The sequence below is a fragment of the Fictibacillus sp. 23RED33 genome (assembly GCF_015903925.1).
Taxonomy (GTDB): Bacteria; Bacillota; Bacilli; order Bacillales; family Fictibacillaceae; genus Fictibacillus; species Fictibacillus phosphorivorans.
The window spans coordinates 57,672-115,342 of the sequence record NZ_JACZDX010000006.1; the positions used below are offsets into that span (position 1 = coordinate 57,672).

50 protein-coding genes and 1 pseudogene (2 of these 51 cut by a window edge) are annotated in these 57,671 nt (G+C 41.2%); 21 read left to right on the plus strand and 30 right to left on the minus strand.

All coding sequences use genetic code 11. The features are described from left to right. Positions 1-1,477, minus strand: partial view of a bifunctional metallophosphatase/5'-nucleotidase gene (locus IHV09_RS17390; protein WP_197265058.1) — the 5' portion only. Its footprint begins 116 nt before the window's first position; 1,477 of the gene's 1,593 nt are visible here — the first part of the coding sequence; its start codon is at positions 1,475-1,477; its stop codon lies off the left edge, out of view. A gap of 268 nt (positions 1,478-1,745) precedes the next feature. Here IHV09_RS17390 and IHV09_RS17395 point away from each other — a divergent pair, with 268 nt between their 5' ends. Beyond that, complete coding sequence (locus IHV09_RS17395) at positions 1,746-3,329, plus strand: hypothetical protein (RefSeq protein WP_197265059.1); 1,584 nt, start codon at positions 1,746-1,748, stop codon at positions 3,327-3,329. Positions 3,330-3,402: 73 nt separating this feature from the next. On the opposite strand, the gene IHV09_RS17400 is transcribed toward IHV09_RS17395, so the two are convergent. The 6 genes from IHV09_RS17400 to IHV09_RS17425 form a co-directional block, all read right to left on the minus strand. Then, positions 3,403-3,972: a hypothetical protein gene (locus tag IHV09_RS17400; RefSeq protein WP_197265060.1), complete on the minus strand. Its 570-nt coding sequence runs from the start codon at positions 3,970-3,972 to the stop codon at positions 3,403-3,405. A 195-nt stretch (positions 3,973-4,167) separates the two neighbouring features. Continuing rightward, positions 4,168-5,118 carry a TIGR03943 family putative permease subunit gene (locus IHV09_RS17405; protein WP_197265061.1) on the minus strand — a complete coding sequence of 317 codons (951 nt, stop codon included), beginning with the start codon at positions 5,116-5,118 and terminating at the stop codon, positions 4,168-4,170. 15 nt (positions 5,119-5,133) lie between these two features. Next, positions 5,134-6,147 carry a permease gene (locus IHV09_RS17410; RefSeq protein ID WP_197265062.1) on the minus strand — a complete coding sequence of 338 codons (1,014 nt, stop codon included), beginning with the start codon at positions 6,145-6,147 and terminating at the stop codon, positions 5,134-5,136. A gap of 53 nt (positions 6,148-6,200) precedes the next feature. Next, a complete protein-coding gene (locus tag IHV09_RS17415) occupies positions 6,201-7,367 on the minus strand; it encodes an NAD(P)-binding domain-containing protein (protein ID WP_197265063.1) in 1,167 nt (388 codons plus the stop codon). Between the two features lie 91 nt (positions 7,368-7,458). Beyond that, complete coding sequence (locus IHV09_RS17420; protein ID WP_255520108.1) at positions 7,459-8,328, minus strand: NAD(P)-dependent oxidoreductase; 870 nt, start codon at positions 8,326-8,328, stop codon at positions 7,459-7,461. A 62-nt stretch (positions 8,329-8,390) separates the two neighbouring features. After that, on the minus strand, positions 8,391-8,705 hold the full coding sequence (locus IHV09_RS17425) for a hypothetical protein (protein ID WP_197265064.1): 315 nt from the start codon (positions 8,703-8,705) through the stop codon (positions 8,391-8,393). 435 nt (positions 8,706-9,140) lie between these two features. On the opposite strand from IHV09_RS17425, the gene IHV09_RS17430 reads away from it, so the two are divergent. Then, complete coding sequence (locus IHV09_RS17430) at positions 9,141-9,875, plus strand: hypothetical protein (protein ID WP_197265065.1); 735 nt, start codon at positions 9,141-9,143, stop codon at positions 9,873-9,875. Between the two features lie 69 nt (positions 9,876-9,944). Continuing rightward, the gene (locus IHV09_RS17435; RefSeq protein WP_197265066.1) at positions 9,945-11,147 is read left to right on the plus strand and encodes a hypothetical protein; all 1,203 of its coding nucleotides are present in this window, start codon (positions 9,945-9,947) and stop codon (positions 11,145-11,147) included. A gap of 19 nt (positions 11,148-11,166) precedes the next feature. Here IHV09_RS17435 and IHV09_RS17440 read toward each other — a convergent pair whose 3' ends face one another. Beyond that, positions 11,167-12,516 carry an MFS transporter gene (locus tag IHV09_RS17440; RefSeq protein ID WP_197265067.1) on the minus strand — a complete coding sequence of 450 codons (1,350 nt, stop codon included), beginning with the start codon at positions 12,514-12,516 and terminating at the stop codon, positions 11,167-11,169. Between the two features lie 449 nt (positions 12,517-12,965). Between IHV09_RS17440 and IHV09_RS17445 the strand changes: the two genes are divergently transcribed. Both IHV09_RS17445 and IHV09_RS17450 read left to right on the plus strand, forming a co-directional pair. Further along, positions 12,966-15,368 carry a S8 family peptidase gene (locus tag IHV09_RS17445; protein ID WP_197265068.1) on the plus strand — a complete coding sequence of 801 codons (2,403 nt, stop codon included), beginning with the start codon at positions 12,966-12,968 and terminating at the stop codon, positions 15,366-15,368. A 90-nt stretch (positions 15,369-15,458) separates the two neighbouring features. Then, complete coding sequence (locus IHV09_RS17450) at positions 15,459-16,082, plus strand: NAD(P)-dependent oxidoreductase (protein ID WP_197265069.1); 624 nt, start codon at positions 15,459-15,461, stop codon at positions 16,080-16,082. Here the strand turns inward: IHV09_RS17450 and IHV09_RS17455 are convergent. From IHV09_RS17455 to IHV09_RS17465, 3 genes are all read right to left on the minus strand, one after another. Further along, positions 16,079-16,381 (minus strand): hypothetical protein, encoded by a 303-nt coding sequence (locus IHV09_RS17455; protein WP_197190235.1) that lies wholly within the window; start codon positions 16,379-16,381, stop codon positions 16,079-16,081. The genes IHV09_RS17450 and IHV09_RS17455 overlap by 4 nt on opposite strands. 70 nt (positions 16,382-16,451) lie before the next feature. After that, positions 16,452-16,985, minus strand: a complete 534-nt coding sequence (locus tag IHV09_RS17460) for a DUF420 domain-containing protein (protein WP_066399222.1) — start codon at positions 16,983-16,985, stop codon at positions 16,452-16,454. Positions 16,986-17,382: 397 nt separating this feature from the next. Next, positions 17,383-19,086, minus strand: coding sequence for a M3 family oligoendopeptidase (locus tag IHV09_RS17465; protein ID WP_197265070.1), 1,704 nt, complete (start codon positions 19,084-19,086; stop codon positions 17,383-17,385). A 135-nt stretch (positions 19,087-19,221) separates the two neighbouring features. Here IHV09_RS17465 and IHV09_RS17470 point away from each other — a divergent pair, with 135 nt between their 5' ends. From IHV09_RS17470 to IHV09_RS17485, 4 genes are all read left to right on the plus strand, one after another. Then, the gene (locus IHV09_RS17470) at positions 19,222-20,469 is read left to right on the plus strand and encodes a PucR family transcriptional regulator (protein ID WP_197132981.1); all 1,248 of its coding nucleotides are present in this window, start codon (positions 19,222-19,224) and stop codon (positions 20,467-20,469) included. A 125-nt stretch (positions 20,470-20,594) separates the two neighbouring features. Then, a complete protein-coding gene (gene ald, locus IHV09_RS17475) occupies positions 20,595-21,725 on the plus strand; it encodes an alanine dehydrogenase (protein ID WP_197132978.1) in 1,131 nt (376 codons plus the stop codon). Between the two features lie 371 nt (positions 21,726-22,096). Further along, complete coding sequence (locus IHV09_RS17480; protein WP_197265071.1) at positions 22,097-23,461, plus strand: alkaline phosphatase; 1,365 nt, start codon at positions 22,097-22,099, stop codon at positions 23,459-23,461. 79 nt (positions 23,462-23,540) lie between these two features. After that, a complete protein-coding gene (locus tag IHV09_RS17485; protein ID WP_197265072.1) occupies positions 23,541-24,215 on the plus strand; it encodes a DUF4352 domain-containing protein in 675 nt (224 codons plus the stop codon). Between the two features lie 89 nt (positions 24,216-24,304). On the opposite strand, the gene opuFB is transcribed toward IHV09_RS17485, so the two are convergent. Both opuFB and IHV09_RS17495 read right to left on the minus strand, forming a co-directional pair. Next, on the minus strand, positions 24,305-25,819 hold the full coding sequence (gene opuFB, locus IHV09_RS17490; RefSeq protein ID WP_197265073.1) for an osmoprotectant update ABC transporter permease/substrate-binding subunit OpuFB: 1,515 nt from the start codon (positions 25,817-25,819) through the stop codon (positions 24,305-24,307). Continuing rightward, on the minus strand, positions 25,812-26,783 hold the full coding sequence (locus tag IHV09_RS17495) for an ABC transporter ATP-binding protein (RefSeq protein WP_197265074.1): 972 nt from the start codon (positions 26,781-26,783) through the stop codon (positions 25,812-25,814). The genes opuFB and IHV09_RS17495 overlap by 8 nt, the downstream gene beginning before the upstream one ends. Before the next feature lie 237 nt (positions 26,784-27,020). Here IHV09_RS17495 and IHV09_RS17500 point away from each other — a divergent pair, with 237 nt between their 5' ends. After that, positions 27,021-27,719 carry a queuosine precursor transporter gene (locus IHV09_RS17500; RefSeq protein WP_197132968.1) on the plus strand — a complete coding sequence of 233 codons (699 nt, stop codon included), beginning with the start codon at positions 27,021-27,023 and terminating at the stop codon, positions 27,717-27,719. A gap of 237 nt (positions 27,720-27,956) precedes the next feature. After that, positions 27,957-28,772 carry a glycerophosphodiester phosphodiesterase gene (locus IHV09_RS17505; RefSeq protein ID WP_197265075.1) on the plus strand — a complete coding sequence of 272 codons (816 nt, stop codon included), beginning with the start codon at positions 27,957-27,959 and terminating at the stop codon, positions 28,770-28,772. Between the two features lie 52 nt (positions 28,773-28,824). On the opposite strand, the gene IHV09_RS22725 is transcribed toward IHV09_RS17505, so the two are convergent. The 3 genes from IHV09_RS22725 to IHV09_RS17520 form a co-directional block, all read right to left on the minus strand. Continuing rightward, the gene (locus IHV09_RS22725) at positions 28,825-29,409 is read right to left on the minus strand and encodes a sugar O-acetyltransferase (RefSeq protein WP_197265076.1); all 585 of its coding nucleotides are present in this window, start codon (positions 29,407-29,409) and stop codon (positions 28,825-28,827) included. 84 nt (positions 29,410-29,493) lie between these two features. Beyond that, positions 29,494-29,994 (minus strand): hypothetical protein, encoded by a 501-nt coding sequence (locus IHV09_RS17515; protein WP_197265077.1) that lies wholly within the window; start codon positions 29,992-29,994, stop codon positions 29,494-29,496. A 93-nt stretch (positions 29,995-30,087) separates the two neighbouring features. Then, a complete protein-coding gene (locus tag IHV09_RS17520; protein ID WP_197190244.1) occupies positions 30,088-30,582 on the minus strand; it encodes a Crp/Fnr family transcriptional regulator in 495 nt (164 codons plus the stop codon). Between the two features lie 77 nt (positions 30,583-30,659). On the opposite strand from IHV09_RS17520, the gene IHV09_RS17525 reads away from it, so the two are divergent. Further along, the gene (locus tag IHV09_RS17525; protein WP_197265078.1) at positions 30,660-31,601 is read left to right on the plus strand and encodes an AEC family transporter; all 942 of its coding nucleotides are present in this window, start codon (positions 30,660-30,662) and stop codon (positions 31,599-31,601) included. Here the strand turns inward: IHV09_RS17525 and IHV09_RS17530 are convergent. Beyond that, the gene (locus tag IHV09_RS17530) at positions 31,578-32,543 is read right to left on the minus strand and encodes a YbgA family protein (protein WP_197265079.1); all 966 of its coding nucleotides are present in this window, start codon (positions 32,541-32,543) and stop codon (positions 31,578-31,580) included. The genes IHV09_RS17525 and IHV09_RS17530 overlap by 24 nt on opposite strands. A 96-nt stretch (positions 32,544-32,639) precedes the next feature. Here IHV09_RS17530 and IHV09_RS17535 point away from each other — a divergent pair, with 96 nt between their 5' ends. Then, entirely contained in the window at positions 32,640-33,107 is a 468-nt protein-coding gene (locus IHV09_RS17535) for an NUDIX hydrolase (RefSeq protein WP_197265080.1), read from the plus strand. Here IHV09_RS17535 and IHV09_RS17540 read toward each other — a convergent pair whose 3' ends face one another. Then, entirely contained in the window at positions 33,108-33,980 is an 873-nt protein-coding gene (locus tag IHV09_RS17540; protein ID WP_197265081.1) for a GNAT family N-acetyltransferase, read from the minus strand. A gap of 671 nt (positions 33,981-34,651) precedes the next feature. On the opposite strand from IHV09_RS17540, the gene trhA reads away from it, so the two are divergent. Next, the gene (gene trhA, locus IHV09_RS17545) at positions 34,652-35,290 is read left to right on the plus strand and encodes a PAQR family membrane homeostasis protein TrhA (RefSeq protein WP_197265082.1); all 639 of its coding nucleotides are present in this window, start codon (positions 34,652-34,654) and stop codon (positions 35,288-35,290) included. 44 nt (positions 35,291-35,334) lie between these two features. Here trhA and IHV09_RS17550 read toward each other — a convergent pair whose 3' ends face one another. Then, positions 35,335-36,597: an MFS transporter gene (locus IHV09_RS17550; RefSeq protein WP_197265083.1), complete on the minus strand. Its 1,263-nt coding sequence runs from the start codon at positions 36,595-36,597 to the stop codon at positions 35,335-35,337. 66 nt (positions 36,598-36,663) lie between these two features. Then, entirely contained in the window at positions 36,664-37,266 is a 603-nt protein-coding gene (locus IHV09_RS17555) for a TetR/AcrR family transcriptional regulator (RefSeq protein ID WP_197265084.1), read from the minus strand. A 125-nt stretch (positions 37,267-37,391) separates the two neighbouring features. Here IHV09_RS17555 and IHV09_RS17560 point away from each other — a divergent pair, with 125 nt between their 5' ends. Next, positions 37,392-37,835: an 8-oxo-dGTP diphosphatase gene (locus IHV09_RS17560; protein ID WP_197265134.1), complete on the plus strand. Its 444-nt coding sequence runs from the start codon at positions 37,392-37,394 to the stop codon at positions 37,833-37,835. Between the two features lie 232 nt (positions 37,836-38,067). Here the strand turns inward: IHV09_RS17560 and IHV09_RS17565 are convergent, their stop codons facing one another. The 6 genes from IHV09_RS17565 to IHV09_RS17590 all read right to left on the minus strand — a co-directional run bounded on the left by IHV09_RS17565 (position 38,068) and on the right by IHV09_RS17590 (position 46,246). Next, a complete protein-coding gene (locus IHV09_RS17565) occupies positions 38,068-39,171 on the minus strand; it encodes a M24 family metallopeptidase (RefSeq protein WP_197265085.1) in 1,104 nt (367 codons plus the stop codon). A 311-nt stretch (positions 39,172-39,482) separates the two neighbouring features. Further along, entirely contained in the window at positions 39,483-40,865 is a 1,383-nt protein-coding gene (locus IHV09_RS17570) for a glycine--tRNA ligase (RefSeq protein WP_197265086.1), read from the minus strand. Positions 40,866-41,203: 338 nt separating this feature from the next. Then, positions 41,204-42,160 carry an aminoimidazole riboside kinase gene (locus IHV09_RS17575; protein WP_197132938.1) on the minus strand — a complete coding sequence of 319 codons (957 nt, stop codon included), beginning with the start codon at positions 42,158-42,160 and terminating at the stop codon, positions 41,204-41,206. Positions 42,161-42,218: 58 nt separating this feature from the next. Then, entirely contained in the window at positions 42,219-42,716 is a 498-nt protein-coding gene (locus IHV09_RS17580) for a PTS sugar transporter subunit IIA (RefSeq protein WP_197132936.1), read from the minus strand. A gap of 417 nt (positions 42,717-43,133) precedes the next feature. Then, positions 43,134-45,506 (minus strand): M14 family zinc carboxypeptidase, encoded by a 2,373-nt coding sequence (locus tag IHV09_RS17585; RefSeq protein WP_197265087.1) that lies wholly within the window; start codon positions 45,504-45,506, stop codon positions 43,134-43,136. A 368-nt stretch (positions 45,507-45,874) separates the two neighbouring features. Beyond that, on the minus strand, positions 45,875-46,246 hold the full coding sequence (locus IHV09_RS17590) for a VOC family protein (RefSeq protein WP_197195392.1): 372 nt from the start codon (positions 46,244-46,246) through the stop codon (positions 45,875-45,877). Positions 46,247-46,570: 324 nt separating this feature from the next. On the opposite strand from IHV09_RS17590, the gene IHV09_RS17595 reads away from it, so the two are divergent. The 3 genes from IHV09_RS17595 to IHV09_RS17605 all read left to right on the plus strand — a co-directional run bounded on the left by IHV09_RS17595 (position 46,571) and on the right by IHV09_RS17605 (position 50,982). Then, positions 46,571-48,232, plus strand: a complete 1,662-nt coding sequence (locus tag IHV09_RS17595) for a PTS transporter subunit IIBC (protein ID WP_231618384.1) — start codon at positions 46,571-46,573, stop codon at positions 48,230-48,232. A gap of 3 nt (positions 48,233-48,235) precedes the next feature. Beyond that, positions 48,236-49,027: an endonuclease/exonuclease/phosphatase family protein gene (locus IHV09_RS17600; protein WP_197265089.1), complete on the plus strand. Its 792-nt coding sequence runs from the start codon at positions 48,236-48,238 to the stop codon at positions 49,025-49,027. A 290-nt stretch (positions 49,028-49,317) separates the two neighbouring features. After that, positions 49,318-50,982, plus strand: a complete 1,665-nt coding sequence (locus tag IHV09_RS17605; RefSeq protein ID WP_197132922.1) for a glycoside hydrolase family 13 protein — start codon at positions 49,318-49,320, stop codon at positions 50,980-50,982. Positions 50,983-51,023: 41 nt separating this feature from the next. On the opposite strand, the gene IHV09_RS17610 is transcribed toward IHV09_RS17605, so the two are convergent. Further along, on the minus strand, positions 51,024-51,338 hold the full coding sequence (locus tag IHV09_RS17610; protein ID WP_197132919.1) for a hypothetical protein: 315 nt from the start codon (positions 51,336-51,338) through the stop codon (positions 51,024-51,026). A gap of 122 nt (positions 51,339-51,460) precedes the next feature. On the opposite strand from IHV09_RS17610, the gene IHV09_RS17615 reads away from it, so the two are divergent. Further along, positions 51,461-52,444 (plus strand): nuclease-related domain-containing protein, encoded by a 984-nt coding sequence (locus tag IHV09_RS17615; RefSeq protein WP_197265090.1) that lies wholly within the window; start codon positions 51,461-51,463, stop codon positions 52,442-52,444. Positions 52,445-52,609: 165 nt separating this feature from the next. Here the strand turns inward: IHV09_RS17615 and IHV09_RS17620 are convergent, their stop codons facing one another. The 3 genes and pseudogenes from IHV09_RS17620 to proC all read right to left on the minus strand — a co-directional run bounded on the left by IHV09_RS17620 (position 52,610) and on the right by proC (position 55,795). Continuing rightward, the gene (locus IHV09_RS17620) at positions 52,610-53,701 is read right to left on the minus strand and encodes a fatty acid desaturase family protein (protein WP_197132913.1); all 1,092 of its coding nucleotides are present in this window, start codon (positions 53,699-53,701) and stop codon (positions 52,610-52,612) included. A gap of 213 nt (positions 53,702-53,914) precedes the next feature. Continuing rightward, positions 53,915-54,985: pseudogene (locus IHV09_RS17625) on the minus strand (DEAD/DEAH box helicase); the annotation flags it as partial. After that, on the minus strand, positions 54,986-55,795 hold the full coding sequence (gene proC, locus IHV09_RS17630; protein WP_197265092.1) for a pyrroline-5-carboxylate reductase: 810 nt from the start codon (positions 55,793-55,795) through the stop codon (positions 54,986-54,988). Positions 55,796-55,908: 113 nt separating this feature from the next. On the opposite strand from proC, the gene IHV09_RS17635 reads away from it, so the two are divergent. Beyond that, positions 55,909-56,376 (plus strand): hypothetical protein, encoded by a 468-nt coding sequence (locus tag IHV09_RS17635; RefSeq protein WP_197265093.1) that lies wholly within the window; start codon positions 55,909-55,911, stop codon positions 56,374-56,376. A 22-nt stretch (positions 56,377-56,398) separates the two neighbouring features. After that, positions 56,399-57,671: the 5' portion of a dipeptidase gene (locus tag IHV09_RS17640; RefSeq protein WP_197265094.1), read on the plus strand. It continues 122 nt past the right edge of the window; 1,273 of the gene's 1,395 nt are visible here — the first part of the coding sequence; the start codon lies at positions 56,399-56,401; the stop codon falls past the right edge of the window.

The window sequence follows — 57,671 nt, forward strand, 5'->3', positions numbered from 1 at the left end:
CGATCGGAATATCCTTCACAACACGCTTCCCCTTCAGCATGGGATAATCACCGCCTCCACCTGCACGATAATTGTTCATAACTACTTCGTATAAGGAGTTGCTATCAATTGGTTTTCCCTTATGCATTAAGTTTACAATTCGGTGTCCGAGCGGCTTTGACAGGTCAATCGTGTAATCAATACCTTCCCACATGTCGTAGTTATAATGCTGAGGCTTTGGAATCGAAAACGCTGGGTTGACTATCGGATTACCCTCTTCATTCATAAAAAAATAAGAAGCTGACCGTTCTAATGCATCCTTCATATCTCGCCCTGTAAGCTCAATGACTTTTAACGTGTTTGGGTACACATAGTTTGAAACGATATCGCGCATCGTAACATGTTTCGAGAACCCTTTGGAATGGTCGTCAAAAAGAGCTGTACTCGAAATATCAACACCTGCAGCATCCATCTGAACCTTATTAATAAATTCAATAAACGGATGATCAACTAGCCTCGTTAACATAGGATCAGTAATCGTCATATCCCCGTCTACTTGTCCTAAAGGCTGATCTAGCCATTTCTGAGTTTTCATTTCGTACGGCTGAATCAGATTCAACACCTGCTGATCAGGTTCGTGGTCGTTCACAGAAAGTAGTCTCGCTCGTTTATCCTTCACTTCCCATGAATCACCTTCACCATTGACCTTAACTTCTACATACCCTAGCTCAGTTCCTTGTGTCCCCGGCTGAATGACCGTCACTCCGTTCACCTCACCTGTAAGCAAGCGATGCTGATGACCGGTTACAAGCACATCGATCCCTTCAACCTCCATACAAAGCTGATACGCTTGGTTCTCTTTCGTTAGCGATTCCGTCGGTTCCCCTGTTCTGAGATCTCTCTCAAACCCACCATGATAGGAAACAATCATGACATCCGACTTCGATCGTAGATAAGGAATCCATTTCTTTGCCGTCTCCACCGCATCTAGAAAGTCAAGACCCTTAATATGTTCTGGATTCTCCCAGTTCGGTACATATTGTGTTGTTAATCCTAAGAGTGCTACTTTTAACCCACAATCAAAAGTTTTTATTACGAAAGGTTGTCCAAATACAGGTTTCTCTGTTCCTTGGTGAACAATATTAGCCGAAAGCCAAGGGAATTTTGAGTCATCAATTGTTTTATATAGATAAGGAAGACCATAATTAAACTCATGATTTCCTATTATCGCAGCATCGTAATTCAGTTCATTTAATAGAAGAACCATCGGATTCACATCAGCTTGATCTGTTTTAGCGTGATAATAAGTAAGTGGCGTTCCCTGAATCAGGTCTCCGTTATCAATAAGAAAAGTGTTGGGGCGGTTAAACATATGTTCCTTTAATAATCCCACGGTTTTAGCCAATCCTATTTCCGCTTTTTCATTATTTCCGTACGTTAACGGGAGAACATAGCCATGAATATCACTAGTCACATAAATATGAACGTATTGTTCCACGCCTTCTCCCTACCTTCTCTAAATAGTATATAATCCAAATTATACCACCAGTTCTGTTCTACCACTTTAAAAATCCGTTGATGATATTCGACAATATTTCCGGGGGAATGATTGTTATTCTACAAAAACTTACACAGAGACAACATGGGATCAACTCATCCCACACATTCTTTTTATAAAAAATTGAAAGTATTTTACAGGGATATACGTCTAATTTAACGAATAGTATTAATTTGTCGTTTTATACAAAATAGGGGGATCTATTAACATGAATTCGAATGTAAAAACCAAAAAGAACAAGAAAAGAAATCAATCCAATTACAGAGCATTACTGCTTCCTTTTGCAGTCGTTTTGATACTGATCGGAGCAGTGATCTGGAATAATGTCAGTCAAGAAAGAAAGCTTCCCAACCCTGATTGGAGCCGTTCAGTGGAGACATCTGCACAATCCATTAGTGCTGAACCAACTGTTATAAAAAAAGGTGACCAATACTATGCTTACACACATCAAAAAGATGGGTTACAAGTGACGACTCTAGATGCAAATCTAAATCTAGTCTCTGAAAAGACAGAGAAACTCCCACTCGATGAAAGAGCGAACTATTGGACAAACCGAAAACAGATCGCCTTTATCTCTCGTGGTGAGCTTATTCTGTATGAAGATGGAAAACAAACCGTTGTAGATAAAGATGTAGATCTTCTGGCTGATGCTAAAGATCGCTTTGCTTATTCAAAAGGTAATGAAGTTTTTGTATACAATCCTGAAGATGGAAAAAGTCAATCTATCTTTACAGCTAAAGAAAAGCTATCAGAATTATCAGGTCACCCAGCATCTCAATCATTTATCCTGACTGTTGGTGAAAAAGTAGAAATGGAAGCTTTTTATTTAAAAGAAGCTGACGGAAAATATAGCGCTCAATCTATTACGCGATACAACAAAACGCCGACAGATAAAATCTATAACTTCCGCTTTGCTGAAGCAGCTGATCAAATTCACTTTATGTATACCTTTTATTCTTCTAAACAAGGAACGAAGACGTTTAAAACGTTTTACGGTGCAGCACCAAAGGATCAGCTTACGACAGTCAACTTTAGCAATGTAAAGTTATATAGCTCAGAGCTTGGGTATGAAATCGAGAATCCTTCCTACCAACAATTGAACGTAGAAAATGACAAGCCTATCATTCTCTTTGCAGCGAAAGGACCGATTTCTACTAAAAAGGAAGCGGGCAACATTTACAAAGCAACATTAAATGGCGACAATTGGGAAGCAGCACGAATCAGTACAACGACTGATTTCTCAGTATATCCGTTACAGGTCGATGAAAAGACAATCGCTTGGTTAAAAGCGGAATCTGTCAGTGATTATAGACTTTATTTAGCAAGCCAAGATTCAGAGATAAAGAATGACAGTACAAAAGTAGGAAAGCAAGATGTCTACAACGCTACGTTTGACGCGTTTACGGCTTTTGTAGTTTCGTTCATCGCCATGACTAACGCATTTATTTGGGTAGTACCGTCTGTATTGTTCTTAGGTATTCTATATTTTGTACGAATTGATATCATTGAGGACGAAAAACCTTGGGCAAAGTGGACTGCGATCGCACTTTTTGTAATTACACAGCTTTATGTCATTCAGTCTTTGTTCAACAACACATTCTATACGCTAGCGCCGAAGTACCTCACCTTTACCGGCAGCTCATTCATCATTCCTGTGATCATTTCCGCTATAGCACTGTGGGTGATGCAGGTTGCTAGAGATAAGGATTGGGGATTATTTGCACAAGTCTCTTATTTTATCGGACTTACCGTATTGTTCGAACTCTTTGTTGTTGGAACGTATGTGTACTAGAAGAATAGCTAGGAGTAACCAAAAAGCACTGCTGTCAAAATCGCAGTGCTTTTACATATTTTGTAAATTGTATTTAAATCATAATGTAAAAAAGAGTGATAAAAATAAAAATTATTGCAGAAACTGTTCCTAGCAAGACTGCTGTTATATTTGTTTTTCGAGTATATCCTTTTAGATCTCGTGCAGATGCTGAATTATCAACTTTTTTAACGTGAATAAAAAGACTTAAATTTGATAACAAAAGAATAAAAATTAGCATCAGTAACATATATCGAATATCAATTTGAAAAAAATCCCCCGTTATCCCTCTATTCCAATATGCTTGCATGAATAAAAAACCACTAGTAATCAGCATCCAGATGTAACTCATCTTTCTCTGTTTCTTCCATTCAGCACCCATTTTTTGTTTTTCATATAAACTTACCTTCTCATAAATAGAAAAAAGTGATTTGGTCGAGTTAATTCTGATAAAGCCTATACTGGATTGAATAAGCAACACCACTCCCAGAGTTATAAAAAATTGTGATGATGTTACACCTATTACTCGAATTAAGGTTAAATAAAGTGTAATGAGAATGATAAGAAGTAAATTCATCAAAATAAATTGCTGTCTTCTCATCTTCTTGATTTCATCCAAAGTCATGTATATACCTCCTACTCACGAATGCAATCTTTAACGATCACCTTTTTGTGAAGTAACACAAGATATATATTCGATTAAATAATTATTTATCCTTTATGGACTATAATGCCAAGCTCAGAAAGATAAACAAATATAAGAATAAAAATAAGCCAGCAAATTAATAAATCAATTAGCTGGCTTATGCTTTATTACACTCTAATAAGCTCCCAAACTCTCTGGACTCGGGTACACATAAGGATCTTTAAGTGGCTTGATTTTTTCTAAAGAATCAACCTGCACTAACGGCAGACGGACTTTGTTCAATTCTGTTTCGTCAATGGTTCCTGTTACGGTGTACCATTCATCTTCTTTAAGTTTTGAAACTTCATCGCCTTCAATAATGGTTCCATATACCACGGCATCCGCGCTACAGCAGTTCATTGAAAAGCGTGCAATAACGGCTTGATTCTCACTCATTCCGTCTTCACGATATACGAATCCAGTAGTCTCTATTTCTTTTCCTTTAAACTTATCAAGGTAGATATCCAAAACAGTCATCGTGTCCAGATAGTGATCAGATGTTACTTTCACTTTTTCCTTCGCCAACTGTTCTTTTCCGAACTTTTTATAATACGCCGTAACATCGTAAGTTTCGACCGGATTTTCTTCCTTTACGCTCTTTTCCATCTCCTGAATATAACCTTCAGGATCATCTAAATAGGCTTCAACATCAATATTCTGTGTTGTAGTCACTTTACCTTCATCCGTTTTTTGAGCTGGTTTCGCGTACAATCCTGTTCCATAACGAATGCCGCGATTTTCAGCAACGGAACTATCCATCGCTTTTTCTGGAATCATGAAACCTGTAAGAAGTGGAATCACAAAGATCATATAAATAAAGAAATGCTTGAGCGGTCTTCCCTTTGGTGTATGATCTACACCACATCCGCATGCATCATCATGCTGTTCATCAGATCGTCTAAAGAACTGCATCACACCTAATATCCCTAATATACCGATCGCAAAATAAACAAAGATATGCATTTTCGGTGCTACATAATAATTTAGCTTTCCTGTTGTGATTAATCCGATCAGCAGGAGCATAAAACCTATTAAGATGATACCTCTTAAGTACGTATGAAAGTCACGACTCTCTCTGTTCATCATACCTTCCCTCCCTCTCTATACCACAAATTGATACACCATCGTTACAGCAAATACAGTCAGCGTTATTAGTCCCATTAAGACAAATACAAAGCGCGTCTTAAAATAAGCGAACATCATAAGCATGTTCTTCACATCAAGCATCGGACCGTATACTAAGAACGCGATGATCGAACCTACTGTAAATGTGCTTCCGAATGATGCGGCGATAAAGGCATCCGCCTCTGAACAAATGGATAGCAAGAAAGCGAGACCCATCATTAATCCTGTTGATGACCACTCATTCCCACCAAGCGCCAATAGATCATTACGATTGATGAACACTTGGAACATACTCGCTAAAAACGCACCAAAAATAAGGAACTTCCCAGTATCAAAGAATTCATCAGATGCATGATACACCGTTTGTTTCCAGCGACTCATCGTAATACCATGTGAATGATCATGAGCTCCATGCTCAATGTGTAATCTGAGTTGATCTTTATTACGGAAAGCCCAATATACGATCAATCCAATAATGATCGCCACAAGAAGTGCCAGTCCAATTCTGCCATATACGACTGCCATATTGTTACGAAATGCATAAAAAGTGGATAGGATAACAACTGGGTTCACGATAGGGACAGTTAATAGAAAAACCGTTCCAAGGTGTAGCGGAAGTCCTTTTTTGATCAAGCGTCTTACGACAGGTATGATCGCACACTCGCAGACTGGGAAAATCACTCCCATAAAGAGTACAACACCGATTCCTAAAAATGGATTCTTTGGAATCAACCGTTGAATATGCTGTTCTGTTACGAAAGTTTGAATTAATGCAGAAACAAAAACGCCGAGTAAGATAAAAGGAACCGCTTCTATTAAAATACTTAGAAACACCGTGTTCACATGCATGATGGAACTTGGCAAGTTATCAAATACAGAATCATTTTTAATTTCTTCCATAAATAGAAAAGAAATAATAAAGATAGCTAGCAATAAGAGCCCTATCATTTCTTTTCTTACCACATCTTTTTTTGTGGAATACGCACCCATATTCTCACCTCTTTTTCTAATCTATGAAATGAGCTATTTTTTATGATAGAAACTCATATAGCTCTTACTATTCTTTCTGTGGCTCTTCTAGCACCTGCAATATTCCTCGATACTGGACCAATCTCCAGCTCTGCTAAAGGGCCCATAACAAACAGCCCCTGATCCCACTCTAGCGTTTCAGGGCTTACAATTGGATAACCACATTTAGCACACTTTAAGTTTTCGTGTTGTATTACATTTTTTAGCCAGTGAATTCCTGGAGGTGTTGAATGAAACCCCGTAGCGAGAAGGACGGTTTTTGCTTCATACCTTTCTCCGGATTGGAAGATCAGCTCATTGCAACTCGTACAATACGATTGCACCTCTTCTTTTAACAGCTTTATTTTACCGTTTTTCTCCGCGGATTTTAACCCTAAATAAAGTTCTTTTGTGACAGAACCTTTATGTCTTGCTTTTACAATGCTCTTTCTTCTCATAGAATAGTCTTTTATTTGATTAAACTTAACCATGAACATCGGCCCTTGCCACCCAGGATCAGAATCGAAGGTATGAACTTCTAAGTCTTTTCTATGAATTAACGAAACCTTCCCCTCATATTTTTTTGCCAAAGAAAGAGCAAGGTGTGCAGCAGATATTCCTCCTCCAATTATCGAAACTGGAGCAGAGCACGAATCAAGATCTGGCATTTCTTTTTGAAAGATATGGTGAATCTGAGCACCGCCTAAACTCGCATGTTCTGCCCATTTCGGCCAAAAAGGATGTTCTCTTAATCCCATAGCTAGAACAAGGTTCTCCGCTTCCATAACTTCACCTTCTTCTGTCTGAACCGTCCAATAGCCTTGCTTTTTTTCAATGCCAGTTACAGAAGCCTGTTTCCAGCAACTCTCTATATCTAGATCACGAATTAATGTTCCGCAATGCTCGTTAAACATCTCTAGAGATGGGCGGTCATAATAACCATAAAAATGACTAACCTTATGATAGCCCTCTTTCTTAGAAAACTTTTCGAGTGAAAAAGGATTCACATCTAGGTGATGCACTGAAGGTGATCGTAAGAACGGCATCGAGATCAGATCCGTACATTCTCTCCAATTATTAAGTGGCTTGTTATTTTTATCTATAATCAACAGTTCATGATTATCGAGTTTTTTCATTTTTAATAGATGAATGGCTAGCGTACAACCTTGTATACCCCCACCAACAATAATCATTTTTTTCATATAGTAATAACTCCTTAATTTTAGTCAGTTCCATTTATTAAATCGTAATTATTACGTTTTGTAAAGAGAAAAAAAAGAAACCAAGGTAGACTTACCCTTGGTTCGCTAAACGTTTATAAAGTGCATGTGTCCCGCTATCTTCTTCACCCATCTCAGCAAGCTCGTCATATAGCTTCTTTGCAAGTTGTAATCCTGGTGTCAATAATCCCATCTCTTCAGCTGATTTCAATGCGATGTTCATATCTTTTATAAAATGTTTCACATAAAAGCCAGGAGCAAAATCTCCTTTTAAGATTCTTGGTCCAAGATTGCTAAGGTTCCAACTTCCTGCAGCACCAGATTCAATACTTTTCAGCACGTTATCTGGGTCTAATCCAGCTTTTTCTGCGTAAAGAATCGCTTCGCAAACACCCATCATACCTGATGCGATCGCAATCTGATTACACATTTTCGTATGCTGACCAGATCCCGCTTTTCCTTGATAAACAACGTTCGTACCCATTTTAGAGAAAATCGGTTCCATATCATGGAATGCAGATTCTGAACCGCCTACCATGATGGATAGTTTAGCATCTCTCGCACCGATATCACCGCCAGAAACGGGTGCATCAAGCGTTGCAATATTTCGTTCAGCAGCCGTGCGTTCAATTTTTTGTGCCAGCTGTGGACTAGAAGTCGTCATATCGATTAAATAAGATCCTTCTTTGGCGTGAGCGACTAACCCTTCTTCACCTAAGTAAACTTCTTCCACATCTTTCGGATATCCGACCATCGTGATGATCACATCACAGGTTTGGGCAATTTCTTTTGGTGTGTCTGCCCACTTAGCTCCTTTTTCAAGAAGATCTTCTGCTTTTGCTTTCGTTCTCGTATAAACATGGACTGGATAACCTGCATTCATCAAGTGACCGGCCATGCTTTTTCCCATTACACCTGTTCCGATAAATCCAACACTTTGCAAATTCCCTCACTCCTTTCACCCATTATAACGAAGAACAACCAAAATAAAAAAGACACCGCTTATTAAGCGATGACCTCTCCTTGAAGAATGCGTTCGATCTTTGTTTTCGCGAGCTCATAATCCATACCAAGGTTTGTTAACATCGATAGCATGTCATCGTTAGAATGTCGTTTCAAAAGTTGATACAAGTTCGGCTTTCGTTTTTTGATCATCGTCATAATCTCGATAGTCGGTAACGTTCTGCCTGTTGGTTTAATACGTAAAAAAGAGCGGATGTATTGTGTGAAAGCGGGTATGGCCTCTACTGTATCTGGTACTGTGTCTAATAGCTCCTGAAGCTTCAATAATGAATCAATCAGTTCTTTGTTTCTTTCCACGAATTCGTCCCTCATCTTTCTTCGAATTTGTCTTACATTGTTAAAGTTTCGCTAGTTTAGGCAATTCATAGTAAGTATCGGCTGTTTCATAGAAAGTTTAGAGGGGTCTGACCCCACACAATTTATTTTCCACACGCATTTACTCCACAGCTCATAAGAGAATACTCCATTTATGATCATTCATTCTTATCTTTTCAAAATCTCGTTATCCACACAAACCTCCTATGCATCCAATCTTACTAGTCTTTCTCAATACCTTTTGACCTGTTTCTCTTCTTTTTATGTGCAGCACGCACAGTCCTTTAGGTGTATCTTTCATTTCCCTCATAAGTCCACCCTACTGTTTATTCGTTTTCGTATTTACGCACCTGTATATAAATGGTAAATTGAACATGTCGACAAAGGGGTCCCGTATTACGGCAGGAGGTTTGGAATATGAAAAAACATCTAGTTACTAGTGTTTTAGCATTCTGTCTCACAGCTTTTTCGGTACCAAGTGCTTTTGCTCAAAATCAGACTTCGTATAAAGATGAAATCCTAAGTATGCAGCCAGATTTAACATCAGCTGAGTTGCTTTCTAGTGTTCAGGCTATCGCAAAGAACACAGGAGATACAGAGGATGCACTTCTTAAAAAAATCTACGAAGAATTGAAACATGATCAAACAAAGAGCAAGGAAGAAAAGCAACAAAGCGGTAAGGTTGGCACAATGGGCAGCAGCGGTGGAACCGTTTCTGTTGGACCTAGTTCAAAAGGAAACTTCTATTACACCGCATCTCAAACGGCCTACATGAACCATGGACACGTGGGCATGTATTATTCGAGCGACGTCATTGTTGAATCTGTCCCTGAAACAGGTGTGAGGACGATCTCAACCACTTTACGAAAAGTGGATCAAGGTGATGCACAAGTAAAATCTGTTACAACAAGCTCGACGAACCGTAATAATGCTGCAAACTGGGCATTTAGCCGTGTAGGCATTGACGCATATTCTTATAACTTCGTGACCAACCGTTCGACTTCACATATTGGTGATAAGAACTGTTCCAAACTGGTATGGTCGGCCTTTAAGTTAAATGGAAACTTAGATCTAGACGTAGATGGCGGGTTAGGAGTATATCCTCGGGATGTCCGGGATGCGCCTGGCACACAGCTCGTCCGGAATATATAAAAAATAATAAGGCAATGAGGACGTAGAATTACGAACTTATTGCCTTATTTTCATAAGAAGGTGATTACAGTGAAAAAAATAATCTTCTTTTCATTATTGATTCTCTTAATCGGTGGATTTTTATATAAAACGTACTGGAGTCAGAATCTCAGCGCTTCGCTTTCTATTGAGAATGAAGCGATCAAGCAAGAAAATTTTTTAACGGATAAGAAAGCAGTACTCTATTTTTCAACAACAGCGGATCAAGACATGGATGGAAAAGGAGTAAGCCTTGCCGTCTTTATTAATGACAAAGGTGAAGCGAATGCATTTAAGATGAAAGGCTTAGAACTCGGTAGTGTAGCTGCAAACCAAAATGAAGTTTTGTTAGTCGATAAAAATAAAATCCGTCTAGTCGGAGACACATATAAAGAGTTTGGTATGGATAAATCCCAGTATACGGGTGAAAGAACAGGATACTTGGAGAAAGAAAAATTGTACTTTACTGTTTTCAATACAGGTGTAGGTGCTAACGGCGGGTATGATTCGAATATTCTTTATGGTAACAAGGAAGGCTTTCATAAAGAAAACATCCCCCATTACATTGCCGCTTCAGGATTAGATCAAGGTGAAATTGTTGTGTTAACTCAAGATAATCAAAAGGAAGAGTTTCATATCAGAAAAGTGAAGTTGGCAAAGGACGAGATGAATACTCAAGATATTCTAAAAGTTAACCATTCCAAAGAAACTGATTTTAGCAGCATGTCTCCAATCCTGACCGACGATACGTTTTACTATTTTGTGGGACAGAAAACGCTAGGAGAAGTCACAGAAACAATCGATTCAGATATTGTGCTGTATCGGATCAATAAAAAAACGCAGACACAAGATGAGTTCATCCTTTCTTCTTATAGAAATGAAAAAAATATCACAGCGCACTACCCATTCAACATAAAAAACTCCGCTCACTTATATAACAACGTCTTTTACTACGCAAACGGCCTTGGTGAGGTATTTGCATTTGACACAAAAACTGAGAAAGTAAGCAAAAAATTCTCTATGAACAACGTTCGAAAAGACGGAGTGAGGCATAACGAGGAACTTTTCTATAAAGACGATTACCTTTACGTCGTAAGATATGATGAAAAGCTTAAAGAAAAATACTACATTGAACACTATTCCTTAACCCAAGGAAAAAAGAAAGAGAATATTAAAATCAATGGATTAAACGACATCCTCAAATCGATCAAAGGCAAGTCTATCTATTCCTATGACTTTAAGATGCTGCAATAAAAAAATGTGAGTCTAGAACTTATTCAAGTTCCAGGCTCACATTTCTTTTTATTTTCACTCGATAAATAACAATCGCGATAATGACAAGAATCGTATACACAATAAACACATTTCGATAGATAGCATCTAAAGCCATTCCTTGCTGGCCCTCAATTAAGAGTCCTGCAACGGCTACACCGAGTGCGCCACCGAAAAATTGCACAAGCTGAAGCATGCCCATTCCAGAACCTACTTCATCCTCGCTTAATATTCTAGAGTTTTCATTGGCTAAGCTTGACGTTAAGCTAGAAAATCCGATGCTCGTAAACATGTAAAAGATCGCTGTCAGATAGAATGCTTTTGTTGCAAAAAGTGAAAACAGTACGACGGACACCAACAGTGCCACAAGCCCCGTTCGCATGACAGGCAGATTCCCAAACCGGTCGATCCAGCGTCCCACGTAAATTGCTGCGAACGCGGAAAGCATGGCACCTGGAAAGATAACAAATCCAATCGTAGCTGGTTCTTTTCCGAATAAGTTCGACAACATGACTGGCATCACGAACAACAACGCAAAATGGGTCATGAACGCAATCAGTCCGATGATCAAGAGCGACACATAGAGCGTGTTCTTAAACAAACTCACACGAATAAACGGATCTTCCTTTTTCTTTGAATAAAACACGAGTGTGCCAAAGAATAGTACACTCAAGCCCAACAAGTACCAAGAAAACGAAGAAAGATAGAGTAATAATGAGGTTACGCCACCACCTGTTAACAGTGCGCCAACAAAGTCGAACGAGCCTTCCCGTTTTTGTTCAACAGGCAGATAGATCTTAAATACTGGCAGCAACAGTAGCACAAGGCCTGTTACGATAAAAAGGAAATTCCACCCTAACAATTGTGTAATACCGCCTCCGATTACGGGTCCTAATCCGAAGCCAAGAGACGCCGCTGATGATATCAACGACATGGCACGTCCTCTTCTTGAAATTGGAATGTATCTTGTGGCAAGCACCATGCCTAGCCCTGGAACCGCACCGGCTCCCATTGCTTGAACCATACGGCTTATCAATACAAACTCAAAACTATTTGAAAAATATCCGATGATGGAGGCGATTCCTAAGATGATGACACCTGTAAATAATAATCTTCCTATCGGTATAAAATCTGACAACCTACTGAATGTGATCGTCGATAAGGCAAACACGATCGAATAGCCTGAAACAATCCATGATCCTGCAGTTGGACTCAGATCAAATTCCGAGATCACACTCGGTAACGCTACATTAAACATCGTCGTGTTCATGACAACAAGCCATACTGTTAGACTCCATAATGGAATGATCCGGTTCTCCTGAATCGTTCCATAGCCTTCCTCTTTAGCCATTCGTTCACCTTCTTTCTCTAAATCTCTTTTCGTATTCATTGTTGCTTTTGATAGTAGTTAATTTCCGTTCCAGGTTGCTCGCTTTCCGCGGGGCAGGCGGTGAGCCACATTTGTTCGTTTCACTCTTAAGTGTCTCACCTGCCCGCCTGTCCCGCAGGAGTCTCGCACCTTCTACTCCAATCAACTTCTCAAAGAAGCGTATGAAAAACAAAGATATAAAATCAGAACTTTTTAAGAAAAACAGCCTTCTCTTAAAAAACAATATTCCCATCTTATCATGGGTCTATAGAATTAGCGTTACGTTTTGCTCATAAACTTTTCAGGCCAAAAGACCAGCTCTTTATTTTCCAGTATAAGGACCTATTATCTGTTTTTACCATGTGCTCAAGGGATTTAAACACAGCAGTAGAATATTACCGTGATATTAAAAATAAGGGGTGTACGCTTGAATGAAAAGTTTTTTACGCAAGACATCTAGTTTCACATTAGCATGTACGTTTGTTTTTTCTGCTTTTTCTGGTGTATCTGCTGCTCCATCTACAAATGATTCACAGCCAGACCTAGCGCCGCTTTACGGGAAGTACAATTTAAACTCTTCTCATGTTACAAAAGTAATGGTTGAATTAAAAGAACCTTCTGTACTAGAGGCAAAAAAGAAAGGCAAAAAACAAACGAAAGCAAATCTAAAATCAAAACGTGAAGCTGTGGTAAAAGAAATCTCCACACGCTCCAAATCATATAAAGTTAAAGAAGAGTACGATCATGTTTTCTCTGGATTTTCACTAGAGATTGCAGCAAATGAAATTCCGAACCTTTTATCAACGCCTGGTGTAAAAGCGGTTTATCCTGATGTTGAATACCACACAACAGGGGATGACATGGGTGACCATTCATTCGATGATGTTACGCCTCAGATGATGAATTCAGCGCCTTTTATTGGTGCTAACCAAGCATGGGAATCGGGTTACACAGGAGATGGTGTGACGGTTGCTGTTATTGATACAGGCGTTGATTATACACATCCTGATCTCGATCAAGCATTCGGTAACTACAAAGGATATGACTTTGTTGATAATGACAACGATCCACAAGAGACGCCTAAAGGCGATCCAAGAGGAGCTGAAACTACGCACGGCACGCACGTGGCGGGTACAGTTGCAGCAGATGGCGGCATTAAAGGTGTAGCACCTGATGCAACATTATTAGCGTACCGCGTATTAGGCCCTGGAGGCAGCGGTTCGACTGAAAATGTAATTGCCGGAATTGAAAAAGCAGTAGAAGACGGCGCTGATGTTATGAATCTATCTCTTGGGAACTCGTTAAACAACCCGGACTGGGCAACTAGTATCGCGCTTGATCAAGCCATGTCTGATGGCGTCGTGGCGGTAACGTCTAACGGTAACAGCGGACCAAACAACTGGACGGTCGGCTCTCCCGGTACTTCAAGAGAAGCCATTTCTGTCGGAGCTACACAGCTTCCGTATAACGTGTATGCTGCTACTTTAAAAGCAGGGAATTCCAGTTTTTCATCTGCAAAAGTAATGGGCTTTCCGTCTGAGGAATCTGTTCTAGCACTTAACGGAAAAACGTTGCCAATTGTTGATGTTGGCTTAGCAGGAACAACTGATTTTGCAGGAAAAGACGTAGCAGGAAAGCTCGTATTAGCAGAACGAGGCACGTATGCATTTGTAGATAAAGCAACGAATGCAAAGAACGCTGGCGCCATCGGGATGGTCATCTATAACAACGTTGCGGGTGAGATCGTGGATGTGCCTGGAATGGCAGTTCCAACAATCAAGCTTACGAACGCTGAGGGTGTTCAACTTAAAAGCTTGTTAAGCGCTAATCCAAACACAACAGTAACACTTGGCACCAAGTTTGATAAACAAGTCGGTGAATTAATGGCTGACTTCTCTTCTCGTGGTCCTGTAATGGATACGTGGATGATCAAACCAGATGTTTCAGCACCTGGCGTCAACATCGTAAGTACTGTACCAACTCATGACCCTGCAAATCCGCATGGCTACGGTGCGAAGCAAGGTACAAGTATGGCATCTCCACACGTTGCAGGTGCTGCCGCTCTTTTACTAGAAGCACACCCTAATTGGGATGTTGAAGATATTAAAGCAGCTCTTATGAATACAGCGGAAGATCTTTTCGATGCTACAGGAAAGCTATACCCGCATAATACGCAAGGAGCAGGAAGCATCCGTGTAGTTGAAGCAATTGAAACACAAACACTCGTATCTCCTGGCAGCCATTCGTTTGGTGTATTCTCCAAAAAGAAAGGCAAGGAAGTACGAGGAGAACGTTTTACAATCAAGAACTTAAGCCGTAAATCAAAAGAATACAAATTTGATGTAGATCTTGAAGGTGTAAAAGTAACAACAAACAAAAAAGTGAAAATTAATGGTAAAAGCTCGAAGGATGTTAAATTTAAAGTACAAGTGGATGCTTCTAAGATGGCACCTGGCTATCACGAAGGAACGATTACCATCAAAGACGGAAGAAACGAAGTTGTAGTGCCGACAATTCTCTTTGTACAAGAGCCTGACTTCCCTTCGATCACTAGCATCAGCGCTACAGAACTAGGAAATAATGCATTCACGTTTTCAGCTTACTTTCCTGCTGAAGCCGACAAAGTTAATCTTTTCTTATACGATAGCAACCTGACGAAAGAAATCGGTCTGATCGGCAGCTACGAAGATGTTCCGAAACAGTATAACGATTTTCAATGGGACGGAAAAATCTCCGGACAAGCTGTAGCACCTGGTAAATATCGTGTTGTCGCATTCGCTGAAAGAGGCGATAAGCTCGACAGTCGATACACCGATGTTATCACCCTTCAATAAAAAAAATCCCTTGCCGAGCTTTCGGTAAGGGATTTTTTTATGGTTAACATTAAATGATATGATAAGAAAAGAACGATCAGGAGGTATGTTATGAGACTATGCGTACTAGGTTCGACAGGAAGAGTCGGACAATATTTTACTAAAATGGCGCTCCAGGATGAAATCAGCGTTTCCGCACTTTTGCGTAACCCCGAAAAGTTTACGCACTCTATTTTGAGTCAGCTTTCTTTTACAAAAGGAGACGTTCTAAGTAAAGAATCCGTGGCTGAAGCGATGGTCAACTGTGATGTCGTTTTCAGCGCTCTTTCAACAGACGGAGCTAACGTCCTTTCCGAGGGTATGCCTAATATCATTGAAGCAATGAAAAAGGAAGGCATCTCGCGTATCATTACGATTGGTACAGCAGGCATCTTACAAAGCAGGGCAGAACCTCATCTGCTTCGTTACCAATCATCTGAATCTAAGCGCAAATTAACAAGAGCAGCTGAAGATCATCATAAGGCGTATACTCAACTGCAAGAAAGCGGGCTGAATTGGACGATCGTTTGTCCCACTTACCTGCCAGACGGAGAAACTACCGGCACGTACAGAACGGAGAAAGACGTGCTACCTATCGACGGCTCTCGGATCAGTACTGGAGACACCGCTCATTTTGCGTTCTCTCTTTTAAAAAAGAGTGACTTTTTACAGTCACGTGTGGGGATCGCTTATTAAAACCTTCGAGGCATGTCTTGAAAAAAATAGACACCAAGACTTAAGAAACCCGCTCCGATAATGAAGATGAAGAACTTGATGAACCATTTTGGAAAAAAGCCGACCAGCTTATCAATAACCGTTACAAAGATAAATTCTACAATAGCACCGAAAAACGTTTCCGAGACTCGGCCACCTTTGTAATTCGCGTCATACTGCTTTTTATGCTCAATTTCTTCTTTTTGATAACGGATTCCATAAACAATAACAGCGATTCCGAATCCGCAGAGAACGACAGGTATGATCCAAAACCAGCTCATCTCTCATTTCCTCTCGCTACAGAAAAGACTTTTGCTGTTCCACGTCTTCAGCAAAAGTCCTCTGTTTTTTTTATGAATAATAAGGCGCGATCATCAAATACACAATAACACCTGTCAAACTAACATACAGCCATAGTGGCATCGTCCACCGAGCGATTTTACGGTGTTTCTCTACTTGCATGTTAAAGCCTCTCGTAACAGTGATTAACGCTAGAGGTACGATAACGATCGCAAGCAAGATGTGAGTGATCAAAATAAAGAAATAAACGTACTTAAGCGGACCTTCTCCGCCATAGGACGTAGATTCTGTAAGATAGTGGTACGTTACATACGACAACAAAAAGAATGTTGTACTCGTAAATGCCGCTAGGATAAAGCGCTTGTGCAGCGTGATGTTCTTTTGTTTCACAAAATAAAGAGCAGCCAGCAAAAATACGAATGTGAAGCTGTTAAAAATCGCGTTCAATCGTGGGAGCAACGTTACATCAAAAGCAATTTCTCCCTCATACTCTGGCAGGAAGAACAACACGGCCACAAGTACGTTAATCGCAATAGATAGCCCGATAATTAGCGGTGTATAGTTACGCTGTTTGGTTTCAGCCATTTTGTATTACTCCTTTTCCACTAAAAGTCTTTAAAACTTCTAAGATTCCTTACTATTTTACCACTCAAGACCCTATTCACAAACATATAGGCAGCTGAAAACAGCATTCCCAATACAAGTGTCAATAATTCTTCAAAAAATGAGAAACTTAGCGAGAATACACCCTGGGGTATTTCCGGATATGGATGAAGTTCAATCCAGAAGTTTGGCGCTTCAATCCACAAGTTTTTGCGTTGAATCCACGAGTTTCGTACTTGAATCCAAAAGTTTTGCCGATTTATCCACGAGATGTCATTTGTCGACATTTTCTGCGGCAGTTATACCCCCATCCCATCGCCCACACAAAAGAAAAAACCGGCACACGGCCGGTTCTCCTCATCCTACCACCTTAATTCAATTAAGCTCTCGCAAACTGCTCCTCATCGACTGTAGCAATAAACTTCTCCACTTCACCGACCACAGACGCTACACATCCTTTTTCAAAAGGAGAGATCAAGCCAGCTTCTTCAACTAACTTTGTAAAAGGCAGACTTCCTCCGTTTTGACAAAGTGCGAAATAGTCTTCCCAAGCACGCTCAGAATCCTCGCCAGCACGTTTCCAGAACTGAAGAGCACAGATTTGCGCGAGCGTGTAATCAATATAATAGAAAGGCGAGCGGAAAATGTGGCCTTGTCTATGCCAAAAACCACCGTTTTCTAAGTACTCAAGCCCATCATAGTCACGGTGTGGTAAATAGGTTTTCTCAAGGTCTCTCCATTTCGAGCGACGTTCCGATGGCGTCGCATCTGGATTGTCGTATACAAAGTGCTGAAACTCATCAACTGCAACTCCGTACGGGATGAACTCTACCGCACCTGTTAAGTGAGAGTATAAATATTTTTCTGTGTCCTTACCGAACAGCTTATCCATCCAAGGGTACGTTAAGAACTCCATACTCATCGAATGAATCTCACAAGCTTCAAGTGTTGGGAACTGATATTCAGGAACTTCAAACACTCTGCTCGTGTACATCTGGAACGCATGACCGATTTCATGCAACAGCACGCGAACGTCGTTATCTGATCCGTTAAAATTTGTAAAAATGAACGGCGCCGTATAGTCCTGCAGATACGTGCAGTACCCACCTGGCGCTTTACCGCTCTTACTTTCAAGATCCATGAGCTCATCTTCTGCCATATAGTTGAAGAACGCTCCTGTTTCTTGCGATAGACCACTAAAAACCTGCTTCGATTGATTTACGATCCACTCCGCGTCTCCTTGAGGCTTAGGATTGCCTGTCGTAAAGCTGAAGGGTTCATCGTAAAACTTAAACTCGTTAAGACCGATACGCTTTTGCTGACGTTTCTTTAACTTTGTACAAAGCGGAACGATGATATCTTTTACTTGCTCACGAAACACTTTTACATCTGCCGCGTTGTAATCCGTTCTTCCCATACGATCATACGCCAACTCTGTGAAGGTCGAGTACCCTAACTTTTTCGCGATTCCAGTTCGTAGCTTTACGAGCTCATCATAGATCGAATCAAACTTTTCTTGGTTTGAACTCAAGAAAGCGTTCGCGGCAATGCTCGCCGCTTTTCTCGTTTCGCGATCTGCAGATTGAACGTATGGAGAGAGTTGTGCAAGGTTCAATTCTTTTCCGTCAAACTCAATCTTTGCAGATGCCATCACTTTCACATACTCTGAGCTCAATTTGTTTTCTTGCTTGAGGTCCTCTAGTACATCTTCAGAGTACGTCTTCACTTTTAATTCAGCCAAGCGAAACAGCTGACTGCCCCATTTACGCTCGAGCTCATCTTTAAAAGGAGACTGAACGAGCGCTTCATGAAACGCCGTAACCATCCCTTGATAGACTGGCAGATTTTCATCCATGAACGCTTGCTCTTCTTTATAAAAAACATCTTCCGTATTAATCGTGTGGCGGATCTTGGCCAGTCTAGCTTTTGATTCAAAACTATTACGAAGAGCAACGACTTTCTTCATCGCTTCATTCTGCTCATCCGCTGATCTCGCTTCTTTAAACACCTTTACCGCTTCTTCAAATTCTGTTTTCAGACTTGTAACATCAGGACGTTCATATGTAAATTCACTAAACTTCATTAGAAAGGCCTCCCATTCATTTACATTCCATTCCTGTATTACCAATTCTACAATCTATCTCTTTTCTCCTGTAATCCAATTCCCTTTTTCGGTAGAATGTAAGCAGAGAGAAACTAACGGCGGGAGACAAATGTTATGAAGAACTATCAATCTGATCCTTTTAAAGGAACCTTCGGCAGTCTTGAAAATTTAGCAGACAAGATCAGCGACGTTTTGTCGTGCCCTGTAACGATAGAAGATCAGAATCATCGACTCCTTGCTTACAGTACACATGAAGACGGAACAGATCCTGCGCGTATCGCCACCATCATCGGACGGCGTGTGCCTGAAAAAGTAGTGAACAGTCTATGGAAAGACGGCGTGATTCCTAGGTTACAAGAGAGCGATGACCCTGTTCGTGTCGGCACGATACAAAACGTCGGGCTTGGTGATCGAGTAGCAGTATCAATTCGAAAGAACAACGAAGTTCTCGGATATATTTGGGTCCTTGAAGTGGAAAAACAATTAACATCAGATGATATGCAATTGTTAAAGCTTGCTGCAGCTTCAGCCAAAAGTCAGCTTCTTCAGATGCAGATCGGTACAAAAAAGAAAGAAGAAAACCGACAAGAGCTATTTTGGAAGATGCTCACGGGCAACCTCCCGCATGAAGAGCATATTTTAGAAAAGCTGCACGAACTCAACATATTGCCGGTTCTCCCTGCAGCCGTTTTTATTCTGCAGCTTGAAGATGAGATCACACCAGCGATCGAAAAAGATATCCTGTATCTCGCGGCGGTCAACCAGAAAATTAATGTTCTCTTATCAGCGGCTGACGCGAATCAAATGCTCCTTCTCGCCTCACCTGTTGGCAAAGAACCGCCTTTAGAGCTCGCCAAGTCCTTTGTAGAGTCCTTTTTTACACATATGAAAGAACGGTTTTCAGTATCTGATATAAAAGCAGCTTACGGCAGTCTCGTATCCTCTTTTTCAAACGTGGAAAAAAGCTATAAAGAAGCTTCAAGTGTATTAGCTGTTCAGGAAAAGCTCGGCGGAGAAACGTTAACCTTAAACGGCTATCACGAATTAGGCATCTACCAATTTTTAGATGCCATTTATGAAAAACAACAAAGACAGAGCTACCACAATGAAATGATCAGGACTCTACAAGAATATGATGCACAGCACAAGACTGAGCTTTATCACACATTAGAAACGTATCTAACGTTAGATGAGAACCTGAATAAAGCATCAGAAGTGCTTCATATCCATATGAACACATTACTGTATCGCTTAAAACGGATCAGCGAGCTTACGAATATTGATATGAAGAGCCCTCATCAAAAGATTATGATCTATCTTGATTTCAAGATGAATCGGTTATTTAAACAAGAGCGTTTGTGAATTATCACAAATGCTTTTTTTCATTTTCTAGTTTCAACACAATGAAAAGCTGAATCCCTCGAACTATACTGAAATCACAATTGAAAACGCACTCAAAGAGTTTACTTATATAGGAGGATTCACAAATGATTATTGGAGTTCCAGCAGAAATTAAAAATAATGAAAACCGCGTAGCGATTACGCCATCAGGTGTTATTACACTTACAGCAGCAGGCCACAAAGTACTTGTAGAAAATAACGCAGGTGTTGGCAGCGGATTTACGAACGAAGATTATGCAGCAGCAGGAGCTGAAATCGTAGCAGAAGCGCAAGACGCATGGGCAGCTGAAATGGTAATGAAGGTTAAAGAACCTTTAGCTTCTGAGTACAAATATTTCCGTTCAGACCTTATTCTTTTCACTTACTTACACTTAGCTGCTGAGCCAGCATTGGCAAAAGCATTAACAGATAGTGGCGTTACAGCGATCGCCTACGAAACTGTAGAGTTCAACCGTACACTTCCACTATTAACGCCAATGAGTGAAGTAGCAGGACGTATGTCTGCACAGATCGGTGCTCAGTTCCTTGAGAAGCCAAAAGGCGGAAAAGGTATCCTTCTTGCAGGTGTACCAGGAGTACGTCGCGGTAAAGTAACAATCATCGGTGGCGGTGTTGTAGGTACGAACGCAGCAAAAGTTGCAATTGGACTTGGCGCTGACGTTACGATCATCGACCTTAGCCCAGATCGTCTTCGTCAACTTGATGACATCTTCGGAAACAGCATCCAAACATTAATGTCTAACCCATTAAACATTGCACAAGCCGTAGCTGAATCTGATCTAGTGATCGGAGCTGTACTTATCCCAGGAGCAAAAGCACCTAAATTGGTAACAGAAGAAATGATCAAGTCCATGACTCCAGGATCTGTAGTTGTTGACGTAGCGATCGATCAAGGCGGTATCTTTGAAACGGTTGACCGCATCACAACACATGACAACCCAACATACGACAAGCACGGAGTTGTTCACTATGCAGTAGCAAACATGCCTGGTGCTGTGCCTCGTACGTCTACAATCGCACTTACGAACGTAACGGTTCCATATGCACTACAGATCGCTAACAAAGGTGCACAAGCAGCAATCGCTCAAAACCCATCTTTAAAAGCGGGTCTTAACACAGCTGGTGGATTCGTAACATACGAAGCAGTGGCAACTGACCTTGGTTATGACTACGTTTCAGCAGAAGTAGCATTAGAAAAAACAGTTCAAACTGTATAATGGATCGAATGAAAAGAAGCTAGGCTCAGAATGTTGAGTCTAGTTTCTTTTTTGTATATTCCTAGTGGACATATTCGGCATCTGCCCGTTCAAGGCAGACACTCCATTTTTTTAACGAGGTAATTTTATTTTTATACGAGGTAAACAGCAATAATTCCGTACTAAGTAGAAATATATCCGCACATAAAATTTTTTATCCGATTTTCGACAAATCGTATCAGACCCACTACTTTTCCCCCGCACATTCTGCAGACTACATAGCACCTTTTTCCCATACGTTTACACAATCTTAACATTCTCATAATCTTTTCAAAATATTATCGGAGTATAATTCCTCACTGTAAGACAACTCGAAACAACAGGAGGCAATTATGACTATTTCAAAAAAAGTACTATCTGTTGCAGTGGCAGGAACACTTGCCATTAGTGGTTTCGTTATAAATCAAGCATCTGCTGATGAAAAACATAAGAAGAATGAGATAAGAAACGTGATCTTTTTAATCGGTGATGGTATGGGACCAACTTACACGACCGCATATCGTGCTTTTAAAGATAATCCAAAAACACCGATGATGGAAGAAACAAAATTCGATGACTATTTAGTGGGTATGCAATCCACTTATTCACACGATAAAAAAGAAAGTGTAACAGATTCTGCTGCAGCTGCCACATCAATGTCTGCAGGAATCAAAACCTATAACGGTGCTATTGCTGTTGATATGGAAAAACAAGATGTTAAAACCGTTCTAGAGCAAGCGAAACAAAATGGAAAGTCCACCGGATTAGTCGCAACTTCTCAAATCAACCATGCAACACCAGCAGCTTTCGGTGCACATGATGAGTCACGTGAAAATTACAACCAAATTGCTGATGATTATTATGATGATATGGTGAATGGGAAGCATAAAGTAGACGTTATCCTTGGTGGTGGTACTAGCTATTTTGAGCGTAAAGACCGCAACATCACAGATGAATTTAAGAAAGACGGCTACTCTTATGTAACGAACAAGGATCAGATGCTGAAAGATGAAAATGAACAGGTTCTTGGATTGTTTGCTCCAAAAGAGCTTGATAAAAAAATCGATCGTCCACAAGAACAACCTTCTTTAAAAGAAATGACGAATTCTGCATTAAACCGCTTGAATAAGAATGACAAAGGTTTCTTCTTAATGGTAGAAGGAAGCCAGATCGACTGGGCTGGTCACGACAATGATGTAGTTGCCGGAATGAGCGAAATGGAAGACTTTGAACAAGCTTTCCAATCAGCCATTGAATTTGCTAAAAAGGACAAGCACACTCTTGTCATCACAACAGCTGACCACTCAACAGGTGGAATGACAATGGGCCGTGATGGAGATTACAAATGGGATCCATCTGCTATTAAAGCAGCGAAGAAAACGCCTGACTTCATCGCAAAACAAATCGCAAATGGAGCACCTGTAGAAGAGACTTTAAAGAAGTACATCGACCTTAAATTGACTTCAGAAGAAGTCGAGTCCGTTAAAGCCGCTCAACAGAAAAGTGGAGATGTTTTAGAAATCGATAACGCCATCGAAAAAATCTTTGATTTACGCACAGGTACTGGTTGGACAACAGACGGACATACCGGTGAAGATGTAAACGTCTATGCATACGGACCAGGAATGGAGAAATTCTCTGGCAAGATTGACAATACTGACACAGCTAAAGAGATTTTTTCGATCTTAGAAAAAAGTAAATTCTCTTTCGGAAAATAAATTTTGTACAATTAGGTCAATCTAACCAAAAAAGCATCCCGTTCTTCTACGGGGTGCTTATCTTTTAGGAGGTGCATCCATGCCTTTCAAAGGTTGGATCATGCTGCTTCTTTCAGCTTCGCTTGTAACGGGCTGCGCGTCAGAGGCGGACAAGAAAAAGGAAACCCACACAAATCATCAACAAAATGAAACAAATAGATCTGAATCAGAAAATCAGACAGAAAAACAAACCTATACCGATAGCTCTCAAGCTTCAGACGATACAAACTTAACGGTAATCAATAAAAAAGTGGAAGACCAAGATGGATCCATAACGTTAAAGAAATATGCAAAAGTTAATAAAAAACTGCAGTCTGATTCAATTGCGCTTACGATCGATGAAGTGAAAGTATTACACTATGCACCATCTGTAGATCTGATAGATTTCTTCCATGGCTACACAAAACAAGATGAGTTCCCTTATGTACGAGTAAACGTAAAAATTGAAAATAAAGGGAAGAAAAGTGTTCATTTCAATCCAATCGCTCAAATTGAAACCGATCAAGGGGAAACTGTCACGTGGAAAGAAGACTTTTACCTAGAGGAACTAAACGGAACTATTAAACCCGGAGAAGAAAAGATGGGCAGCTTAGGATTTATACTAAACAAAACCAATATTGAAAACCTAAAAACAATAACCATTACAACTAGTGAAGTGGTAGATGATCAGGAAAAATCTATCTCAGATCCTCTAACTCTCACTGTTGATTTATAAACGATAAAAACATCCATGCAGGCAAGACTGCATGGATGTTTTATTTTCCGGGAAATTTTTGTCGAATCTTAATGAATGATGGCAGAGCTTTATAGAAGACCTTCCTTCTTCAAGAAATCCTCCGCCACTTTTTTAGGTGACTCTCCTCCAACATTCACTTTATAGTTCATCTCACGCATTTCATCATCTGTGATTTTTCCTGCAAGTTTATCTAAAGCTTTCTTTAACTCCGGGTGCTTCTCAACCGTTTCTTTACGAAGCATCGGTGCACCTTGATAAGGAGGAAACAACTTTTTGTCATCTTCTAACACGGTAAGCTTATATTGACGGAGTTCGCTGTCTGTAGAATAGGCATCGACCACATCGATTTCCCCTTTTTTCACCGCGTTATATCTTAGCTTCGGTTCCATCGTTCTCACATTTGCAAACTGAATATCGTATAGCTTTTGGATGCCTTTATAGCCATCTTCGCGATCCGAAAATTCTAGCGTGAATCCTGCGTTCAGACTTTGACTTACACTCTTTAAATCAGATATCGTCTTTAAGTTGTACTCTTTTGCCAATTGTTCAGGAACAGCAAGTGCGTACGTATTGTTATATTCCATCGGGCTTAATAGCTGCATGTCAAACTTACTTTCCATTCCACGTCGAGCTTGTTCATATACTTTTTCGCTATCTGTACTTGTTGCATTTTCTTTTAAAAACTCTGCAATCGCTGTGCCTGTAAATTCTGGATAGATATCAATACTTCCAGATTTCAAGGCATTAAACACAAAGGACGTTTTACCAAGTCCCGGCTTCAGTTCCACATTTAAATCGGTTTCTTCTTCGATTAAAAGTTTGTACATGTTGATTAAAATCTCAGGCTCAGAACCTAGCTTACCACCTATGACGATATCTTCTTGACCGCCTTTCATCGCAAAAGGAACAAGTATAACTAAAAGAGCGGCTATCAAAAATGCGCTGACCGTTGTTAGCGCTCGTTTAAAAGATAGAAGCTCTAATCTTCTGAGCAGAAAATCAAATAAAATCGCGAGCAATGCAGCTGGTACGGCTCCAAGCACGATCAACATCGTGTTATTGCGGTCAATACCGAGCAAGATGATATCACCGAGTCCACCCGCTCCGATTAAAGCTGCAAGTGTTGCCGTTCCTATGATTAAGACCATGGACGTACGGATTCCGGCCATAATAACAGGCATCGCTAAAGGAAGTTCAACCTTCATCAACCGCTTTCTCGTGTTCATCCCCATCGCTCTCGCTGCTTCAATTAATGAAGAATCGACTTCTTTAATTCCTGTATATGTGTTTCTTAAAATCGGGAGCAGTGCGTAAACAACAAGTGCAATAATGGCCGGCACCTTACCGATCCCAAACAGCGGAATCAACAGACCTAGTAAAGCAAGTGACGGAATCGTCTGCAACACAGCAGTCACTCCGATAATCGGTTCAGCCACTCTTGGTTTTTTCGTTAAATAGATACCTAGAGGGATTGAAATAACCACGGCAAAGAGAAGTGCTATAAACGAAATCTGAATATGTTCGATCAATGCACTTGCGAGTTCACCTTTTCGATCTTGAAATACTTGCAAGAAACTATTCATCTCTGCTACCTCTTTCCTGCAAGCGATCTGCAAGATATTGAATAACAGCTTGTCTGTTAAGTGTTCCTATGATCGCACCATGATCTTCAACCGTCACTTCATTTTCACGGGTTAAGATATCGAGCGCCTCTGTAATACTCGTTTTTACTGAAATAGAAGGTAATTGATAATCTAATCCTATTTCATCTGCTTTCAATGGAATGATAAGCTTTCGAAGATCCATATTTTCAACAGAACTCATACTCTCTGTTCCTACAAAATTTCTTACAAAATCATCGGCAGGGTTTTCGAGCAGCTCATCCGGCGTTCCCACTTGTACGATAGAACCTTCATTCATCACACAAATCCTGTCTCCCAGTTTCAAAGCTTCCTTCATGTCATGAGTCACGAAAACAATGGTCTTCTTAATATTTCTTTGAAGATTAAAAAGATCTTCTTGCAGCTTTTCTCTGCTGATCGGATCTAGAGCGCTAAAAGGCTCATCCATTAATATAATGTTAGGATCTGCAGCTAACGCTCGCACGACACCCACTCGCTGTTGTTGTCCACCAGAGAGTTCATTAGGCTTGCGGTCTCGATACGTTTCAGGGTCTAAGCCGACCATATCAAGAAGTTCGTCCACTCTTTTGCGAATTCTCTCTTTGTCCCATCCTTTTAACTCAGGAACGATACTGATATTCTCTAGGATTGTCATATGAGGAAACAAAGCGATCTGCTGCAGTACATACCCGATATTCCAACGTAGTTCATCAATATTGTAATCACTGATTCTCTTGTTATCGATGGAAATCGTGCCTTTTGTAAGACTGATCAGTCTGTTGATCATCTTAAGCATCGTTGTTTTTCCACATCCGCTCGGACCGATCACAACGAAAAATTCTCCTGGCTGTATTGTTAAATTCAGATCGCGAACCGCGGACGTTCCATCCCTGTATTCTTTAGAAACATTATCAAAAGTTATCATACACCTGCTCCTTAGTGTGCTTTATCTATTACAAGCAGTATTTCCGTTTTTTCTGTAAACAATAATCAATCTACACTATGTATTGCACAAAGAAAGAGATTATAAACTACTCATGCGCTACATATTTATATGGTTTATTGATTAATTACAAAAACTGACTTATAATGGGGAACTGTTGTGTTAAACGTATTTCGCGGTTCGAAAACTCCCGCGTTATCAAAACTAGGAGGATTTTTTATGTTTAATTTTTATTTTGGTGTAGCATTTGCACTGGTTAATTTTATATTATTTTTAACTTGCTATAAGTGGTTCGGTCGAACAGGACTGTATGCTTGGATCGCTGCCGCTACGATTCTTGCAAACCTTCAGGTTGTAAAAACGATCGAGATGTTCGGTCTTGTTATGACTCTCGGTAATGTAATCTATGGAACCATCTATTTAGCAACAGATCTAATCAACGAGAAGTACGGTGAAAAAGAAGCAAAGAAAGCGGTATGGTTCGGTTTCTTCACACTCATTATGACGACGATCATCATGCAGATGGTGCTCGTGTTCCAACCGCACGAAAGTGACATCTTCCAACCACATCTTGAAGCCATCTTTGGATTTATGCCTCGACTTGTGATCGGTAGTCTGGCTGCTTACTTAATCAGTCAGTATCTAGATGTTAAACTTTTTGCAAAGTTGAAGGAAAGATTTTCACGCCCTGATCAACTTTGGATTCGTAATAACGGAAGTACGATGGTTAGCCAGCTAATCGACACGCTTATCTTTTGTACGATTGCGTTTGCTGGTGTGTTCTCATGGGATGTTTGGATTCAGATTTTCTTTACGACTTATGTGATTAAGTTTGTTGTGTCAGCGGCTTCTACGCCATTTATCTATATTGCAAGAAGCTTCAACCATCCGGAAGACCTTCAGAAACCAGGCGTCTAAAATGCCTGGTTTTTTTCTTTCCCTTTACAATAACGACATCTCCTTCACCCCACCTTTACAGAACGGCCATTTGTTAAGATATCCCCTCATATAGACCTTATTTTCTTTAAAATACTAAGGAGGTTCTGACCATTCTTTCCCCATTTTCCTTTGTTAGCATAATGAATGTGATCTTGCTTGTTGCATGAGGCGGGCAGGTTCACGGACCATACATTACATGATAAGGGGATGAATAACATGAGCATGAAGAAGACAGTAGTTGCGTCATTACTTTCAATGGGGATTATTGGTTCGATCTACAGTACTTCAACACTCGCTTACGACCCGTCTGATCGCGTCCAAACTGTCGCACACCGCGGAGCATCAGGGTATGTGGCCGCGTTCCATAAGGGCGTAGATATGAAGTCCGATTATATTGAAATTGATGTACAAGAAACTAAAGACGGTGAACTCGTTGTTATTCATGACGTTACGTTAGATCGAACAACAAACGGAACGGGCTATGTAAAAGATCATACGCTAGAAGAGATTCGTCAACTTGATGCTGGAAGCTACTTTGGGGAAGAATTTATAGGAGAGAAAGTTCCTACTTTTGAAGAAGTACTCGATGAGTTCCGCGGAAAAACTGGCATTCTGATTGAATTAAAAGCAACCTATTACTATCCCGAGATTGAAGAAAAAGTAGCTGCAGCCATAAAGGAACGAAACATGCATCTACCAGCTCATGATAAGATTATCATTCAATCATTTGAGTTTGGTTCTATGCAACAAATGGACAAGCTGCTTCCTAGAGTGCCTGTTGGCGTACTTACTTCCAATGCAGCTGATTTAAGTGAAGCGAAGCTCGATGAGTTTGCTACATATGCTGAATTTGTAAACCCTAGCAGAACGCTTGTTAATTCTTCAATTGTAGATGAAGTACATGAGCGTCATATGGGAATTATGGCTTGGACGGTTCGAAACAAGCAAGAAGTACAACCATTATTAGATGCAGGTGTTGATGGCATCATTACCGATTATCCAGACTATACGCTTAAGCATAAATTAAAATAAAGGATTACAAAAAGGGTTGAGGCAACTAACTTGTTGCCTCAACATTTTTTGTTTAATTGACATTATGTTTAATCACCTTGCAAGGATTACCTACAGCTACACAGTTATCAGGAATAGATTTTGTGACAACACTTCCCGCTCCGATTACGGTATTTTCACCTATTGAAACACCCGGTAAGATAACAGCATTTCCACCGATCCAAACATTGTTTCCGATTGTCACAGGCTTTGTGTTCGTTCGATATGGCGCTTCGTTTTCTTCTGGATGCTTATTGATTCTTTCCGACACTTGAATAGGGTGCGAAGCCGTGTAGATTTGGACATTAGGTGCGATCAATACGTTTTCCCCAATCGTAATCTTGTTATTATCTAACAAAACACAGTTGAAATTAATGAAAGTATTGCGTCCTATCGATATATTTTTTCCAAATTCACATTGAATGGGTTTCTCAATCCAAACCCCTTCTCCTAAACTGCCTAATAATTTCTTTAAGGTCTGTACTTTGCTCTCGGTTTCCTCAACGCTTGTCGTATTAAAGGTTTCCACAAGCTTTTTGGCATCGAACGACATTTGTAAAAGTTCGGGATCTCGGGTGTTATAAAACTCTCCTGATAACATTCTGTCAAACTCTTTCATCTAATTCCCCCATGTCTATCCTTTCTTACTACCATCTAACAACAAAACAGCATAGAAGTCCAAAACTTCCATGCTGTTTGTGTTTTACTTATGCTTAGCCAAAACCTCATCCAACTTAGCGGATTTTTCACTTAGCTTATTATTAATTTTCTCATTAAGGCTCAACCACTGATTCATCTTCTCTAGCGCAAGCTTCTCATTATTTGCTCGTAAAGCTTCGTGCATCGCTTTTTTTGTTTCATGTGCTTTACTGTGCAGAGTCCTTAACTCTTGATGAATCTGTTTCATCTCCTGCCAGCCGGCTTTGTTCGCGCTTCGTTTTTCTTTTACTTTCTGCTCCCCTGCTTTTACATGCAGGTCGAAAAGCTGGTCTTTCTTTTTTACGATATCTTTTTGAATCTCTAACCGTTCAATCTTAAGCGCGTTTGCCTTATGGACCTGCTTCTCAAAATTTTTCATCTGCTTAAAGTGCTGACCTCTTTTATGAGCCTCCACTTGAACCTTTTCTTGATTTGCAGCCGAAACGGTAACTGCACCACTCGTTAGTACGGAAAACGCAAGTGCAAGAGGGATAAACTTTTTCATCACACAATCACTCCTTTAACTTTTATACAGGTATCATTTGTTAAAGAAGCGAAAATCTTACGTTCATATGTATGTAAAATCTTTGACATTTCATTAAATCTTCTTAAGTGCCCGGTTGACCGTCTCTCGTCTTAAGCCAACAAACTGTCCGATTTCTTCTTGAGTCAGCACTTTTTCAATCTGAATATCAGGAAAATAATTCGCAAACCAGTTTTGAAGCTTTCTGATCTTACCTTCTGGTGTCAAAGTAGACATCTGATTGATGCGCTGCTGCATCATCCTTAGTTTCGTTTCTAGCATTAGTGCCACTTCTTTGTACTTGTAAGGATCCTCTTCAAGTGATCGATACCATTGCTGGGGTTCGATCCGCGTGATCTCACTAGGTAATAGGGCGATCGCTGTTCCGTTATACTCATTTGGACTCGTTAATGAATGGTGCGGAATCACTTCGCCTGGAACAATCAAATTAAGCAAGACTTGGCTTCCATCCTCATGAACACGAACAATTTTTAATAAACCGTTATCTAACCGAAACAATGGCCCTTCTTCTCCTTGCCTGAAAAGAATCTCGCCTTTTGCCATCAGCATGAATCATCCTCCTAACTTCGTTTGTATCACTTTATCTACACATCCTCCATATGCTTGTAGTAAGGAGGCTGAAAGAAATGAAACTTGCTCCTTTTATGCAAGAATTAACCCTATTGTACAGCATTGCTCTACTCGGTTATATCCTTCGAAAGAAAGAGATCTTGCCATCTGGCTGTGAACGCACAATTTCAGCACTTTTATTGAATGTAACGTTACCTGCATTGATCATCTTCGGAATGGATGTTTCCTTTTCCATCGAAAATTTAAAACAGTTCGGTTGGCTGTCCGTAATGTCTATATTCGTATTACTTATTTCCTCCCTCTTTTCTTGGTGGACGATTAGGAGATTGAAGATCATAGACACACAGAAAAATGCCTTAGAAGGAATCATGATTTTTGGAAATCAAGGTTTTCTAGGCATTGCGGTCTGTTTTATATTATTCGGAAAAACAGGAGTGCTGTTTGCTACATTCTTTAACTTTGTTTATCTCTTGTGGATTTGGACATACGGCATCTATTTATTTGCTCGTCATTCCGAGACTCTGCCTTGGCGAAGCGTCTTTTTAAATCCGGGTGTGATTTCCACACTCGTAGGCTTAATCTTCATGCTCCTGCCAGGAACCCTTCCTAGTGCTTTATCCAACACTTTAGAAATGCTAGGAAAACCTACTGTTCCACTTTCGATGTTGTTGATCGGCGTTCTTTTGGGAGCTTTACCGTTACAGCATTTAATGAGCTTTTTTAAAAGTTCACACTTATGGCTAGCGAGTTTTTACAAGCTGCTGCTTTTTCCGTTTCTATTACTTCCTTTTGTTTTCTTTTCGTTGCCTCTTCCATTAATAGCAGTTGCCGTTCTAACTGCCGGGATGCCCTCCGCTCCAACCATCTCCATGTATGCAGAGCGTTATGGAGAGGATGCCTCTTTTGCGGCAGCAGGTGTTATGCTGAGTACGCTTCTTTCCTGTTTTACCATCCCATTATTGTACGCACTCGTGTTAATAATCTCGTCCCTTGCCTGAGTCTGAGATCTCAAGCAGAATTTCAGGGTATGGTGCAAAGAACGTCTGACCGAGAATCTCACTGTCTTCAAAGCGTATCGCATGCGACTTTAAAATCGTAGCTACGCTTGAAAACGGTTCTTTTTTGTTCGCATACTTCTGAAGAAGCTCTTCAAAAAACGCGATTTCTTTTGGAGATAGATGCGGCTGAAACCGTTTGAAGATCTCATTGGCCACTTTACGGTTAGAGTCACTCCTTGCCGTACGATTAAACAACTTGTTCATGGCTTTAGCATACAGTTGTATCGTTCGTTCTTCGCCATTTTCCTGCTCTTTTTTCAAGATACGGTTCATCACTTTTAGCGTTGGATTGCTATAGGCCATAAACAGAAACTGATTTTTCTGATGGAAGCCTTTAATCGCTTGGAGTCCCTGCGGCAGAATGTTTCGAAAGGCAGCGAGCGTAAAAAGCTTCGTATAAAAACGATCACGAATCGTAAAATTATTTAACCGTCCTTCTTCTTCAATCGCTAAGTGTGAATAAAGCTCCGCGACCCTTCCTCCAAATAACCCGCTCGAATGCCCGATGGCAGGTCCTTTTTCAGTAGAGGCATACACCTTCACTTCTTTTAAACCACAAGAAGGAGAACGCGTCTTCAGGATAAACCCGTCTGTATCAATGATTCCAGCCAGATAACCATCTGAAAACGTACGCATCTCCGTCGTTACATCACGCTGCGTTGATGGCTGAAGAAGAAAATGATCTTCACCCTTTTTCACAATACGAATCGTTTCTCGTGGCGTACCAAGTCCGATTTCTACTTCTGGACATACTGGAACAAAGTCTACATAATCCATCAGTTTTTTAATCACATCGTTATATATCACATCACCATTGTATCGGCATGCTTCAAATTCAAGACACTTACTTACCACCACACGGGGTCTAGCGAAGGCTTCCATTCCAAAACTCCCCTCGATCTTTTTATTCAGTGTTCCACTTTTAGATGAATTATTAACATGTTTTCTGTAAAATGTTGGTTAGGAAGGAGCGATTTGATGGCTTACTATGAAGATCTTCGGAAATATGTAGGAACCGCACCACTCATCCTACCTGGCTCTGTTGTTATTATTGTGAATGAAAAGGATGAAATATTATTACAAAATCGTACCGATGGCGGTTGGGGACTGCCCGGTGGTCTGATGGAACTTGGTGAAAGTTTTGAAGAAACGGCGATTCGTGAAGTAAAAGAAGAAACAGGACTTGATGTTGAAGGCTTGACCCAGCTTCATGTCTATTCTGGCCAAGATCATTATATTAAAAATGCAAACGGTGATGAACTGTATGCCGTAACCGCTGTATATACGGCTCATTCTGTAAGTGGCGAACTATCAATCGATCTCAATGAATCACATGATTTTCAATATTTTAAACATGATCAGCTTCCGAAAGACACGTTAGGCGGTGCACGAAAATACATAACAAACTATATACAAATGAAGAATCAGAACAAAGCTTACCGGTAATCAAGCCGGTCGCTCTGTTCTTTTTTCGTTAAATTTCAGTTCAATATAATCACATACTGGTTCATAACCGATATCTTGATAGATTTTATTAGAAGTAGGATTTGAGAGATCCGTATAAAGCGTGCAGAACGTAAATCCTTCACTCAACAGGTGATCGCTTAATGCAGCCACACAAGCGCTCGCATACCCTTTACCTCTAAGGTTCTTTGGCGTATAGACCAAATTGATGGAGACACCTTTTACATTCGGCCTTGTCTTAGCAGCCATTGAAACCGGCTTCCCATCCTCTTCCCATATAAAAAGAAACTTGCTCTCCACCCGCACTTTTGCATACTCTTCCGCTTCTGCCATCGTCATAATCTGTTTTGTCTCTTCTGTCATCTCTACGATCCAGCGAGGTAAGAAGGATAAGTCAGCTTTTGTGGCCATCCTCAAACGTCCAGGTCGGGCTGCAGGCTGGATAACAGAAGGAAGTGTGTAAAGACGCAGATCCATCAGCAATTTTTCTTCTAGATGATGAGCCGTCGTCCACTCTTGAGCAAACGCCTTTCCAATAGCTTTCGGCGACATGACTTTTTGCACATAATAGTCTTCTTGGAGCAAATAACGAACCAAATGCGGGACAGCCGCAACACCATCTGATTCCTCTTTTTCTAAAAGTAATAAAGCGTAAGGCGGAATCAGCATGGCTGATAGCATGATCTTTCCATTCTGTTTAACGGTAGCAAGGAAAGGCTGCTCCCCATCCCATACTTTGTCTTGAAAACGCAGGCAGTTGCCAAGCATGATTCCTGCCCGATCTTCCTGACACAGCAGGAATTCCTCAACTTCCTTATAAAAAGCTGTTATAGACGAATAACGCGTGACCTCCATAATCGTGACCCTCTCTTTATCTATTAAGTCTGTAATCCTATCTATTTCATCACTTTTGAGAAGGATTCCTTCTTTTTAGAGATTTATTCTTAGAGTAGTTTTCGTAATCATTGTGTATTCATTGTTGCTTTTGAAAGTAGTTGCTTTCCGTTGCAGATACTCGCTTTCCGCGGGGCAGTCGGTGAGCCACATTCGTACGTATCCGCATAAGTGTCTCACTTGCCTACCTGTCCCGCAGGAGTCTCGCATCTTTCACTCCAATCAACTGGCAGAGGAGACAAGCAACAATCTTTTTACAAAAGTCCACTTTCGCTTGAAGAATTTTTTTCTAATTCCTCCCTTCAATGCAAGTTGATTGTAGCGGAAGGTTGCCTGCCTGCCACATGAAAAGCTTACCTGCAAGGCATGCGACGAGGAAGCTCACTACAAAAGCATTAACATGTAGACGCAGGAGCAAGGATGCAACCTTGAAGCGGCCAGGTGAGACCCTTAACTTAAGGGCGCGTAGTGGCAAGGGGCTCACCGTTCGCCCCATGGAAAGCGAGCAACCTGGAGCGGAAATCAACTACCTTCATATCCCTAAATGAATTTACAATTTTTAATGTTCTTTAATTGGTTAAAGGAAGCCATTTTCTGATATACTGACCATAACGTAAAGGAAGGTGAACGAAATGAGTACACATGTATTTTCAAAACCCGAAGAGATAGCAAATGCCATCACACACGGACTCGGTGTCCTTCTTAGTGTAGCGGTTACTTCCATTCTGCTCGTGTTTGCCGTATGGAAAGGAACAGCGGTTCATATTGTTAGCTTCGCCGTATTCGGAGGAACGATGCTGACGCTCTATTCAGCTTCGACCCTCGTACACGCTTTTCCTAAAGGACGGGTTAAGGATTTATTTGAGATCATGGATCACGCTGCCATCTATCTCTTTATTGCAGGAACGTATACCCCAATCGTGCTGATTGTCGTAGGAGGAGCACTGGGCTGGACATTATTTGGAGTCGTTTGGGGACTCGCAATCTTTGGCGTCGTGTTCAAAGTCTTTTTTACGAAAAAATTCGTTGTGTTATCAACATTAGGTTATGTAGCGATGGGATGGCTGATCACCTTTGCCTTTCAAGATATTTCAGCAAACATGCCACCAGCAGGCATACAGCTCTTAGTTGCAGGCGGAATCATCTATACGCTAGGCAGTATCTTTTATGTATGGCGCAGCTTTCCGTTTCACCACGCGGTCTGGCACCTGTTTGTTCTAGCTGGCAGTGTGATGCATTTTCTCATGATGTTTTATGTGTTGCCTAACTAAGAATAATCTCTTTAAAAGAAGCAGGGAATTTTCTGCTTCTTTTTTTATGCTGTACTTTTAACACCTTTCGTTTCTTCTTGCACTTCGGATCGAAACAAAACATGATAGATCCATAAACTTGTAAGACCCATCAAACTAAACAGCAAGGTGATCGTATTGGCTGAAAGGAATCCGCTCAGCATAACGAATAGTGCGGCAATCATTCCAGACAGATGAAACGATAAGCCGTAGATCGCCATGTAAGAGCCGCGAGCATCATCCGGTATGATCGAAGCGACATAAGCTTGTTTAGCTGGAATATGAATCAGTTCACCGACAGACGCAATAAACATCGCTGTGATTAAAACAATAGGACTCGTGCTATAGCTGATCACAACAAAACCTAAAGCGTAAGCAAATCCCCCTCCGAGCATTAAGTGGCGGTCTTTAAAACGCTTTACCATAGTAGCTATAACTAAACTCAAGACAACAACTAAGATGGTGTTCTCTGCTTTTAGTAAACCGATCAACTGAAATCCATCTACTTCAAATAATGATGTGAAAGGCAGTAAGACAACCGGGTCCTTCATATCGCTTACAAGTTTTATACCGATATATGTGGTCAAGCTCTCTTCCAACGAGATAAGAAACAACCCTGCCACCGTAAAAAGAATGAATTTTTGGTTCAAAAAAATCTCTTTATAGTTTCCCTTCAAGCTTTTTGTTACGTTAGTATCCTGAGTCATAGCGCTCGGCAACCTTACATCTACAAGCCATAACCATGTCACCACCCACGTGAAAAAGGTAACCAACGCGATTCCTAAGAACAGTTCATAGGGATACGTTTTAAAAAGTATAGCCCCTGTTATTCCCCCTGCAGCAACCGCTAAATTCCCAAGCCAATAGGAAATCGTATAAATGGCTTTTCTGTTTTCCTTCGTACTTGAATCAATAATGATTGCACCATACGCAGGGCCAGCCATACCTGTAAAAAAAAGAATAACGATGAACAGGACGAAGTTCACATATGGAGAAAGAGGAAAGAACAGATTGAGAGCTCCAGCAATCAAGTAACCGAGGCCGATCATGCTCTCACTTAGTAAAATAATTCTCTTTCTACCGAATTGATCCGAACGCCTCCCACCAATCAACGCTCCTGTTATTCCAGATAGAATAACACCGATATACATCAAACCCGTTGAAAACGCCCCTACCTGATCAGAAAAAAAGATTGCTAGAAATGGGATTACGGCTGAAGAAGCAAATGTTGTAATAAATTGGAGCACAAGCCTTAGCTGAATGTTGCGATGAAAGGTAAAGAAATTCATGTTTATCTCTCCTTTTATGATTGATTAATCAATCATTATTAAGATAAAAAGTAACCGAAACACATTTTAGCGTTTCGGATATAACAGTTGAAATGCTGGAATCTTAAACTTTTCTCTAACCCGTGATACCGCATAGTCTGTAAACGTTAATCGAATTCCTAATAGAAAGCCGAGATATGCTGTTGCTGTTAAGTCTTCATCAGATTCTTCTAAGATTCCGCTTTTTTGACCATTTCGTATGATTTCTTGAAGTTTTAAAATAAACTCTAGACTAAATTCGTCCAGAACTTTAAACGGTTCAGGAAATTTCGTGTGCTGGCCGATTACTTGCACGACCAGCTGCAGATAGGTACGCATCTCGATAAATATAGTAATATGTTTGTCTATCATGCTCTTAATCTCAGTCAAAAGATCTTCAGCATCCGGATTAAAATCTAACATCGCTTCTCTGTATTGTTTTTCTAAAGGCTCAGTAACCGCATGATAAAAAAGCTGATCCTTATTTTCAAAGTATGTAAATACACTTCCAAAACTAACACCTGCAGCTTTTGCTACCTTCGCAATCGTCGTGCTTTCATACCCTTGCTCTGCAAACAACAGGATCGCCTGCTCTAGAATTTTTTCACGCTTTTGTTCCATCGCTATCATTTGTTTATGTGATAAAGGCAATTGAATAACCTCCTTTTTATGGATGATTGGTTAATCAATCATTATTATAAAGTATATGTTAAAATAAGTAAAATATTATTTTTGGAGGACTAAGAGTGACTATAATTGAACACCGACTATATACGATGTGCATGGTTCAAAACGGACATCATGTTTTATTAATTAAGCGGCCAGACAGCCGTGGCTTCCCAGGTTTTTTAGCTCCTGGAGGTAAAATAGATTTCCCTGAAAGCTTAGTAGACGGGGCTTGTAGAGAAGTTGAAGAAGAAACTGGATTACGTGTCTCAAATTTAGTGTTTAAAGGAATCGATGAATATGTAAATCCTCAAAAAAATGTGAGATATATGGTGTTCAACTATTGGACGGATACTTTTGCAGGTGAACTTTTGTTAGATCCACCAGAAGGCGAATTGGTTTGGGTCTCGCTAAATGAAGCATTAAATCTTCCCATGCAAGGTTGGTTTAAAGAAAGGTTTCCGTTGTTTTTTGAAGAAGGTACATTTGAGATTCAACGCGTTTGGGATGAACATAAAAAGAAGCAGATTGAACTTACCATTATAAAAACTTAGAGGTGATACGGATATCCGTTTGTCGATAATTGTCTAAGTTTGTAGACTCGTGGATAAATGTCTCAAATATGTGGATTGCAGAACAAAACTTGTGGATTGAACGTCCAATTTTGTGGATTCAAAGACAAAACTTTAGGATTGCACCTCTGAACACCTCCTCTGGCTGCTTCTTTATCCAATAATTAGTAAAGGATGGCTCCAACAAGGGCCATCCTTCATGATTTAACTACTTTTATTTAATAATCTGCAGCTCTTTTGGATATTTCGTCAATGTTTCATGCCCATTTGCCGTTACATAGACGTCATCCTCAATACGTACGCCGCCAACATCATCAATATAGATGCCTGGTTCGATCGTATACGTCATTCCTTCGCGAAGCACGCCATCATTGTTGTCACTCACAGATGGGAATTCATGAACATCGATTCCAAGTCCGTGTCCGATACGATGCGGGAAGTTGTCGCCGTATCCTGCTTCCGTGATGTGGTTGCGCGCGATTACATCAAGGTCACCAATACGCGTTCCAGGCTTAGAAGCTTCTAACGCCTTCAATTGTGCCTGCAGCACAGTATCATAGATTTCGCGGCGCTTTTCATCTAGATCACCAAACGCTACTGTACGCGTGATGTCAGAACAATAACCGTCTAGGACTACACCAAGATCGAATAAAACAAAATCGCCGTGCTGAAGCTTTCTTAATCCTGGCTTGCCGTGAGGCTGTCCCGCTTTTTCACCGAATAATACCATTGTAGAAAACGACATCGCGCTGATGCCTTTTTGCTTCAGTTCGTATTCGATCTTCGCGAGTACTTCCATCTCTGTTACACCCTCACGAAGTGCCGCAACTCCTACTTCAACTCCATAGTCTGCAAGTCTAGCCGCTTCACGCAACGTCTTTAACTCGCTCTCTTCTTTTATGAGACGAAGCTCGTTCATCAACTCTTCAGCTCCGACCAAGCTCGCACCATCAAACATACCAAGTAGCTTTTCGCCACGCGCGTATGGAAGTGTTTCTTTTTCAACTGCAATCGATGACGCTGCAGTCACCCCACGGTTAGCCAACGCATCCTGCACCTTCGTCCAAGGATCTTCAGAATCGCTGTATCCAACAATCTCATACGTCCAGCCTGCGTCTTTCGCTTGCGAACGCTCCATGCCTGGACAGATCATGAACGGCTCTCCTTCTGCAAGTACAGCCACACCTAACACACGTTCATGCGGATCCGAATACAATCCTGATAGATAAAACACGTTTGCAGTCGTGTGAATGAACGCGAAAGTATGCCCTTCTTGCTTTAGCCAGTTTTGTACCTTTTGAATACGTCCTTCGTTCATGTATATACCTCCAATAAAAGCCCGAGGGCTATAAATTAATCTCTCATACTCTATTGTAGAATAAACGCCACAGAAAAAACAGAAGCACACATCGCAAGTCGCAAATGTGTGCTAAATATAAAAATTTTGAAAGAGGTTGATTTCCGTTTCAGGTACTCGTTTTCCGGGGGGCGTGCGGTGAGCCACCCCGGCACTTTGTGCCCTTAGGTGTCTCACCTGTCCCGCTGATCCCCCAGGAGTCTCGCACCTTACACTCCAATCAACTTTTCATTGATGCCTTTTGAAGGATATCCCTAGCTTCTTTTAAAGAATTAAAACTGAACTTTTTCCTCAATAAAGCTCTTAAGATCTGCAATCTTCACACGCGTTTGCTCCATCGTGTCACGGTCACGTACGGTTACCATGCCGTCTTCTTTGGAATCAAAGTCATACGTGATACAGAAAGGCGTACCTACTTCATCTTGACGACGGTAACGTTTACCGATTGATCCTGTTTCGTCATAGTCCACATTGAAGTCTTTCGCAAGTGTGCTGAATACTTCTGTTGCTTCTTCAGATAGCTTCTTAGATAGCGGCAGGATCGCTGCTTTATAAGGAGCTAATGCAGGGTGCAAGTGCATAACGGTTCTTGAAGTACCATCTTCAAGCTGCTCATCTTCATACGCATCAATCAAGAACGCCAACGTTACTCGGTCAGCACCTAGAGAAGGCTCGATGCAATAAGGAACATAACGCTCGTTTGTTTCTTGGTCGATATAGTTGAAGTCTTCACCTGAGAATTCCATGTGACGCTTCAAATCGAAGTCTGTACGAGACGCAACACCCCAAAGCTCACCCCAACCGAACGGGAATTTATACTCAAAGTCAGTCGTCGCATTAGAGTAGTGAGAAAGCTCATCTTCGTTATGGTCGCGGAGACGAAGGTTTTCTGAAGTCATACCTAATGATTTCAACCATTTTTCAGCTGTATCTTTCCAATAGTTGAACCACTCGATCTCGCTTCCAGGCTTACAGAAGAACTCAAGCTCCATCTGTTCGAACTCACGTGTACGGAACGTGAAGTTACCTGGTGTAATCTCGTTACGGAAACTCTTACCGACCTGTGCGATACCGAACGGCAATTTTTTACGCATCGTGCGTTGAACATTTTTAAAGTTAACGAAGATTCCTTGCGCTGTTTCCGGACGCATGTAAATTTCGTTTGAACTTGATTCTGTTACACCTTGGTGTGTTTTGAACATCAAGTTGAACTGGCGGATGCTTGTGAAGTCATGGCTTCCACACTCAGGACAAGCGATATTGTACTCTTTTACTAACTCTTCCATCTTTTCGAACGGAAGTCCGTCAACGATAATTTCTTTTCCAGCTTGCTCAGCAGCATCTTCGATTAGTTTATCTGCACGGTGGCGCGCTTTACAGTTCTTACAGTCCATCATCGGGTCGTTAAAGTTACCGATGTGACCAGATGCTTCCCACGTACGAGGGTTCATGAGGATGGCTGCATCAAGACCTACGTTGTAAGGTGATTCTTGAACGAATTTTTTCCACCATGCTTTTTTCACGTTGTTTTTAAGCTCAACACCTAGCGGGCCATAATCCCACGTGTTCGCAAGACCTCCGTAGATTTCAGATCCTGGAAATACAAAACCGCGGTGTTTCGCATGATTTGTGATGGTTTCCATGTTTTTTGTCATTTTTATTCCTCCCATTTAGGTTTTGCCTTATGGGTCGGCCGTTTTTTAAAAAATAAAAAACTCCCGTCCCAAGGCGCTATGCCCAGGGACGAGAGTTGTATCTCCCGCGGTTCCACCCTAGTTGATCCGTATGTAAAAACGAATCCTCTTTTCAAAAAGCAACTCCGGATTGCCGTTTCACTAATGTCTCTTACCGGGCTCTCACCATCCCCAGCTCGCTAAAAAGAGTGTACATTTAGCTACTATTCATCCTTCACAGCTGCATATCATCTTTTATAATAAAATAATATTACCAAAAAACAAAAACATTAGTCAAAATATTTTCCTATTATATGCAGTTATTGTTTATTTTGTGCAAGTTCATTCTCAATTTGCTCTAAAGTAGGCAGTGCGGTCATCGCTCCTTTAACAGAAACAGCAAGTGCTCCAGATACGCTTCCGAATAGTGCCATGTCACTTGCTTCATCGAGTGTTAGGTCTTGGAGTGAGCCATCGTATTCATTTAGTTGATGAAGAACACCCGCAACATAAGCGTCACCTGCTCCGGTTGTATCTACCGAAGATACACGTTTTGCCGGAATGTACTCGCCGCCCTCTTTCGTCACCACGTAACTTCCATCATCGCCAAGTGTGATGAAGAGTAAGGGAATATCATATTCTTGCAACACTTTAATGCCTTCTTCGACCTTTTTTAAGCCTGTGATGAATTCGAGCTCTTCTTCTGAGATCTTGACGATGTCTGCGTGCTGCAGCATGGAAAGAATCGTCTCACGAGCTTGTGCAGGCGTCTTCCAGAGCGATAACCGCAAGTTTGGATCGTACGACACCCACATGCCGTTCTCTTTTGCGAGTCTTACCGCTTTTTCAGTAGCACTCTTAGAAGGCTCGCCAATCAACGAGATCGAACCAAAATGAAGAATTTTATGTTCTTTAAAGAGACTAGGCTGTACATCTTTTTCTTCTAAGAATCGGTCTGCGCTCGGATTAATATAAAAGTCGAACGATCTTTCACCGTTTGGATCGAGCGTCACAAAAACGGCTCCTGTTCGCACTTCTTCCGTCTTGTACACATGAAACGCGTTCACGCCATAACTCTTTAATGTATCAATCATGAACGATCCTAGCACATCATCTCCCACTTTTCCTAAAAAAGTAGATGCTGATCCTAATCGCGCAACCCCAACAGCTACATTGGCAGGTGCTCCACCAGGACTTTTTTGGTAAGTCGTGTTCGTTTCATCCGTTGGAATAAAATCAACAAGTGCTTCTCCTAAAGAAATTACGCCTTTTTTCATCGTAGCCTCCCCCTTTTTATTGGAAAAAAATCAGGCATGGTTAGCCTGATTTCCTGATTTATTTCATTTTAACCTGCAATAATGAAGTTTCGCCTTTTGTTGCTTCAGATGCTGCACGCTTATCTAAAGATTCAACCGCATCACCATTTGTGATCACGATCGGCGTTACCGTGCTAGCCGCTTTTTCCTTAATCAAATCCAGGTCAAAGCTTAAAAGCTTGTCTCCCGCTTTTACTTTATCTCCTACGTTCACATGTCCTTCGAAACCTTCACCGTTCATGCTAACTGTCTCAAGACCAACATGGATAAGGATTTCTGCTCCAGCTTCTGATTGGATGCCGATCGCATGCTTCGTGTGGAAGAACTGAACGATTTCTCCATCTACTGGAGAGACAACAACACCTTCTGTTGGTTCTATCGCAATCCCATCGCCCATCATCTTCTGAGCGAACGTCGGATCTGGCACTTCTTCAATGTTTACGATTTTTCCTGTTAATGGAGCGATTAGTGTTTCTTCTTTTTTAACTTCTTTTTTTCCAAATAGTTTATTGAACATTATTTTTCACTCACCTTTCAGTTTGCTTTACTTTTATAATTTACACCTGTCTGAATGCTTTAAAACATTTCAGCTTTATTTGGGCATTTTTCGTGTTGTACTTGAAGGTGGTTGATTTCCGTTCCAGGTTGCTCGCTTTCCGCGGGGCAGGCGGTGAGCCACATTTGTACGTTTCACTCTTAAGTGTCTCACCTGCCTACCTGTCCCGCAGGAGTCTCGCACCTTGCACTCCAATCAACTTATCAATGAGGTATAAAAATAACCCAAAAACAATCTTTTAGATACTTATTAACTGATACAAAGAAAGACCAAAGAGCAAGAAACAAGTTCAATGCTCTTCAGGTCCTATTAAACAGGGTAAACTTTCCCTATAAAAGTAATGCAGTGCTTATCTGGTTGTCAACGAGAAAGGCTCTATTACTGATAAAGCGTGTTGGACAATAAGCGGAACAGATAATCAGTATGATCACGGAATCCTGCTTCGAGTCCGATCAACGTTATATCTTTTTGCGCCTCTTCTACAATGACGGACTGCCCAGCCGCAAGTTGATTGTTCTTCCAGTGGCCTGCTACAAAGAAGTCGCCGTCTCCTAACGTTGCGACCGATTTTGAGTTTCCTAACTCTGTAAACCACACTGGTCGATAGACAAATCCGAGATCATCCTTTTTATAGCCAGCTGTTACTTCATCTTTTTCATAGTCTACTTTTACGATTCCATTGCTGTTCGAGCCGCCCGTGTTTACTTTTATCGTTGTTAATCCGAGCTGACTTGAAGCTTTAGCACCACCAGCGCCAACGGAGATATATTTCCCGCCATTATCGATAAATGTTTGTACGTTGGTTTTGAAACTGTCATACGCCTGCTTGCTGCCGATCACGAACGGCTTATTCGCTTCTCTCACATTCTCGTATTGCAGCAATGCGTCAGTGCCGGCATATAGGAACGCATCGTATTGAGATAGCCCCTTCTCTGCAACTTCTTTTGGCGTCACTTCTTTTACCGAGAAACCGAGTCGTTCTAATGCGAGCTTTGTACCCGCATGACTTTGTGCTTTATTCATGCCGCCATCTTTTAAAACAGCTACTTTTAGTGTTGAAAGCTTTTCTTTTTGAGCTGGCAGTTTTGCAGTTTGTAGCTTAATTCCTGATTCTTTCACGAGCTTCTTATTTCTTGATGAAAGGTTTTCGATATAAAAATTACCTGCATCGTCTTTATATACACGCTCACCTTTTTTCATAAGGTCGTTCACTAGTTTCACCGCTTGGACCGAACTGTTGGAAATTACGTATGGCCCTTTCCCTTGAATAGACCCATCATATTCGGCCTCTCTAACAGGCTTTGTTTTCGCATTCACTTTTTCATCTACTTCAATCGCTTCAAAGCCCCACAATTCTGGTAGACTCCAGGCTGATATGTCATACATCGCTGGCGTATCGTTCGTAATATCCTCGCCATCCCATAACATCGTGTTTGCAAGACCTGCTTTGGCTTGGCTCATATCAACGATGTACGTGCCCGCTGGATAAGCTTGTCCGTTAGCCGAAAAAGGCTTGACTGCTTTTTCTACAGAAATATCATTTTCAAGAAGATGGTTCACCGCTTTTTCTGTAACCGTCGGATCCTTTTCATTTACAGGTAGAACATAGGCATTCGGGAAAAATCCTTCTTCATGGTAAGGGTGATCAAAATTGATGCCACGTTCAAAGATCTCAATTTGATCTGTAAGCATTCCTTGTTTATTTTGAACAGCAAACTTCAATGCTCCCATCACAGCATCGTTGGCCCATCTCACACCATCCCAATTGTTTGTCGGTGCTTCCAACGTGTAACCGTATGCCCCATGATACATCGCATACATTGGTGTGAAGATTGGCGGATAATCGTCCCAACCAAAACTATCGTCACGCTGCGGAATGTATGTACCCGTCATATTTTTATAGAGATCTGTTTCATAGTTTGCTTTATTTCCAACGATCTCTGCTTCCATCGCTTTCGCTTGATCTAAAGCCCATTTAGAAAACAGATCATATTCATAGTTCGGATTATGAGGCGGCGTACATGGTTCAATTAACCCTGGTTTTCCGTCGTCACTGTTCACATAGCCGTGAAGATCTAAGAAGACCATCGGATTCCACTCTGTGATCAGATCAACGGTTTGTTTCGTTTCCTCTTGCGAAAGAGTGATAAAGTCACGGTTCAGATCTATACCGTTTCCATTAAAGCGAGTTCCGTCAACACGACCATCAGGGTTCGCAACCACATTAAATATGAGTATGTTGCTGTCTAGAATCTCTTTTGTTTCTTCATCATTATCTTTTGCAAAACGATCGATCAGCTGAAGGACAGCATCAGAGCCTATGTATTCAGTACCATGGATAGATCCATTGATCATCACTGGTACTTTAAAATCAGGATTTTCGGCGATCCAATCTTGAGCTTTTTGAGGGTTTTTGAACATTTCCTTTCGCAGTTTCTTATAATGTCCATACTTTCCTTTATCACCTGTATTGGAGATTGTGACCACATACATCGGATATCCTTTAGATGAAACCCCTGTTTGTTCAAGGGTTACTCGTTTACTTTCTCTATCAATCTTCTTTAAGACCGAACCAATCTTTGAATACTTAACAAAGTCATAATGCTCAGAGTTAAACGGACTTCCATCAGCCTCTTCAAAACTATTAACATTTGTCCACTTTTTTTGAGGTGATTCTGCTGTTACAGCAAATGGCATCGATGTCAGCAAACTTAAACTCATGACACCAGCTACCCAATGTTTTTTTAACATGTTGTTTCTCCCCTTCCTCAATCCCAAAAACAAAATAATTATACTGACTAATGAATTTTTATTCAATAACTTTTATTGAATTATTTCACCAGACTTAATATTCAATAGACCATAGTTGATACCTCTATAAAAAATACACAGAATGATAAATGAGTAAATATTCATAGTTCTTTATTCTTATAAAGAGGCATTCATGAAATGTTAACGATGAAAAAATGTTAAATTCGGATGACAGGAAGAGGTAACGGGCAAATAACTTTTTCCCCAACTTCTTAAATGAGGTATAAAAAAAAAGCCATTCTAACATGGAATGACTGTGATCAAGCCCCTTTAATACATTGCAATACTGGCGTTTATTTATTGTAATCCTACCAGTGTACTTGAAACTTATTGCCATTTGGATCATAAAAGTGAAAAAATGCATGACCATTATCTTCTTTGATATCCTCGACCTTAACTTGATTATCAATTAAGTGTTGATGAAATTTTGATAATTCGGGACTCGTAAAGCCAATGCTAAATTCTTGTTCATTATTAATAGTAAAATGAGCAAATGTTTCATCTTCGGTAGGAACTAAGATAAGTAAGAAAGGTCCTTCATTTACTTTTATAATTGCCAGTTCCTCTGTACTATTTAATAACTGGAGCCCTAATACATCTCTATACCATTGTGCTGATCGTTCTAAATCTTTTACAGGAATTCTTATATAATGTACTTGTTCAATAAACGAATTACTCATATCCTTCTCTCCTTGCTTCGTTTTTTTATATATCTCATTCTTCCAATTTTCGAATTAACCTGCCACTTTGCTTAATTTTATAAAGAATAAATTACTCTGTGCTATCTTACGAAAAAGCCTTACAAACCACCTGGAAAACTTTTTTACTTACTTTTTAAGAAATATTACTTGTAAATGAAACCGTTTTATTTTACAATCACTAATGCAAACGATTGCACCAACATGCATATACAAATATGTAAGCGATTCAACTTTTTTTCGCAATCTATTGAATGCGATTTCAAAAAGACAACGAAAGATATATACTTTAAGGAGGAAATCGTTTTGAAACAACGTGGAAAACTCATTTCATTTGATTTCTGGCAAAAGCTAGGTAAAGCGCTTCTTGTAGTAGTAGCGGTTATGCCGGCTGCCGGTTTGATGATATCACTAGGTAAAGTTATTGCTATGTTCGGTGGCGACATGACATTAGTGCAAACGATTGCTCGTGTTATGGAAGACATCGGGTGGGCGATTATTACAAATCTGCATATCTTATTTGCGGTAGCTATCGGGGGATCTTGGGCGAAGGAACGTGCTGGCGGTGCATTCGCAGCCGTAATTGCGTTCATCTTGATCAACCGTATTACAGGAGCAATCTTCGGCGTGAACAGCGCGATGATGCTTGAAGAAGGTGCGAAAGTAAAATCACTTTTTGGCAGCGAGCTCGTTGTTGGTGATTATTTCACTTCAATCCTTGGCGCTCCAGCACTAAACATGGGAGTATTCGTCGGAATCATTTCCGGTTTCCTAGGTGCTGTTCTGTTTAACAAGTACTACAACTACAACAAGCTTCCAAATGCATTAGCATTCTTTAACGGAAAGCGCTTTGTACCATTCGCTGTTATTTTATGGTCTGTGGTTACAGCATTATTACTAGCATTAATTTGGCCGTTTATTCAATCACTACTGAATGACTTTGGAAAATGGATCGCAACATCTCGCAACACGGCTCCAGTTATCGCGCCATTCGTGTTCGGTACGCTAGAGCGACTATTGTTACCATTTGGTCTTCACCACATGTTAACGGTGCCGATCAACTATACGGAGCTCGGCGGAACGTATCAAATCATGACTGGTTCAGGAGCAGGATCTTCTGTAGCTGGACAAGATCCACTATGGTTGGCTTGGATCAACGATCTTAACAACTTCTTAGCTGCTGGAGATACAAAAGCGTATCAAGCACTTTTAAATGATGTAGTACCAGCTCGTTTTAAAATGGGACAAGTTGTTCTTTCAACGGCATCTCTTGTAGCGATCGCTCTTGCGATGTACATGAACGTTGATAAAGACAAACGTAAAAAGTACAAGTCTATGTTCTTATCTGCAGCACTCGCTGTATTCTTAACAGGTGTAACGGAGCCGATCGAATTCATGTTCATGTTTGCTGCCCCACTTCTTTATGTTGTGTACGCGATCACGACTGGACTTGCGTTCGCGGTAGCGGATCTTATCCACGTACGTGTTCACGCATTCGGTTTTATCGAATTGTTAACTCGTACACCATTGCTTGTAAAAGCAGGATTAACACGTGATTTAATCAACTTTGCTCTAACGTGTATCGTATTCTTTGGATTAAACTTCTCGATCTTCTATGTATTGATCAAAAAGTTCAACCTGCCTACTCCAGGTCGTGCAGGTAACTATATCGAAACAACAGAAAGTGATGCTGCACCTGCTAATAACGAAGCAGCAACAGGCTCAGACAACTCTCAAGCTTCAGCGATCATCACGCTTTTAGGTGGAGCTGACAACATTGAAGACGTTGACGCTTGTATGACTCGCCTTCGTGTAACGGTTAAAGACACAACGGGTGTTGGTACGGAAAAAGAATGGAAAGAAAACGGCGCACTTGGTCTAATCATTAAAGATAAAGGTGTTCAAGCGATTTACGGACCAAAAGCTGACGTATTAAAATCTGATATTCAAGATCGTTTGGGGATGTAATTCATGAAGCTATTAACGTTAAACGTTCATGCTTGGCAAGAAGAGAACCAGATGGAAAAATTAGAGATGCTTGCTCGCGATATCGCGAGTGAGCGTTATGATGTTATCGCGCTTCAAGAGGTTATGCAGTCGATCGACGCTCCTCTTGTAAAAGACAACATCAAAAAAGATAATTATGCCCTTGTTCTTTTAGAGCTAGTGAGAAAACTTGGCGTTGAAGATTATGACTTTGTATGGGATATGGCGCACTATGGCTATGTAACGTACGAAGAAGGTTTGGCGATCATAAGCCGCCATCCAATTGCGTCGCATGAAAGCTTTTTTGTTTCAGATCTACAAGATATGCATAACTGGAAAACACGTAAAATCGTAAAAGCAACGATCTCTTATGAAGGACAAGACATTCAATTCTTCTCCGGGCACTTCGGCTGGTGGGAAGATGACATCGAACCGTTCAAAGGTCAGTTCGATCGTTTGATGCAGTACATTCCTGAAGAAGGTCTTTCTTTTATCATGGGTGACTTAAACAACGATGCGAACGTTTGTGGCGAAGGTTTTGATTATGTAAAAGAAAAAGGCCTTTACGACACGTACGAACTTGCTTCAGAAAAAGATGACGGCCTCACGATCATCGGATCTATTGCCGGTTGGGACGATAACGAAGCTGGACGCAGGATCGATTATATCTTAAGCAGCAAGCCTGTTGACGTGCTTCAATCATCTGTGCGTTTTAACGGCAAAGAAACACCGGTGGTCTCCGATCATGCAGGTGTTGCTGTTACGATAAAGATTTAAAGAATTCGCTTTTTATGGTTTTGTTTCTTAATCAGCTTCTTAGATAAGTTGATTGCAGTGGAAGGTGCGAGACTCCTGCGGGACAGGCGGGCAGGTGAGACACTTATAAGTGAAACGTCCTAATGTGGCTCACCGCCTGCCCCGCGTAAAGCGAAGCACCTGAAACGGAGATCAACTCCCTCAACAGCAACGAGGAGTACGGAAAATATTTAAATCTAAACAAACCATGGGGAGCCGTTTATGCGGTATCCCCTGGCGTGTTGTTAAAGAGAAAACATGGAGGTAACATTATGGAAAAAGTTTGGTGGAAAGAAGCCGTTGGCTATCAAATTTACCCTCGCAGCTTCCAAGATTCTAATGGAGACGGAATCGGCGATCTAAAAGGGATCATTCAACGCTTAGATTATATTAAAGACCTTGGCATCGACGTGATCTGGATCTGCCCGATGTATAAGTCACCAAATGATGATAACGGATATGACATTTCCGATTATCAAGATATCATGGACGACTTTGGAACGATGGAAGACTTCGATCTCCTTATGGAGGAAGTTCATAAGCGTGATATGAAGCTAATCATCGACCTTGTTCTTAACCATACGAGTGACGAGCACCAATGGTTCATCGAGTCTCGTTCATCAAAAGACAATCCGAAGCGTGATTGGTACATTTGGAGAGACGGTAAAGATGGGAAAGAGCCAAACAACTGGGAAAGTATTTTCTCCGGATCAGCTTGGCAATATGATGAAAAAACAGATCAATACTACCTCCATGTTTTCTCAACCAAACAACCAGATGTGAACTGGGAAAACCCTGAAGTTCGTGAAGCTCTTTATGACACGGTCAACTGGTGGTTGGATAAAGGAATCGATGGTTTCCGTATCGATGCGATCAGTCACATTAAAAAGCGTGACGGCTTCCCTGACATGCCGAACCCTAAGAACGAAAAATATGTGTCTTCCTTTGACATGCATATGAACCAAAAAGGAATTCACACGTTTTTACAAGAATTCAAAGACCGCACATATGCGAACTATGATGTAATGACGGTTGGTGAAGCGAACGGCGTTAAGATTGACGAAGCGGACCTTTGGGTAGGAAAAGAAAACGGAAAGATGGACATGATCTTCCAATTCGAACACCTTGGCCTTTGGGATGCAGAAACAAATCCAGAAGTGGATATCGTTGAACTAAAAAAAGTATTAACACGCTGGCAGAAGGGCCTTGAAAAAGAAGGCTGGAACGCATTGTTCATCGAAAATCATGACAAACCTCGTGTTGTTTCCACTTGGGGCAATGATGACGAGTTTTGGTATGAAAGTGCAACGAGCTTTGGTGCAATGTACTTCTTGATGCAAGGAACACCGTTCATCTACCAAGGTCAAGAGATCGGTATGACGAACGTACAGTTTGACTCGATCGAAGACTATGACGATGTAGCTGACAAAAACCGTTACCGCATCAAGCGCGAAGAAGGCGTCGCGCATGAAGACATCATGTCTGTGATCTGGGCATCTTCTCGTGACAACAGCCGTACTCCAATGCAATGGAGCAGCGATGTGAACGCTGGATTCACAACTGGAACACCTTGGATGAAAGTAAATCCAAATTTTGCAGAGATCAACGTCGAGAAACAAGAACAAGACGAGCATTCGATCTTAAGTTTTTATAAGAAAATGATCGCATTAAAGAAAAAGAACGAAGTCTTCACGTACGGTGTGTATGATCTGATTCTTGAAGAAGATGAACAGATCTATGCGTACACACGCACACTTGGAGAGGAAAAGATCGTTGTGATCACGAACCTTTCTAAGACTGAAGCGAAGTTCGAAACGGCTTTGAAATTGAACGCTAATGATCTATTGTTAGCGAACAAAGAAGTTGTACATCATGAGGATGTATCAAGCGTAACATTACAACCTTATGAAGCGCGCGTATATCGCGTGAAAGCTTAACAAACAAAAGCGTGCTATCCGATTAGGGAGAGCACGCTTTTTTAATGTGATAACCTTTTTTCAAACCGAATAAAGGAATACAGTCGCAGAAGTACAATCAATGTACCCACGATTGTTAAAACAGGCGATAAATTCGTGAATAACGGTAACCACGCTAAAACAAACGCAACAAGCGCTGTTAAATTTCCTGAAAATCCATTGATCGGCTGAGTTCCTACAAGACCCGCCCCTCGTAAGGAATTTTCATAACACGATCTATGATACGGTCGCAACTTAAAAAAGGCCCATACCGTACGCAGCTCTTCCCTCTCTTTAATCGGCATCAAACAGCTATCACAGTTTAGTTCTTTTTTCATCATTTCTTCTCCTTCAGCAGCAAATCACTCACCCTCTATTCTACCAATCCTTCGATCAATCCTATAGCGTTTTAAAGGACTTTTTGTGTGATAAGAAGAATTTTAAATTGAGGAGTGATGCTATGATAAAAAAGATAAGGTTGAAGCCCATCTATATGAACAAGCTTCAGCTCTTGATGAACCGTTTAGAGGATGATCTTGTCAAACAGAATCTTGAATTAGAAATCGGCAAGATGACGGCCGGTTTTCGCGGTGAAGACTCTATCAACTATTTTTTGAACATGCTTCCGAACCAGAAAGAATGCCACGTTCTGCACGACCTTCGAATTCCCCATGAATCTACTTTTTTCCAAATCGACACGCTCATTCTTAATCCTACGTACATGCTTATTATTGAAGTGAAGAACATCTCCGGAAACCTTTTCTTCGATCATACCTTCAATCAACTAATACGCACAAAAAACGGTATAGAAGAACCCTTTCAAGATCCTATCGCACAAGTTGAACGCCAAAAATACCAGCTTGAGCATTGGCTGAGTAAGAACAAATTCCCTTCCGTTCCGATCGAGGCTCTCGTCGTTATGACTCATTCTCAATCTGTCTTGAAAACGAACGATGAGTCTAGCCGCATATCGAAAAAAGTGATTCATAGCGTCCAACTGCTAGACCGAATCCGTCAACTTCAACGAAAGTATAAACAGCATGTGATTGTTGCTGGAGATGTAATGAACAAGATTACTCGCCGGTTAATCAAGGAACACACCCCACGGGATGTCGATGTAATGGAGCGGTATAGAATTAGTAAGGAAATGATTATTAAAGGGGTGCAGTGTGAGGGGTGTTTGGGTTTTGGGATGAAAAAAGGCTATCGAACCTGGAATTGTCCGCATTGTTCACATACTAGCAGGAATCCTCACATAAAAGCGCTCAAAGATTACTCCCTCTTCATCCAAACTACGATAACCAACCAGCAAGCACGTGATTTTCTGAAGCTTTCTTCTATTTCGGTAGCATCCAAGCTCTTAGTATCTATGAAATTGCCTTATACAGGTGTAACAAGAGGGAGAACGTATGATTTAAGCTCTCTAAATGACCTTCAGAAATAGAAATCTGTCCGATTGAGTAATGAATCTGTCCAATCTTGAGTATAATCTGTCCGATTGGGACCATAATCTGTCCAATCTTGCCTATAATCTGTCCAATTCAGCAATTAATCTGTCCAATCTCAAAAGTCACTGCATCAAACAAGCACCAAACAAAAAACACCCAAATTAATGGATGCTTTTCGATGTGCGGCTCACTGGTTTTCGTTCCCGCTTCTTCTCTTCCACAGTTTCCGTCTCATTCATCCCATGCCCAAGTGAAGGATACAGGTTACCGGGTGCTGGATCTACAAACTGAGTCTGATTAAAGTACACGTGCGGTGTCTTCCATAGTGCAACAAGTGCTTTCCAGTGCGGCATCTCGTGATAGCGCTCTGGCCACATTTCTTTAATGTGCTTTTTCACGAGCGGGTAATATTTTGGACTCATACCAGGGAACAAATGATGCTCCGTATGGTAAGAGAAGTTAAAATGAATCACGTCGATCCATTTTGGAACAGTAACCGTTAAGCTGTTCGCTAACGGATCGTTCACGTCTGTCATTGGGTTCAAGCGGTGATTGGTTGAAATATAGCTCATTACAATTGCGTTTGCGATCAATAACGGTAGCAAGACCGCAAAGAACCATTTAACGGGTCCTAGCCACGCCAACAATCCTAGCCACATCGCCCACGGCAATAGCAGTTGAATCCACACTGAAGGTCGTTTACTTGGTTTGAACTCTGTAATAAACCGTTTGAACATGAAAAGTCCGTGCAGCGTAAACGAAACAGACAAGAAAGCAAAGCTTACGATCGAACGCATCCACATCGGTAGCTTGTACACTTTTTGTAGCAATGGTTTGTGAGACAAGTTCTCTAATGTTGGCCACGCATCCGGGTCTTTCCCATCATGCTGTGTGTGAACGTGGTGTGTCGTGTTGTGCCACTTACGCCAGAGCTTAGGTCCAACACTTAACGGCCAGAAAGCTACTGCTCCTAAAAAGTCACGAAGCCAAGGCTTTCGGATAACTGTACCGTGCAGGATCTCATGGCCTAAGAAGCCCATACCCGCAAAACACGTTCCTAGAATAACTGCGATTCCAATCCCTAACCAAGGGTGTAAATTATTTAATAACCCGATAACTAAAATACCGGCGATTACGATCAATAGATAGACTAGTCCTCCCCATAACCGGGATGGGACTGGCTTAAAGGCTTCTTTCGGCAGCTTTGGAGCGATCTTTGCTGCATACCAGCCAAACGATTGTAAATCTTTCATTTGCTCAACTCCTCTAATCTGACTCTTTCGAATTCTCGTACAATACAATCGTAACAAGGTTTGTTTTATGAAGCAACTATTTTTGTTACCTGGTAATAATAGTTGGTATTATATACCCACAAAAAAGGAGCCATCCAAAAGGATAGCCCACTTTCTAAAGATATAATCTTACATATATTCAAGTTTTAAAACATTCAACTTTTGATCCGTCTCTCGCTCGATAATTTGCAGCAAACGACGGTCTTTTTGCGCAACGAACGTAACCGCCAGTCCTTTTCCACCAGCACGCCCCGTTCTTCCAATTCGATGAATGTAGCTTTCGGCATCTAGCGCGATGTCATAATTAAAAACGTGCGTGACTCCATCAACATCAAGTCCGCGTGCCGCCACATCCGTTGCCACAAGGTATTGAATCTCCCCTTCACGGAAACGTCGCATCACGTCTTCTCTTTTCGCTTGAGAAAGATCACCATGCAGTTCATCAGAATTGTATCCCATATTTTGCAGAGCTTCGTTCAACTTGCTTGCTCTTCTTTTCGTTCGGCAAAAAATGATCGCTAGATAAGGACGTAACAGTCTGATTGTTTGAACGAGGTCATTCTGCTTCCCTCGATCTGTTGTTTCCACGATTCTCTGCCGGATTTCCTTTAATGTAATCTGTTTCGTTTTCACATGGATATCTTGAGGATCGTTTGTATACGTTTCAGCTAGCTTTTTCACTTCATCAGGCATCGTAGCGGAAAAAAGTAACGTTTGACGATCCTCAGGCACCTCGTACATGATGTCTTCAATATCATCTAAAAATCCGATATGAAGCATCTGATCCGCTTCATCTAGTACGAACGTTGAAACATGAGATAAGTCGATCGTCTCTCGGCGAATATGATCGAGCAGTCTTCCAGGTGTTGCGACAACCACATGAACCTTGCTCTCTAGCTTATGCATCTGAGCGATCACGTCCTGCCCACCGTAAACAGCGAGCACGTTAATCTCACCGAGAGCTTCTGTAAGTTTACGTACTTCTGCAGTGATCTGAATGGCAAGCTCGCGCGTCGGGGCAACGATCAACCCTTGAACCGCATCCCGTTCAGCATCAACTTTTTGCAGAAGAGGAAGCACGAAAGCAAGTGTTTTCCCCGTCCCCGTTTGAGCTTGTCCCACAACATCTTTACCTTCTAAGATGACAGGGATCGTTTCCTTTTGAATAGGCGTAGGTTCACCGATTCCGTTTTGAAGCAAAATATCTATCAATTCATCATGAATACCTAATTCCTTAAAGCCCATCTATTTTTTCCCCAATTTCTTTACTTTTTCTGTGCAGCTTTCCATCGCGGCTAATACTGCACCACGAAAGCGTTCTTGCTCGAGTGTTGCGACGGCCGCAATCGTTGCTCCACCTGGAGACGTTACTTGATCTTTTAACTCGCCAGGATGCTTTCCTGTTTCAAGCACCATCTGCGCCGCTCCTAAAACCGCTTGTGCCGCTAAACGATAGGATTGATCGCGTGACAAGCCTTGTACCACGCCTCCGTCTGCCATCGCTTCAATCATCATGTACACGTAAGCCGGTGAAGAGCCGCTGATCGCAGGAATCGCATCCATCTGAGATTCTACGATCACCTCTACTTTACCGAAGCTCCCCAATAACTTCTCTACCGTCTGTAATTCCTCATCCGTTATCTCATCATTAACAGAAACAGCCGTCATACCCGCTCCGACAAGTGATGGCGTGTTCGGCATCGTTCGTACCACTTTCACTCGTTTGCCGAAAGCGTGCTCCACGTCTTCCGTTGTAATCCCAGCTGCAATCGTTACGATGATCGCATCAGATTTTACAAATTCCTTTACCTCTTTAATCACTTCAAAATAAGAATAAGGCGCTACCGCAAGAAACAGCACGTCAGCTCCTTTTGCAACGTCACTATTAGAAGAAAACGTGTGAATACCATATTGTTTCTCGACATACAGTCTTGTCTTTTCCGTTCGCATGCTCGCAATGATCTGATCAGGACTGATCAAACCTGAACTGATCATACCTCCCGCCATCGCCTGCGCCATCTTTCCAAACCCGATAAAACCTATTTTTTTCTCCATACTCTATGCACTTCTTTCTATCTTTTATAAAGGGAAATGTTCATTTATACAGAATACTCATACCGATAGCTTTACCTTTAGTAAACCACAAATACATAAGGTGTGTGAAATGGATGGAGAAGTTAACTCTTAAAGAATGGCATCGGAAACAGGCTGTAGATACTTTCAACAAAACGTGGGACTTGATCGAAAAGAAAGACCGCACGAAGGAAGATGACTTAGAAATGATACATACCGCCCACGCCTCGCGCTTTCATTGGGGACAAATCGGAGAACCTCTCCACTTTGCTCGTGGCGAATGGCAGCTATCAAGAGTGTATGCCATTCTAAATATGAGCGAGTCGGCAATGTTCCACGGGAAACAATCTCTTGAACTCTGTTTAGAACACAACATAACCGATTTTGACCTTGCTTTCGCTTATGAGGCTGTTGCTCGTGCTTATTCAGTAAAAAATGATGAAAGAAGTATGCAAGAATATTACGATCTTGCACAGCGAGCTGGTCAAAAGATACTGAAAAAAGAAGATAAAGAATATTTCATTTCCGAGCTGAACTCCATTAAACTAAGAAGTAGAGCATAACGTACATAAGGAGGATTTTGATATGACTGAAAAAATCGTAAACTATTTAAAAGAAAACCGTGATACGCATCTAAAAGAATTAACAGACTGGCTTGCTGTTCCAAGTGTAAGTGCACTGCCTGAGCATAAAGAAGATGTTCGAAAAGGGGCCGACTGGATCGCAGATAGCCTGACGAATGCCGGAATGGACAACGTAAAAATCTATGAAACAGACGGGCACCCTGTTGTTTATGGAGACTGGTTAAAAGCAGAAGGCAAACCGACCGTACTCGTCTATGGCCATTACGATGTACAACCAGTTGATCCGATCGAGCTATGGGAATCTCCTCCTTATGAAGCTACCATCCGCGATAACAAACTGTACGCGCGCGGAGCTTCAGACGACAAAGGTCAAACGTTCATGCACGTAAAAGTACTACAGGCCATACTAAAATCAGAAGGTACGCTGCCTCTTAACTTCAAATTCTGTATTGAAGGTGAAGAAGAGATCGGCAGTCCAAGTCTTCCAAAGTTCATTGAGGAAAATAAAGACTTGCTAGCAGCAGACGTTATCGTCATTTCAGATACGGGCATGCTAGACCGCGGAAAGCCAGCAATCTGCTACGGCCTTCGTGGCATGTGTGCGATGCAAGTGGATGTGACGGGACCAAATAGTGATCTACATTCCGGTCTATATGGCGGAGCGGTTCAGAACCCGCTGCACGCGATTACCGAGCTTCTTCAATCATTCCGTGATGAAAACGGCCGTATTTTAGTAGATGGCTTTTATGATAATGTCCAAGAACTAACAGAAGAAGAAAGAGAAGCGTTCCGTGCTCTTCCTCTAACAGAAGAAGCGCTTAAGAATCAGCTTGGCGTAACAGAACTAACAGGTGAAAAAGGTTACTCTCACATCGAACGTACTTGGGCACGCCCAACATTAGAGTTAAACGGCGTATGGGGAGGCTTCCAAGGGGAAGGCATCAAGACCGTTATCCCTGCAAAAGCACACGCAAAGATCAGCTGCCGACTCGTACCGAACCAAGAGCCAGATGAGATCATTGAAAAAGTAAAAGCACACATTGAAAAGCATAAGCCAGCTGGCATTGATGTGAAAGTTACCCTTTTCGATAAAGGAGCTCCATACGTAACGCCGTTCGATCACCCTGCTATCCAAGCGGCTGCACGTTCTTATGAAAAAGTGTACGGTGTACCAACAGCGTTTACACGAGGCGGCGGATCGATCCCAATCGTAGCAACGTTCGACCAAATGCTGAACATCCCAGTCGTATTAATGGGCTTCGGACTATCAACAG

Coding starts and splice junctions, on each gene's coding strand:
- IHV09_RS17500 (WP_197132968.1), top strand. CDS start 27,021: ATGTTTAATTTTTATTTTGGTGTAGCATTTGCACTGGTTAATTTTATA.
- ald (WP_197132978.1), top strand. CDS start 20,595: ATGATTATTGGAGTTCCAGCAGAAATTAAAAATAATGAAAACCGCGTA.
- IHV09_RS17585 (WP_197265087.1), bottom strand. CDS start 45,506: ATGTTAAAAAAACATTGGGTAGCTGGTGTCATGAGTTTAAGTTTGCTG.
- trhA (WP_197265082.1), top strand. CDS start 34,652: ATGAGTACACATGTATTTTCAAAACCCGAAGAGATAGCAAATGCCATC.
- IHV09_RS22725 (WP_197265076.1), bottom strand. CDS start 29,409: ATGAAAGAGTTTGACAGAATGTTATCAGGAGAGTTTTATAACACCCGA.
- IHV09_RS17620 (WP_197132913.1), bottom strand. CDS start 53,701: ATGAAAGATTTACAATCGTTTGGCTGGTATGCAGCAAAGATCGCTCCA.
- IHV09_RS17505 (WP_197265075.1), top strand. CDS start 27,957: ATGAGCATGAAGAAGACAGTAGTTGCGTCATTACTTTCAATGGGGATT.
- IHV09_RS17400 (WP_197265060.1), bottom strand. CDS start 3,972: ATGACTTTGGATGAAATCAAGAAGATGAGAAGACAGCAATTTATTTTG.
- IHV09_RS17550 (WP_197265083.1), bottom strand. CDS start 36,597: ATGAATTTCTTTACCTTTCATCGCAACATTCAGCTAAGGCTTGTGCTC.
- IHV09_RS17575 (WP_197132938.1), bottom strand. CDS start 42,160: ATGAAAAAAGGCGTAATTTCTTTAGGAGAAGCACTTGTTGATTTTATT.
- opuFB (WP_197265073.1), bottom strand. CDS start 25,819: ATGAATAGTTTCTTGCAAGTATTTCAAGATCGAAAAGGTGAACTCGCA.
- IHV09_RS17520 (WP_197190244.1), bottom strand. CDS start 30,582: ATGCTGATGGCAAAAGGCGAGATTCTTTTCAGGCAAGGAGAAGAAGGG.
- IHV09_RS17495 (WP_197265074.1), bottom strand. CDS start 26,783: ATGATAACTTTTGATAATGTTTCTAAAGAATACAGGGATGGAACGTCC.
- IHV09_RS17485 (WP_197265072.1), top strand. CDS start 23,541: ATGCCTTTCAAAGGTTGGATCATGCTGCTTCTTTCAGCTTCGCTTGTA.
- IHV09_RS17635 (WP_197265093.1), top strand. CDS start 55,909: ATGGAGAAGTTAACTCTTAAAGAATGGCATCGGAAACAGGCTGTAGAT.
- proC (WP_197265092.1), bottom strand. CDS start 55,795: ATGGAGAAAAAAATAGGTTTTATCGGGTTTGGAAAGATGGCGCAGGCG.
- IHV09_RS17615 (WP_197265090.1), top strand. CDS start 51,461: ATGATAAAAAAGATAAGGTTGAAGCCCATCTATATGAACAAGCTTCAG.
- IHV09_RS17530 (WP_197265079.1), bottom strand. CDS start 32,543: ATGGAAGCCTTCGCTAGACCCCGTGTGGTGGTAAGTAAGTGTCTTGAA.
- IHV09_RS17590 (WP_197195392.1), bottom strand. CDS start 46,246: ATGAGTAATTCGTTTATTGAACAAGTACATTATATAAGAATTCCTGTA.
- IHV09_RS17460 (WP_066399222.1), bottom strand. CDS start 16,985: ATGGCTGAAACCAAACAGCGTAACTATACACCGCTAATTATCGGGCTA.
- IHV09_RS17470 (WP_197132981.1), top strand. CDS start 19,222: ATGAAGAACTATCAATCTGATCCTTTTAAAGGAACCTTCGGCAGTCTT.
- IHV09_RS17525 (WP_197265078.1), top strand. CDS start 30,660: ATGAAACTTGCTCCTTTTATGCAAGAATTAACCCTATTGTACAGCATT.
- IHV09_RS17450 (WP_197265069.1), top strand. CDS start 15,459: ATGAGACTATGCGTACTAGGTTCGACAGGAAGAGTCGGACAATATTTT.
- IHV09_RS17535 (WP_197265080.1), top strand. CDS start 32,640: ATGGCTTACTATGAAGATCTTCGGAAATATGTAGGAACCGCACCACTC.
- IHV09_RS17580 (WP_197132936.1), bottom strand. CDS start 42,716: ATGTTCAATAAACTATTTGGAAAAAAAGAAGTTAAAAAAGAAGAAACA.
- IHV09_RS17430 (WP_197265065.1), top strand. CDS start 9,141: ATGAAAAAACATCTAGTTACTAGTGTTTTAGCATTCTGTCTCACAGCT.
- IHV09_RS17395 (WP_197265059.1), top strand. CDS start 1,746: ATGAATTCGAATGTAAAAACCAAAAAGAACAAGAAAAGAAATCAATCC.
- IHV09_RS17565 (WP_197265085.1), bottom strand. CDS start 39,171: ATGAACGAAGGACGTATTCAAAAGGTACAAAACTGGCTAAAGCAAGAA.
- IHV09_RS17515 (WP_197265077.1), bottom strand. CDS start 29,994: ATGAAAAAGTTTATCCCTCTTGCACTTGCGTTTTCCGTACTAACGAGT.
- IHV09_RS17465 (WP_197265070.1), bottom strand. CDS start 19,086: ATGAAGTTTAGTGAATTTACATATGAACGTCCTGATGTTACAAGTCTG.
- IHV09_RS17610 (WP_197132919.1), bottom strand. CDS start 51,338: ATGAAAAAAGAACTAAACTGTGATAGCTGTTTGATGCCGATTAAAGAG.
- IHV09_RS17480 (WP_197265071.1), top strand. CDS start 22,097: ATGACTATTTCAAAAAAAGTACTATCTGTTGCAGTGGCAGGAACACTT.
- IHV09_RS17410 (WP_197265062.1), bottom strand. CDS start 6,147: ATGGGTGCGTATTCCACAAAAAAAGATGTGGTAAGAAAAGAAATGATA.
- IHV09_RS17415 (WP_197265063.1), bottom strand. CDS start 7,367: ATGAAAAAAATGATTATTGTTGGTGGGGGTATACAAGGTTGTACGCTA.
- IHV09_RS17605 (WP_197132922.1), top strand. CDS start 49,318: ATGGAAAAAGTTTGGTGGAAAGAAGCCGTTGGCTATCAAATTTACCCT.
- IHV09_RS17540 (WP_197265081.1), bottom strand. CDS start 33,980: ATGGAGGTCACGCGTTATTCGTCTATAACAGCTTTTTATAAGGAAGTT.
- IHV09_RS17445 (WP_197265068.1), top strand. CDS start 12,966: ATGAAAAGTTTTTTACGCAAGACATCTAGTTTCACATTAGCATGTACG.
- IHV09_RS17600 (WP_197265089.1), top strand. CDS start 48,236: ATGAAGCTATTAACGTTAAACGTTCATGCTTGGCAAGAAGAGAACCAG.
- IHV09_RS17560 (WP_197265134.1), top strand. CDS start 37,392: ATGTGCATGGTTCAAAACGGACATCATGTTTTATTAATTAAGCGGCCA.
- IHV09_RS17570 (WP_197265086.1), bottom strand. CDS start 40,865: ATGACAAAAAACATGGAAACCATCACAAATCATGCGAAACACCGCGGT.
- IHV09_RS17455 (WP_197190235.1), bottom strand. CDS start 16,381: ATGAGCTGGTTTTGGATCATACCTGTCGTTCTCTGCGGATTCGGAATC.
- IHV09_RS17405 (WP_197265061.1), bottom strand. CDS start 5,118: ATGATGAACAGAGAGAGTCGTGACTTTCATACGTACTTAAGAGGTATC.
- IHV09_RS17440 (WP_197265067.1), bottom strand. CDS start 12,516: ATGGCTAAAGAGGAAGGCTATGGAACGATTCAGGAGAACCGGATCATT.